Source organism: Streptomyces sp. SCPE 10 (assembly GCF_051980735.1).
Lineage (GTDB): Bacteria > Actinomycetota > Actinomycetes > Streptomycetales > Streptomycetaceae > Streptomyces > Streptomyces misionensis.
Genome location: NZ_CP197069.1, coordinates 2651352 through 2706430, shown reverse-complemented (window position 1 = coordinate 2706430; position 55079 = coordinate 2651352). Strand labels below are relative to the sequence as shown.

55 protein-coding genes (2 of these 55 cut by a window edge) are annotated in these 55079 nt (G+C 72.1%); 35 read left to right on the top strand and 20 right to left on the bottom strand.

Annotation, left to right across the window (positions count from 1 at the left end; all coding sequences use genetic code 11):
• The 10 genes from ACSP97_RS12710 to ACSP97_RS12665 all read left to right on the top strand — a co-directional run.
• Window positions 1-3146, top strand: the 3' portion of a protein-coding gene (locus ACSP97_RS12710; RefSeq protein ID WP_388289498.1) for a S41 family peptidase. Its footprint begins 13 nt before the window's first position; the window shows 3146 of its 3159 coding nt (coding positions 14-3159); the start codon falls outside the window, past its left edge; its stop codon occupies window positions 3144-3146.
• A 73-nt stretch (window positions 3147-3219) separates the two neighbouring features.
• Window positions 3220-3573 carry a histidine triad nucleotide-binding protein gene (locus ACSP97_RS12705; protein WP_355144625.1) on the top strand — a complete coding sequence of 118 codons (354 nt, stop codon included), beginning with the start codon at window positions 3220-3222 and terminating at the stop codon, window positions 3571-3573.
• Between the two features lie 6 nt (window positions 3574-3579).
• On the top strand, window positions 3580-4485 hold the full coding sequence (locus tag ACSP97_RS12700; protein ID WP_355327314.1) for a ribonuclease Z: 906 nt from the start codon (window positions 3580-3582) through the stop codon (window positions 4483-4485).
• 20 nt (window positions 4486-4505) lie between these two features.
• The gene (locus ACSP97_RS12695; RefSeq protein ID WP_355327311.1) at window positions 4506-5495 is read left to right on the top strand and encodes an adenosine deaminase; all 990 of its coding nucleotides are present in this window, start codon (window positions 4506-4508) and stop codon (window positions 5493-5495) included.
• A 265-nt stretch (window positions 5496-5760) separates the two neighbouring features.
• Complete coding sequence (locus tag ACSP97_RS12690) at window positions 5761-6903, top strand: carbohydrate kinase family protein (RefSeq protein ID WP_382009631.1); 1143 nt, start codon at window positions 5761-5763, stop codon at window positions 6901-6903.
• Window positions 6904-7050: 147 nt separating this feature from the next.
• Window positions 7051-8130 (top strand): PhoH family protein, encoded by a 1080-nt coding sequence (locus tag ACSP97_RS12685; RefSeq protein ID WP_355144619.1) that lies wholly within the window; start codon window positions 7051-7053, stop codon window positions 8128-8130.
• A 12-nt stretch (window positions 8131-8142) separates the two neighbouring features.
• Window positions 8143-8640: an rRNA maturation RNase YbeY gene (gene ybeY / locus ACSP97_RS12680; protein WP_355144617.1), complete on the top strand. Its 498-nt coding sequence runs from the start codon at window positions 8143-8145 to the stop codon at window positions 8638-8640.
• Between the two features lie 9 nt (window positions 8641-8649).
• The gene (locus tag ACSP97_RS12675) at window positions 8650-9945 is read left to right on the top strand and encodes a hemolysin family protein (protein WP_355144615.1); all 1296 of its coding nucleotides are present in this window, start codon (window positions 8650-8652) and stop codon (window positions 9943-9945) included.
• The gene (locus tag ACSP97_RS12670; protein WP_070027027.1) at window positions 9942-10301 is read left to right on the top strand and encodes an MmcQ/YjbR family DNA-binding protein; all 360 of its coding nucleotides are present in this window, start codon (window positions 9942-9944) and stop codon (window positions 10299-10301) included. Before ACSP97_RS12675 ends, ACSP97_RS12670 begins: the two co-directional genes overlap by 4 nt.
• Window positions 10302-10340: 39 nt before the next feature.
• Complete coding sequence (locus tag ACSP97_RS12665) at window positions 10341-11360, top strand: S66 family peptidase (protein WP_382009626.1); 1020 nt, start codon at window positions 10341-10343, stop codon at window positions 11358-11360.
• On the opposite strand, the gene ACSP97_RS12660 is transcribed toward ACSP97_RS12665, so the two are convergent.
• On the bottom strand, window positions 11345-12793 hold the full coding sequence (locus tag ACSP97_RS12660; RefSeq protein ID WP_440557535.1) for an MFS transporter: 1449 nt from the start codon (window positions 12791-12793) through the stop codon (window positions 11345-11347). The genes ACSP97_RS12665 and ACSP97_RS12660 overlap by 16 nt on opposite strands.
• A gap of 95 nt (window positions 12794-12888) precedes the next feature.
• On the opposite strand from ACSP97_RS12660, the gene ACSP97_RS12655 reads away from it, so the two are divergent.
• From ACSP97_RS12655 to ACSP97_RS12635, 5 genes are all read left to right on the top strand, one after another.
• Complete coding sequence (locus ACSP97_RS12655; protein ID WP_355144608.1) at window positions 12889-13767, top strand: helix-turn-helix transcriptional regulator; 879 nt, start codon at window positions 12889-12891, stop codon at window positions 13765-13767.
• Between the two features lie 28 nt (window positions 13768-13795).
• Entirely contained in the window at window positions 13796-14149 is a 354-nt protein-coding gene (locus ACSP97_RS12650) for a cytidine deaminase (protein WP_355144606.1), read from the top strand.
• Between the two features lie 126 nt (window positions 14150-14275).
• Window positions 14276-15229: a GTPase Era gene (gene era / locus ACSP97_RS12645; protein ID WP_355144604.1), complete on the top strand. Its 954-nt coding sequence runs from the start codon at window positions 14276-14278 to the stop codon at window positions 15227-15229.
• 47 nt (window positions 15230-15276) lie between these two features.
• The gene (locus ACSP97_RS12640) at window positions 15277-15786 is read left to right on the top strand and encodes a nuclear transport factor 2 family protein (protein ID WP_358271282.1); all 510 of its coding nucleotides are present in this window, start codon (window positions 15277-15279) and stop codon (window positions 15784-15786) included.
• A 5-nt stretch (window positions 15787-15791) separates the two neighbouring features.
• Window positions 15792-16313, top strand: coding sequence for a hypothetical protein (locus ACSP97_RS12635; protein WP_391870034.1), 522 nt, complete (start codon window positions 15792-15794; stop codon window positions 16311-16313).
• Between the two features lie 93 nt (window positions 16314-16406).
• Here the strand turns inward: ACSP97_RS12635 and ACSP97_RS12630 are convergent, their stop codons facing one another.
• A complete protein-coding gene (locus ACSP97_RS12630; RefSeq protein WP_440557533.1) occupies window positions 16407-17720 on the bottom strand; it encodes a GH1 family beta-glucosidase in 1314 nt (437 codons plus the stop codon).
• Window positions 17721-17850: 130 nt separating this feature from the next.
• Here ACSP97_RS12630 and ACSP97_RS12625 point away from each other — a divergent pair, with 130 nt between their 5' ends.
• Window positions 17851-18864 carry a hypothetical protein gene (locus tag ACSP97_RS12625; protein ID WP_440557531.1) on the top strand — a complete coding sequence of 338 codons (1014 nt, stop codon included), beginning with the start codon at window positions 17851-17853 and terminating at the stop codon, window positions 18862-18864.
• 63 nt (window positions 18865-18927) lie between these two features.
• Here ACSP97_RS12625 and ACSP97_RS12620 read toward each other — a convergent pair whose 3' ends face one another.
• The 3 genes from ACSP97_RS12620 to ACSP97_RS12610 all read right to left on the bottom strand — a co-directional run bounded on the left by ACSP97_RS12620 (window position 18928) and on the right by ACSP97_RS12610 (window position 21049).
• Complete coding sequence (locus ACSP97_RS12620; protein ID WP_440557529.1) at window positions 18928-19506, bottom strand: TetR/AcrR family transcriptional regulator; 579 nt, start codon at window positions 19504-19506, stop codon at window positions 18928-18930.
• A gap of 180 nt (window positions 19507-19686) precedes the next feature.
• Entirely contained in the window at window positions 19687-19953 is a 267-nt protein-coding gene (locus ACSP97_RS12615) for a protealysin inhibitor emfourin (RefSeq protein WP_355144592.1), read from the bottom strand.
• 25 nt (window positions 19954-19978) lie between these two features.
• Window positions 19979-21049, bottom strand: a complete 1071-nt coding sequence (locus ACSP97_RS12610; protein WP_355144590.1) for a M4 family metallopeptidase — start codon at window positions 21047-21049, stop codon at window positions 19979-19981.
• Window positions 21050-21391: 342 nt separating this feature from the next.
• Between ACSP97_RS12610 and leuA the strand changes: the two genes are divergently transcribed.
• From leuA to ACSP97_RS12595, 3 genes are all read left to right on the top strand, one after another.
• A complete protein-coding gene (gene leuA / locus ACSP97_RS12605) occupies window positions 21392-23113 on the top strand; it encodes a 2-isopropylmalate synthase (protein ID WP_440557527.1) in 1722 nt (573 codons plus the stop codon).
• A gap of 182 nt (window positions 23114-23295) precedes the next feature.
• Window positions 23296-23991: a TerB family tellurite resistance protein gene (locus ACSP97_RS12600; RefSeq protein ID WP_355144586.1), complete on the top strand. Its 696-nt coding sequence runs from the start codon at window positions 23296-23298 to the stop codon at window positions 23989-23991.
• 70 nt (window positions 23992-24061) lie between these two features.
• Window positions 24062-25288 carry a sialidase family protein gene (locus ACSP97_RS12595; RefSeq protein ID WP_440557525.1) on the top strand — a complete coding sequence of 409 codons (1227 nt, stop codon included), beginning with the start codon at window positions 24062-24064 and terminating at the stop codon, window positions 25286-25288.
• Here ACSP97_RS12595 and ACSP97_RS12590 read toward each other — a convergent pair.
• Window positions 25267-25875, bottom strand: coding sequence for a ScbR family autoregulator-binding transcription factor (locus ACSP97_RS12590; protein WP_355144584.1), 609 nt, complete (start codon window positions 25873-25875; stop codon window positions 25267-25269). The two genes, ACSP97_RS12595 and ACSP97_RS12590, sit on opposite strands and share 22 nt — an antisense overlap.
• Before the next feature lie 394 nt (window positions 25876-26269).
• Between ACSP97_RS12590 and ACSP97_RS12585 the strand changes: the two genes are divergently transcribed.
• Window positions 26270-26953, top strand: coding sequence for an HAD family hydrolase (locus ACSP97_RS12585; RefSeq protein WP_355144582.1), 684 nt, complete (start codon window positions 26270-26272; stop codon window positions 26951-26953).
• 7 nt (window positions 26954-26960) lie between these two features.
• Here the strand turns inward: ACSP97_RS12585 and ACSP97_RS12580 are convergent, their stop codons facing one another.
• Window positions 26961-27887 (bottom strand): dihydrodipicolinate synthase family protein, encoded by a 927-nt coding sequence (locus ACSP97_RS12580; protein ID WP_355144580.1) that lies wholly within the window; start codon window positions 27885-27887, stop codon window positions 26961-26963.
• Between the two features lie 392 nt (window positions 27888-28279).
• On the opposite strand from ACSP97_RS12580, the gene ACSP97_RS12575 reads away from it, so the two are divergent.
• Genes ACSP97_RS12575 through ACSP97_RS12565 form a run of 3 tightly spaced genes read left to right on the top strand, consistent with a single transcriptional unit; the run spans window position 28280 to window position 30101 of the window.
• A complete protein-coding gene (locus ACSP97_RS12575; protein ID WP_355144578.1) occupies window positions 28280-28579 on the top strand; it encodes an RlpA-like double-psi beta-barrel domain-containing protein in 300 nt (99 codons plus the stop codon).
• 14 nt (window positions 28580-28593) lie between these two features.
• A complete protein-coding gene (locus ACSP97_RS12570; protein ID WP_358271295.1) occupies window positions 28594-29202 on the top strand; it encodes a cell wall protein in 609 nt (202 codons plus the stop codon).
• A 17-nt stretch (window positions 29203-29219) separates the two neighbouring features.
• Window positions 29220-30101 carry a MauE/DoxX family redox-associated membrane protein gene (locus ACSP97_RS12565; protein ID WP_388310557.1) on the top strand — a complete coding sequence of 294 codons (882 nt, stop codon included), beginning with the start codon at window positions 29220-29222 and terminating at the stop codon, window positions 30099-30101.
• A 64-nt stretch (window positions 30102-30165) separates the two neighbouring features.
• Here the strand turns inward: ACSP97_RS12565 and ACSP97_RS12560 are convergent, their stop codons facing one another.
• From ACSP97_RS12560 to ACSP97_RS12550, 3 genes are all read right to left on the bottom strand, one after another.
• Entirely contained in the window at window positions 30166-30849 is a 684-nt protein-coding gene (locus tag ACSP97_RS12560) for a TetR-like C-terminal domain-containing protein (RefSeq protein ID WP_355144572.1), read from the bottom strand.
• Between the two features lie 67 nt (window positions 30850-30916).
• Window positions 30917-31120 (bottom strand): DUF397 domain-containing protein, encoded by a 204-nt coding sequence (locus ACSP97_RS12555; protein WP_355327290.1) that lies wholly within the window; start codon window positions 31118-31120, stop codon window positions 30917-30919.
• The gene (locus tag ACSP97_RS12550) at window positions 31102-31935 is read right to left on the bottom strand and encodes a helix-turn-helix domain-containing protein (protein WP_440557521.1); all 834 of its coding nucleotides are present in this window, start codon (window positions 31933-31935) and stop codon (window positions 31102-31104) included. Before ACSP97_RS12550 ends, ACSP97_RS12555 begins: the two co-directional genes overlap by 19 nt.
• 117 nt (window positions 31936-32052) lie before the next feature.
• Here ACSP97_RS12550 and ACSP97_RS12545 point away from each other — a divergent pair, with 117 nt between their 5' ends.
• From ACSP97_RS12545 to ACSP97_RS12530, 4 genes are all read left to right on the top strand, one after another.
• Window positions 32053-32268 (top strand): hypothetical protein, encoded by a 216-nt coding sequence (locus ACSP97_RS12545; protein WP_355144564.1) that lies wholly within the window; start codon window positions 32053-32055, stop codon window positions 32266-32268.
• Complete coding sequence (locus ACSP97_RS12540; protein WP_355145108.1) at window positions 32265-32483, top strand: hypothetical protein; 219 nt, start codon at window positions 32265-32267, stop codon at window positions 32481-32483. The genes ACSP97_RS12545 and ACSP97_RS12540 overlap by 4 nt, the downstream gene beginning before the upstream one ends.
• Before the next feature lie 76 nt (window positions 32484-32559).
• Window positions 32560-33309 carry a DNA repair protein RecO gene (gene recO, locus ACSP97_RS12535; protein ID WP_355144562.1) on the top strand — a complete coding sequence of 250 codons (750 nt, stop codon included), beginning with the start codon at window positions 32560-32562 and terminating at the stop codon, window positions 33307-33309.
• 41 nt (window positions 33310-33350) lie between these two features.
• Window positions 33351-34190, top strand: coding sequence for an isoprenyl transferase (locus ACSP97_RS12530; protein WP_355144560.1), 840 nt, complete (start codon window positions 33351-33353; stop codon window positions 34188-34190).
• Between the two features lie 25 nt (window positions 34191-34215).
• Here ACSP97_RS12530 and ACSP97_RS12525 read toward each other — a convergent pair whose 3' ends face one another.
• Genes ACSP97_RS12525 through ACSP97_RS12510 form a run of 4 tightly spaced genes read right to left on the bottom strand, consistent with a single transcriptional unit; the run spans window position 34216 to window position 37329 of the window.
• Window positions 34216-34632 carry a Fur family transcriptional regulator gene (locus tag ACSP97_RS12525; RefSeq protein WP_070025175.1) on the bottom strand — a complete coding sequence of 139 codons (417 nt, stop codon included), beginning with the start codon at window positions 34630-34632 and terminating at the stop codon, window positions 34216-34218.
• Between the two features lie 59 nt (window positions 34633-34691).
• Complete coding sequence (locus ACSP97_RS12520; protein WP_355144556.1) at window positions 34692-35585, bottom strand: metal ABC transporter permease; 894 nt, start codon at window positions 35583-35585, stop codon at window positions 34692-34694.
• A complete protein-coding gene (locus tag ACSP97_RS12515; RefSeq protein ID WP_355144554.1) occupies window positions 35585-36358 on the bottom strand; it encodes a metal ABC transporter ATP-binding protein in 774 nt (257 codons plus the stop codon). Before ACSP97_RS12515 ends, ACSP97_RS12520 begins: the two co-directional genes overlap by 1 nt.
• A gap of 11 nt (window positions 36359-36369) precedes the next feature.
• A complete protein-coding gene (locus ACSP97_RS12510) occupies window positions 36370-37329 on the bottom strand; it encodes a metal ABC transporter substrate-binding protein (RefSeq protein ID WP_440557518.1) in 960 nt (319 codons plus the stop codon).
• 161 nt (window positions 37330-37490) lie between these two features.
• Between ACSP97_RS12510 and ACSP97_RS12505 the strand changes: the two genes are divergently transcribed.
• On the top strand, window positions 37491-38873 hold the full coding sequence (locus ACSP97_RS12505; RefSeq protein ID WP_070025179.1) for a glycine--tRNA ligase: 1383 nt from the start codon (window positions 37491-37493) through the stop codon (window positions 38871-38873).
• A 128-nt stretch (window positions 38874-39001) separates the two neighbouring features.
• On the opposite strand, the gene ACSP97_RS12500 is transcribed toward ACSP97_RS12505, so the two are convergent.
• Complete coding sequence (locus ACSP97_RS12500; RefSeq protein WP_440557516.1) at window positions 39002-40057, bottom strand: chitinase; 1056 nt, start codon at window positions 40055-40057, stop codon at window positions 39002-39004.
• A 214-nt stretch (window positions 40058-40271) separates the two neighbouring features.
• Between ACSP97_RS12500 and ACSP97_RS12495 the strand changes: the two genes are divergently transcribed.
• Window positions 40272-41276: an aldo/keto reductase gene (locus ACSP97_RS12495; RefSeq protein ID WP_355145088.1), complete on the top strand. Its 1005-nt coding sequence runs from the start codon at window positions 40272-40274 to the stop codon at window positions 41274-41276.
• A gap of 26 nt (window positions 41277-41302) precedes the next feature.
• Window positions 41303-41890 carry a TetR family transcriptional regulator gene (locus tag ACSP97_RS12490; RefSeq protein WP_355144548.1) on the top strand — a complete coding sequence of 196 codons (588 nt, stop codon included), beginning with the start codon at window positions 41303-41305 and terminating at the stop codon, window positions 41888-41890.
• On the opposite strand, the gene ACSP97_RS12485 is transcribed toward ACSP97_RS12490, so the two are convergent.
• Entirely contained in the window at window positions 41883-42410 is a 528-nt protein-coding gene (locus ACSP97_RS12485) for a hypothetical protein (protein WP_440557514.1), read from the bottom strand. The genes ACSP97_RS12490 and ACSP97_RS12485 overlap by 8 nt on opposite strands.
• A 304-nt stretch (window positions 42411-42714) precedes the next feature.
• Window positions 42715-44151, bottom strand: a complete 1437-nt coding sequence (locus ACSP97_RS12480) for an MFS transporter (protein ID WP_440557512.1) — start codon at window positions 44149-44151, stop codon at window positions 42715-42717.
• 101 nt (window positions 44152-44252) lie between these two features.
• Here ACSP97_RS12480 and ACSP97_RS12475 point away from each other — a divergent pair, with 101 nt between their 5' ends.
• Together ACSP97_RS12475 and ACSP97_RS12470 are read left to right on the top strand one after the other, a co-directional pair.
• Window positions 44253-45140 carry a helix-turn-helix transcriptional regulator gene (locus tag ACSP97_RS12475; protein ID WP_355144542.1) on the top strand — a complete coding sequence of 296 codons (888 nt, stop codon included), beginning with the start codon at window positions 44253-44255 and terminating at the stop codon, window positions 45138-45140.
• Between the two features lie 135 nt (window positions 45141-45275).
• Window positions 45276-46643, top strand: coding sequence for a S53 family peptidase (locus ACSP97_RS12470; protein ID WP_358675508.1), 1368 nt, complete (start codon window positions 45276-45278; stop codon window positions 46641-46643).
• A gap of 148 nt (window positions 46644-46791) precedes the next feature.
• Here ACSP97_RS12470 and ACSP97_RS12465 read toward each other — a convergent pair whose 3' ends face one another.
• On the bottom strand, window positions 46792-48237 hold the full coding sequence (locus ACSP97_RS12465) for an MFS transporter (RefSeq protein ID WP_388288695.1): 1446 nt from the start codon (window positions 48235-48237) through the stop codon (window positions 46792-46794).
• A gap of 164 nt (window positions 48238-48401) precedes the next feature.
• Between ACSP97_RS12465 and dusB the strand changes: the two genes are divergently transcribed.
• Window positions 48402-49532: a tRNA dihydrouridine synthase DusB gene (dusB, locus tag ACSP97_RS12460; protein WP_180331175.1), complete on the top strand. Its 1131-nt coding sequence runs from the start codon at window positions 48402-48404 to the stop codon at window positions 49530-49532.
• Window positions 49533-49586: 54 nt separating this feature from the next.
• On the opposite strand, the gene ACSP97_RS12455 is transcribed toward dusB, so the two are convergent.
• Together ACSP97_RS12455 and ACSP97_RS12450 are read right to left on the bottom strand one after the other, a co-directional pair.
• The gene (locus tag ACSP97_RS12455) at window positions 49587-51524 is read right to left on the bottom strand and encodes an amylo-alpha-1,6-glucosidase (RefSeq protein WP_440557510.1); all 1938 of its coding nucleotides are present in this window, start codon (window positions 51522-51524) and stop codon (window positions 49587-49589) included.
• Complete coding sequence (locus tag ACSP97_RS12450; RefSeq protein ID WP_388310540.1) at window positions 51521-52939, bottom strand: MGH1-like glycoside hydrolase domain-containing protein; 1419 nt, start codon at window positions 52937-52939, stop codon at window positions 51521-51523. Before ACSP97_RS12450 ends, ACSP97_RS12455 begins: the two co-directional genes overlap by 4 nt.
• 138 nt (window positions 52940-53077) lie before the next feature.
• On the opposite strand from ACSP97_RS12450, the gene ACSP97_RS12445 reads away from it, so the two are divergent.
• Both ACSP97_RS12445 and ppdK read left to right on the top strand, forming a co-directional pair.
• The gene (locus ACSP97_RS12445) at window positions 53078-54307 is read left to right on the top strand and encodes an ROK family protein (RefSeq protein ID WP_358675499.1); all 1230 of its coding nucleotides are present in this window, start codon (window positions 53078-53080) and stop codon (window positions 54305-54307) included.
• A gap of 413 nt (window positions 54308-54720) precedes the next feature.
• Window positions 54721-55079, top strand: the 5' portion of a protein-coding gene (ppdK, locus tag ACSP97_RS12440) for a pyruvate, phosphate dikinase (RefSeq protein WP_355529451.1). 2362 nt of this gene lie beyond the right edge of the window; the window shows 359 of its 2721 coding nt (coding positions 1-359); the start codon lies at window positions 54721-54723; the stop codon falls past the right edge of the window.

The window sequence follows — 55079 nt, the reverse complement described above, 5'->3', positions numbered from 1 at the left end:
TGGTGACCTTCGTCGCCGAGGACGACGTCTGGCTGGCGCCCCTCGACGGGGGCCGCGCCTGGCGGGCCAGCGCGGACAACGTGCCCGTGGACCACCCCCGCATCTCGCCCGACGGCACCACCCTCGCCTGGACCTCCACCCGCGACGGCGCCCGCGAGGTGCACATCGCCCCCGTCGAGGGCGGACCCGCCAAACGCCTCACCCACTGGGGCAGTTCGCGGACCCAGGTGCGCGGCTGGACCCCCGGGGGACAGGTCCTCGCCCTGAGCACCGCCGGCCAGCCCAGCCTGCGCCGCACCTGGGCCCGCGCCGTCCCGCTCGACGGCGGACCCGCCGCCACCCTGCCCTACGGCCCGGTCGGCGACGTCGCGTTCGGCCCGCACACCGTGCTGCTGTCGGCCCCCATGGGCCGAGAGGCGGCCTGGTGGAAGCGCTACCGGGGCGGCACCGCGGGCAAGTTGTGGATCGACCGGGAGGGGAGCGGGGAGTTCGTCCGGCTGCACGAGGAACTGGACGGGAACATCGAGCACCCCGGCTGGGTCGGCGACCGCATCGCCTTCCTCAGCGACCACGAGGGCACCGGCGCCGTGTACTCCTCCCGCGCCGACGGCTCCGACCTGCGCCGCCACTCGCCGCTCGGCGGCTTCTACGCCCGCCACGCCACCACCGACGGCACCCGTGTCGTCTACTCCTGCGCCGGCCGGCTCTGGCTGCTGGACGACCTCGACGGCGCCGCCCCGCGCCCCCTGGACATCCGCCTCGGCGGCCCCCGCGTGGACCTCCAGCCCTTCCAGACGGGCACCTCCCGCTGGTTCGGCTCGGCCGCGCCCGACCACACCGCCCGGGGCAGCGCGGTCGCCCTGCGCGGCACCGTCCACTGGGTCACCCACCGCGCCGGGCCGGTGCGCGCGCTCGCCGCCGAACCCGGCGTCCGCGCCCGGCTGCCCCGCACCTTCCGCGCCGACGGCGAGGAATGGGTGGTGTGGGTGACGGACGCGGAGGGCGAGGACGCCCTGGAGTTCGCGCCCGCCACCGGCCTCGCTCTCGGCGCCACCCCGCGCCGGCTGGCCGCCGGACGGCTCGGCCGGGTCCTCTCGCTCGCCATGGCGCCCGACGGCAGCCGCGCCGCCGTCGCCTCCCACGACGGCCGGCTGCTGCTGGTCGAGCGGGAGACCGGCGAGGTCCGCGAGGTCGACCGCAGCGAGGACGGCGACGTGCGCGACCTGGCCTTCTCGCCCGACTCCGCCTGGCTCGCCTGGAGCCACCCCGGCCCGCGCCCACTGAGCCAGCTGCGCCTCGCCCACACCACCGACCTGACCGTCAGCGAGGCCACCCCGCTGCGCTTCCGGGACCACGCGCCCGCCTTCACCCTCGACGGCAGGCACCTCGCCTTCCTCTCCAACCGCTCCTTCGACCCGGTCTACGACGAACACGCCTTCGACCTGGCCTTCGTGGAGGGCACCCGCCCCTACCTGATCACCCTCGCCGCCACCACCCCGTCCCCCTTCGGACCGCAGCGCCACGGCCGCCCCTTCGAGACCTCCGACAAGGAGGAGACCCCGGACAGCGAGGGCGTGCCCACCACCCGGATCGACCTCGACGGGCTCGCCGACCGCATCGTGCCCTTCCCGGTGGAGGCCGCCCGCTACTCCCATCTGCGCGCCGCCAAGGACGGCGTGCTCTGGCTGCGGCACCCGCTGCGTGGCGTCCTCGGCGCCTCCCGCGCCACCCCCGACGACCCCGACCCGCACACCGAGCTGGAGCGCTACGACCTCGTCCAGCAGCGGCTGGAGCACCTGGCCGCGGACGCCGACCGGATCGAGGTCAGCGGCGACGGCAAGCGGGTGCTGCTGTGGACCGACGGCAAGCTGAAGGTCGTCCCCAGCGACCGGCGCGCCTCCGCCGACGAGGACAGCGACTCCAACATCACCGTCGACCTCGGCCGCATCCGGCAGACGATCGACCCCGCCGCGGAATGGCGGCAGATGTACGAGGAGACGGGCCGCATCATGCGGGACAACTTCTGGCGGCCCGACATGGGCGGCGTCGACTGGGACGGCGTCCTCGACCGCTACCGCCCCGTCCTCGACCGCCTCGCCACCCACGACGACCTGGTGGACCTCCTGTGGGAGGTGCACGGCGAACTCGGCACCTCGCACGCCTACGTCATCCCGCGCGGCGGCTACGGCGGCGGCCCCCGCCAGGGCCTCCTCGGCGCCGACGTCTCCCGCCACGAGGACGGAAGCTGGCGCATCGACCGCATCCTGCCCAGCGAGACCTCCGATCCCGAAGCGCGCAGCCCGCTCGCCGCGCCCGGCGTCGCCGTCCGCCCCGGCGACGCGATCCTCGCCGTCGCCGGCCGCCCGGTCGACCCGGTGACCGGACCCGGCCCGCTGCTGACCGGCACGGCCGGGCGTCCCGTGGAACTCACCGTCTCGCCCTCCGGCGGCGGCGACCCGCGCCATGTCGTCGTGGTCCCGCTCGCCGACGAGGAGCCGCTGCGCTACCACGACTGGGTCGCCGGCCGCCGCGCCCACGTCCACGAGCGGTCCGGCGGCCGGCTCGGCTACCTGCACGTGCCCGACATGCAGGCGCCCGGCTGGGCCCAGCTCCACCGCGACCTGCGTGTCGAGGTCGCCCGCGAGGGCCTGATCGTGGACGTGCGCGAGAACCGGGGCGGCCACACCTCCCAGCTCGTCGTGGAGAAGCTGGCCCGCCGGATCGTCGGCTGGGACGTGCCCCGCGGTATGCGCCCCGAGAGCTACCCGAGCGACGCCCCGCGCGGTCCCGTCGTCGCCGTCGCCAACGAGTTCTCCGGCTCCGACGGCGACATCGTCAACGGCGCGATCAAGGCCCTCGGCATCGGTCCGGTCGTCGGCACCCGCACCTGGGGCGGCGTCATCGGCGTCGACAGCCGCTACCGCCTGGTCGACGGCACCCTGATCACCCAGCCCAAGTACGCCACCTGGCTGGAGGGCCAGGGCTGGAACATGGAGAACCACGGCGTCGACCCGGACGTGGAGGTCGTCCAGCGACCCCAGGACTGGGCGCGGGGTGCGGACACCCAGCTGGACGAGGCGATAAGGCTGGCGCTGGAGGCGCTGGCGGCCTCGCCCGCGAAGACACCGCCGGCCCTGCCCGACTGACCGGCCACCCCGTACGCGTCACCCGAACGACTACCATGCCCCCGTAACGATCACCGGCACAGAGGAGCGGCGCATGCCCGGAGAACCGCAAGACGACTGCCTGTTCTGCGAGATCGTCGCGGGTCGCGTCCCGGCGACCGTCGTCCGCGAGACGGACACCACCGTCGCCTTCAGGGACATAAACCCCCAGGCGCCCACCCACGTCCTGGTGATCCCCAAGGCCCACTACGCGAACGCCGCCGAACTGGCCGCGGGCGCCCCGGAGATCGCCGCCGACGTGCTGCGCGAGACCAAGGCCGTGGCCGACGAGGAGAAGCTCGACAGCTACCGCCTCGTCTTCAACACCGGCAGCGGCGCCGGCCAGACCGTCTGGCACGCCCACGCGCACGTCCTCGGCGGCCGTGGCCTGCAGTGGCCGCCCGGATAGTCAGCCGTGTCCGTCCGTGAACTGGTGGTGCTCGGCACCGCCAGCCAGGTCCCGACCCGGCACCGCAACCACAACGGCTATCTGCTGCGCTGGGACGGCGAGGGCATCCTGTTCGACCCCGGCGAGGGCACCCAACGGCAGATGCTGCGCGCCGGGGTCGCCGCCCACGACCTGAACCGCCTGTGCGTCACCCACTTCCACGGCGACCACTCCCTCGGCCTCGCCGGGGTCATCCAGCGGATCAACCTGGACCAGGTGCCGCACGAGGTCACCGCGCACTACCCGGCCTCCGGGCAGCGCTTCTTCGACCGGCTGCGGTACGCCACCGCCTACCGGGAGACCGTCCGCCTCGCCGAGGCCCCGGTGGCCGCCGACGGCACCCTCGCGGTGACGCCGTCGTACACCCTGGAGGCCCGGAAGCTGTCGCACCCGGTGGAGTCCTACGGCTACCGGCTGATCGAGCCCGACGGCCGCCGGATGCTGCCCGAGCGGCTCGCCGCGCACGGGATCAAGGGCCCGGACGTGGGCGTGCTCCAGCGCGAGGGGCGGCTCGGCGACGTGACGCTGGCGGAGGTCAGCGAGGTACGGCGCGGACAGCGGTTCGCGTTCGTCATGGACACCCGGCTCTGCGAGGGCGTGCACGCGCTCGCAGAGGGCTGCGACCTGCTCGTCATCGAGTCCACGTTCCTGGACGAGGACGAGCGACTCGCCGTCGAGCACGGCCATCTGACGGCCGGTCAGGCCGCGGCCGTGGCGCGTGACGCGGGGGTGCGGCACCTCGTGCTGACCCACTTCAGCCAGCGCTACCCGGAGCCGGAGGAGTTCGAGCGGCAGGCGCGCGCCGCAGGCTACACGGGGGAGCTGACCGTGGCGTACGACCTGCAGAGAGTGCCGGTTCCGAAACGACGGTGAAGGGCCCGTACCATGCTCTGATGCCCCTCCCCAAAGCAGAACTGCACCTCCACATCGAAGGCACGCTGGAGCCGGAGCTGGCCTTCGAGCTGGCCGCCCGCAACGGCGTGGAGCTGGCGTACGCCGACACCGACGAGCTGCGCGAGGCCTACCGGTTCCAGGACCTCCAGTCGTTCCTGAACCTGTACTACGAGCTGATGGCCGTGCTGCGCACCGAGCGCGACTTCGAGGACCTGGCCAACGCCTATCTGGCCCGCGCCGCCGCGCAGGGCGTGCGGCACGCGGAGATCTTCTTCGACCCGCAGGCCCACCTCGCCCGGGGCCTGACCATGGGCACGGTGGTGGAGGGGCTGTGGCGGGCGCTCGGCCGCAGCGAGGAGAACCACGGCGTCTCCACCCGGCTGATCCTGTGCTTCCTGCGCGACGAGTCCGCACAGTCCGCGCTGGAGACCCTGGAGGCCGCGCGGCCGTACCTGGACCGGATCACCGGCATCGGGCTGGACTCCGCCGAGGTCGGGCACCCGCCGGCGAAGTTCCGCGAGGTGTACGAGGCCGCCGCCGCGCTCGGCCTGCGCCGGGTGGCGCACGCCGGCGAGGAGGGGCCGCCGCAGTACATCACCGAGGCCCTGGACGTGCTCGGCGTCGAGCGCGTCGACCACGGGCTGCGCTGCATGGAGGACCCGGCCCTGGTGGAGCGGCTGGTGCGGGAGCGCATCCCGCTCACCCTGTGTCCGCTGTCCAACGTCCGGCTGCGCACCGTGGACACCCTGGCCGACCACCCGCTGCCGGCCATGCTGGACGCCGGGCTGCTGTGCACGGTCAACTCCGACGACCCGGCCTACTTCGGCGGGTACGCCGACGACAACTTCCGGGCCGTGGCGAGGACCCTGGACCTGGGCGAGGACCGGCTGCGCGAGCTGGCCCGCAACTCCTTCCTCGCCTCCTTCCTGGAGGACGACGAGGAGCGCCGCGCCCGCTGTCTCGCCGAGGTGGCGGCCTACGAGTTCTGAGCGGTCCCCGGCATGGGATATGCTTGATCATGTCGAGGTCGCCGGGACAACTCCCGGAGCCCGGCAGTGCGTTGGTGGTCCAAGGAAAGACGCCCCACTTCCTGTGGGGAGATGCAGGTGCAAGGCCTGCCCGGCGCTCCAGACGAGCCCCATCCCGCTGTGTGCGGGGTGGGGCTCTTCACGTGCGCGGACCCGGCCGTATGCCCGTGCGCGGTGGTCGCCGTGGTGCACACTGGCCAGACCCGCACACGTCAGGGAGCGCACCGTGACCTTGTCGCACACCCTCACCGGAGAGGAACCCGAGCACCTCACCCAGGCCGGACGCAGGCAGGCCCAGGTCGACCCGCTCGCCGCGCTGCGCGAGCCCGGCGACCCGCCCTGGGACGTCTACCTCACGGGCACCGTCTTCCTCGACATCATCTTCACCGGCCTGGACTCGGCGCCGGTGCGGGGCACCGAGTCCTGGGCCCGCGGCATGGGCTCCAGCCCCGGCGGCGTCGCCAACATGGCCAGCGCCCTGGCCCGTCTCGGGCTGCGCACCTCCCTCGCCGCGGCCTTCGGGGACGACCACTACGGGGAGTACTGCTGGGACGCGCTCGCCCAGGGCGAGGGCATCGATCTCACCGCGTCGCGCACGGTGCCCGGCTGGCACTCGCCGGTGACGGTCTCCATGGCGTACGAGGGCGAGCGGACCATGGTCTCGCACGGGCACGAGCCGCCGCCGGAGGAGCCGGCCCCCGACTGCCCGCCGCGCGCCCGCGCCGCCGTCGCCTCGCTCACCCCGGGACGGCGGGCGCCGTGGATCGCGCAGGCCGCGCGGGAGGGCACCCGGATCTTCGCCGACGTCGGCTGGGACGAGACCGGCGCGTGGGACCTCGCCGGGCTGCCCGACCTGGAGCACTGCGAGGCGTTCCTGCCCAACGCGGAGGAGGCCAAGCGGTACACGGGCGCCGACTGCCCGCGGCTCGCGGCGCACGCGCTGACCGAGTACGTGCCGGTGGCCGTGGTGACCCTGGGGTCCGAGGGGGCGTACGCGGTGGACCGGCGCACCGGGGAGGCGGCGGAGGTGCCGGCCATCGCGGTGGAGGCGCTGGACCCCACGGGCGCGGGCGACGTGTTCGTCGCCGGGTTCGTGACCGGGTCCCTGGCGGGGTGGCCGCTGGCGGACCGGCTGGCGTTCGCGGGGCTGACGGCGGCGCTGTCGGTGCAGGAGTTCGGGGGGTCGCTGTCGGCGCCGGGGTGGTCGGAGATCGGGGCGTGGTGGCGGCGGGTGCAGTCCGTGGAGGGGCAGGACCGGGCGGCGCTGCGCCGGTACGCGTTCCTCGACCGGCTGGTGCCGGAGCAACTGGACCGGCCCTGGCCGCTGCGGCGGGCGGTGCCCACGATCGGGTTCCGCCGCTCCGGCTGACGGGGCGGGGGCCGGCCGGCCCGGAAGGTACACGTCAGAAAAGCCCTACGGGCTTGTCAGCCGTCCGGCGTACTCTGGAGAAGACGAGGCCGCCCTGCGTCGTGGCGGCCGTGATCAGGAGGAAGCGCAGGCCTTCAGCGCCGGCCCATGACACAGACACCCACAGCTCACACCCCCGCGCAGGAGCAGGCGAGAGCGCAGTTCACCGTCCCCGCCCAGCACCCCATGGTGACCGTGCTGGGTTCCGGTGACTCCCTCCTGCGCGTGATCGAGAGGGCCTTCCCGGCGGCCGACATCCACGTCCGGGGCAATGAGATCAGCGCGGTCGGCGATCCCGTCGACGTCGCCCTGATCTCGCGCGTGTTCGACGAGATGATGCTGGTGCTCCGCACCGGGCAGCCGATGACGGAGGACGCAGTGGAACGCTCGATCGCCATGCTCAAGGCGAGCGACAACGGTACGAGCGACGGACCGGAGACCCCGGCCCAGGTGCTGACGCAGAACATCCTGTCCTCGCGTGGCCGCACCATCCGCCCGAAGACCCTCAACCAGAAGCGCTATGTCGACGCGATCGACAAGCACACCGTCGTCTTCGGCATCGGCCCCGCCGGTACCGGCAAGACGTACCTGGCCATGGCCAAGGCCGTGCAGGCCCTGCAGTCCAAGCAGGTCAACCGGATCATCCTGACCCGTCCGGCGGTCGAGGCCGGCGAGCGGCTCGGCTTCCTGCCCGGCACGCTCTACGAGAAGATCGACCCGTACCTGCGCCCGCTGTACGACGCGCTGCACGACATGCTCGACCCGGACTCCATCCCCAAGCTGATGGCCTCCGGCACGATCGAGGTCGCGCCGCTGGCGTACATGCGCGGCCGCACGCTCAACGACGCCTTCATCATCCTGGACGAGGCCCAGAACACGAGCCCCGAGCAGATGAAGATGTTCCTCACCCGGCTCGGCTTCGACTCGAAGATCGTGATCACGGGTGACGTGACGCAGGTCGACCTGCCGAACGGGCAGAAGTCGGGCCTGCGGCAGGTGCAGGAGATCCTGGAGGGCGTCGAGGACGTCCACTTCTCCCGGCTGTCGTCCCACGATGTCGTCCGGCACAAGCTGGTGGGCCGTATTGTCGACGCGTACGAGAAGTACGACAGCAAGAACGGCACCGAGAACGGCTCACCCAAGGGCGGCCGTGGCAGGACCGGCGCCAAGGGCACCCAGGGGAAGTAGACCGGCACGAGCATGTCGATCGACGTCAACAACGAATCCGGCACCGAGGTCGACGAGCAGGCGATCCTCGACATCGCCCGCTACGCGCTCGCGCGGATGCGCATCCACCCGCTCTCCGAGTTGTCGGTGATCGTCGTGGACGCCGACGCCATGGAGCAGCTGCACATCCAGTGGATGGACCTGCCCGGGCCCACCGATGTCATGTCCTTCCCGATGGACGAGCTGCGTCCGCCGGGCAAGGACGACGACGAGCCGCCGCAGGGGCTGCTCGGCGACATCGTGCTGTGCCCGGAGGTCGCCGCCAGGCAGGGAGCCGAAGCGCCCACCAAGCACTCCATGGACGAGGAACTCCAGCTGCTCACCGTCCACGGGGTGCTGCACCTGCTCGGCTACGACCACGAGGAGCCCGACGAGAAGGCCGAGATGTTCGGGCTCCAGGCCGCCATCGTGGACGGCTGGCGGGCCGAGCACGGCCTGACCGGGCCCTCCCCGGCGCCGACCGTCTCGTAAGCGAGCCGTATGTCCCCGCAGATCGTGATCGGCGCGATCGCGCTGGTCGTCGTCGCCTGGCTCGCCGCCTGCGCGGAGGCGGGCCTCGCCCGGGTCTCCAGCTTCCGGGCCGAGGAGGCCGTGAAGTCCGGGCGGCGCGGCGGCGCCAAGCTGGCGCAGGTCGCCGCCGACCCCACCCGCTATCTCAATGTGGCCCTGCTGGTCCGTGTCGCCTGCGAGATGGCGGCCGCGGCCCTGGTCACCTACGCCTGCCTGGAGGCCTTCGCGGCCACCTGGCAGGCCCTGCTGGTCGCCATCGCCGTGATGGTCCTGGTGTCGTACGTCGCCGTCGGCGTCTCACCGCGCACCATCGGCCGCCAGCACCCGCTGAACACCGCGACCGCCGCCGCGTACGTGCTGGTGCCGCTGGCCCGGGTGATGGGCCCGATCCCGTCGCTGCTGATCCTCATCGGCAACGCGCTGACCCCCGGCAAGGGCTTCCGGCGCGGCCCGTTCGCCTCCGAGGCGGAGCTGCGCGCGCTGGTCGACCTCGCCGAGAAGGAGTCGCTGATCGAGGACGAGGAGCGCCGCATGGTGCACTCCGTCTTCGAGCTGGGCGACACGCTGGTGCGCGAGGTCATGGTGCCGCGCACCGACCTGGTGACCATCGAGCGGTTCAAGACCATCCGGCAGGCCCTCACCCTCGCCCTGCGCTCCGGGTTCTCCCGGATCCCGGTGACCGGCGAGAGCGAGGACGACATCATCGGGATCGTGTACCTGAAGGACCTGGTCCGCAAGACGCACATCAGCCGGGAGGCGGAGAGCGACCTGGTGTCCACCGCCATGCGCCCGGCCGTGTTCGTGCCCGACACCAAGAACGCCGGCGACCTGCTGCGCGAGATGCAGAAGGAGCGCAACCACGTCGCCGTCGTCATCGACGAGTACGGCGGCACCGCGGGCATCGTCACCATCGAGGACATCCTGGAGGAGATCGTCGGCGAGATCACCGACGAGTACGACCGGGAGCTGCCGCCCGTGGTGGACCTGGGCGAGGGCCGCTACCGGGTCACCGCCCGCCTCGACATCACCGACCTCGGCGAGCTGTACGGCCTGGAGGAGTACGACGACGAGGACGTGGAGACCGTCGGCGGACTGCTCGCCAAGGCCCTCGGCCGGGTGCCCATCGCGGGCGCGTCCGCGCAGGTCGAACTCCCCGACGAGCGGCGGCTGAAGCTGACCGCGGAGGCGTCGGCCGGCCGCCGGAACAAGATCGTCACGGTCCTGGTGGAACCCGCCGGGTCCGACGAGGAGGAGAAGCCCGAGTGACCCCTCAGGAGCTGCGCGCCTTCTGCCTGTCCTTCAACGCGGCGGTGGAGGACTTCCCGTTCGACACGCAGACCTCGGTCTTCAAGGTGCTGGGCAAGATGTTCGCCCTGACGAACCTGGGCGCGCGGCCCCTGACGGTCAACCTCAAGTGCGACCCGGAGGACGCGGTACGGCTGCGCGCCGACCACGAGGGCCTGATCGTCCCCGGCTGGCACATGAACAAGCGGCACTGGAACACCGTCACCGCCGACGGGGCCCTGCCGGACCGGCTGCTGCGGGAGCTGGTCGAGGACTCCTACGACCTCGTCGTGGCGGGGCTGCCGAGGGCGCAACGGCTGCGGCTGGACCGGCCGTGACCGGTTGCCCCATGGCCGCGGGGTCCGGGAGCATCCCGTATGGACATTCGATACCCGCGCCCGCTGCGCCCCGGTGACCGCATCGGTGTGACCTCGCCCTCCTCGGGCGTGGCCGGACCCCTCAGGGCGCGCCTCGCCGCCGCGATCGCGGTGGTCGAGGCGCACGGCTACGAGGTGGTCGTCGGCCGGTGCATGGACGGCACCGGCCACGTCAGCGCCCCGGCGGCCGAACGCGCCGCCGAGCTGACGCGGATGCTGACCGACCCCGCGATCCGGGCCGTGGTGCCGCCGTGGGGCGGCGAGACGGCCATCGACCTGATGCCCCACCTGGACTTCGAGGCGATCGGCCGGGCCGAGCCCACCTGGCTCGTCGGCTACTCGGACATGTCGACCGTGCTCGCCCCGCTGACCCTGCTGACCGGAGTGGCGACCGTGCACGGCAACTGCCTCATGGAGACCCCGTACCGGACGCCCGAGGGGCTGCTGTCCTGGCTGGACCTCGTGGCCGCCCCCCAGGGCGGGCCGTTCGCCCAGACCCCGCCCGGCCGCCACCACACCGGCGGCCGGCCCGACTGGGTCGGCGACCCCGGGATGCGCGAGATACCCCTGGAGGGAAAGGGCGGCTGGCGGCGGCTCGACGCCGACGGGGACGTGGACGTCGAGGGGCGGCTGATCGGCGGCTGCGTCGAGACCGTCGCCCCGCTCGCCGGCAGCCGCTACCTCGACCCGGCACCCCTCGCGGACGACGGGCCGCTGCTCGTCTACGTCGAGGCCTGCGAGGACGGCGCGCTCGCCATCGCCCGCCATCTGCACGGCATGCGCCTCGCCGGGTTCTTCGACCGGGCGGCCGCGGTCCTGGTCGGCCGCACCCGCGCCCCCGACGCGCCGACCCTCACCCAGCACGAGGCCGTCCTGGACGCGCTCGGGCCGCTCGGCGTGCCGATCGTCGCCGATGTCGAGTGCGGGCACGTGGCGCCGTACCTCCCGCTGGTGAACGGCGCGCGCGGCCGTGTGGTGCACACGGCCGCGCGGAGCGAGATCGTTCAGGTCCTGGACTGAGCCCGGCGCAGGGCCAGGCCGATCAGCGCCGCGGCGGCGAGGACGATCGCCGCGTCCAGGGCGACCACGGTGTGCACGCCGGACAGCAGGTCGCCGGAGGTGGTGGCCAGAACGCCCAGCAGCGGGATGCCGATCGTGATGCCGACCTGCTGCGTGGAGGTCACCAGGCCGGTGGCCAGGCCCTGCTCCTCGTCCGGGACGCCCGAGGTGACCGTCAGGCCGTAGGAGATGATCGCGCCCAGGTGGCACATGCTGGCCAGGGCGACCGCGGCGGTGGCGAGCCACGCCGACCAGCCGTGGGTGTCCAGCAGGAGCAGGGTCGCGATCAGGGCGCCCTGGCCGGTCAGTGAGCAGACCAGGGTGCGGCGGGCGCCGAGGCGGCCGATGACCTTCGGCGCGAGGGTGCCGGCCACGACGGACAGCAGGCCCTGGACGCCGAAGACCAGACCGGTCTCGAAGGCGGACAGACGCAGGATCTCCTGGAGGTACAGGGTCAGGACGAAGACGATGGTGGACATCATCGAGAAGGTGACCAGACCGCCCAGGTTGCCCCAGGCCACCGTGCGCCGGCGCAGCATCGGCAGCGAGACCAGGGGCGCGGCCGAGCGGGACTCCACGATCGCGAACGCGGTCAGCAGCACCAGACCGGTGATCAGGGCCGCGATGACGTCGGCGCGGCCGAAGCCGTGGTCGGCGGCGGTGGACAGGGCGTAGATCAGGGACAGCAGGCCGGTGGTGACGGTGACCGCGCCGGGCACGTCCAGGCGCGGACGCTCCGGGGCACCCGCGGCGCCCTGCGGGCCGCGCGGCGGCGTCTTCGGCAGCAGGCCCGGCGCGAGCGGCAGCACGATCAGCGCGAACACCGTCAGCAGGGCCATCGTGGAGCGCCAGCCGAAGGTGTCGGTGAGGGTGCCGCCCGCGACCATGCCGATGGTGAAGCCCAGCGACAGCAGGGTGCCGGAGATGCCGAGGGCGCGGTCGCGGGCCGGACCCTCCGGGAAGGTGGTGGTCAGCAGGGACATGCCGGTCGGTACGATCGCCGCCGCGCCGATCCCCTGGAGGGCGCGCCCGGCGAGGAAGGAGGCCGGGTCCCAGGCGAGGGTGGACAGCAGCGAGGCCGCGCCGAACACGCCCAGGCCGGTCAGGAACAGTCCGCGGCGCCCGAACAGGTCGCCGACGCGCCCGAACAGCAGCAGGAAGCCCCCGGAGGGCAGCGCGAACGCGGTGACGGCCCACTGGAGCGCCGACTGGCTCATGCCGAGGTCGCGGCCGAGGTCGGGCAGTGCCACGTTCAGTACGGAGAAGTCCAGCGCGACCATGAACTGGGCCGCGCACAGCACGAACAGGACGAGCTTCTCACGCGTCGACAGCCGGGGGACGCCGGGTGGGGTGGTCGTCGCGGGGGAGGTCTGGGTGGTGGTGTCGATCGCCATGGCAAGAGCTTCGGCCGGACGGAATACCGGTGGGGAGTCGGAACTTATGGTGGTGGTGGCACCACCAGACAGCACCGACGGGGGAGGGGCACCGGATGCCCGCTGCTGAGGCGACGCGAAGTCATCGGCGTGACGAACTGCGCGAGTTCCTGATGAGCCGGCGTGCCCGGGTCAGTCCCGAGGAGGCCGGGCTGCCGGCCGGCGGCGGCCGGCGCCGTACGCCCGGACTGCGCCGGGAGGAGGTCGCGGTGCTCGCCGGGGTGGGCGCCTCCTGGTACCAGTGGCTGGAGCAGGGGCGGGACATCTCCGTCTCCCCGCAGGTCCTGGACGCGGTGGCCCGGGTGCTGCGGCTCAGCGACGCCGAGCGGCGGCACCTGTACCTGCTGGCCGGGCTGAACCCGCCCACGCCCCAAGTGGCGCCCGGGAAGCGGGACATGTGCGACGGGCTGCGGCGGCTGATCGACACCTGGATGCCGTACCCGGCGCACATCATGGACCTCTACTACAACTGCGTGCTGTACAACGACGCGGCCGCGATCGTGCTCGGCATGCGTCCCGGCATCACCCAGAACTGCCTGATCGACTTCTTCACCGACCCGCTGTACCGCGAGCGCAGCCACAGCTGGGAGCGCAACGCGCGCACCGTGGTGGCGCAGTTCCGGGCCGCGTGCGCGGCGCGCCCCGACGACGAGGGGTTCCAGGAGGTGCTCGCCGAAGTGAGCGCCGCCAGCGAGGAGTTCGCGGCGCTGTGGGCCGAGCGGGACATCGAGGACCAGGGGCAGGTGCGCAAGGAGCTGTCGCATCCGCTGGCCGGGCTGCTGGTGGTGGAGTCGACGGTGCTGAAGGTCCCCGTCCGGCCCGATCTGATGATCGTGCTGCACACCCCGCTGGACGAGGCGAACACCGCGGAGAAGCTGGAATGGCTGGCCTCCCCGGAGGGCCGGCGGGGCGCGATGTACCCCGTCGCGGGGTGAGCGCCCCGGGGCTTCGTATGCTCGAGGCATGACGGAGAGCAGCGCGCTTGACCCCGAGGACCGCAAGATCGTGACCCTGGCCCGTTCCGCGCGGGCCCGCAACGCAGTGCCCGAGGGCGCGGCCGTGCGGGACGACACCGGGCGCACCTATGTCGCCGGAACGGTGGACCTGCCCTCGCTGAAGCTCAGCGCGCTGCGCACCGCCGTCGCCATGGCGGTGGCGTCCGGGGCGGCCTCGCTGGAGGCGGCGGCCGTGGTGAGCGACGCCGAGTCGGTGCCGGCCGAGGACCTGGCCGCGGTGGCCGACCTCGGGGGCGCGGGCACGCCGGTACTGCTCGCGGGCGCGGACGGCGCCGTGCGGGCCACCCTCGCCGCGGGCTGAACCAGCGGGAGGGAACCGGCCGGGAGGGCGGCCGGGACCGAACCTTGTGCGTGTCGGTCCGGTGGCGCTGCGTCACCGGAGGTTCGCGGTGCGGCGGGGGCTCCGGGATCAGGGACAATGAACGACATGAGCGTTCGCACCCAGTCATCCGAGCAGCCGGCGGAAACCGTCCACCGCGCCGGCTTCGCCTGCTTCGTGGGCCGCCCCAACGCGGGCAAGTCCACCCTCACGAACGCTCTGGTCGGGCAGAAGGTGGCGATCACCTCGAACCGGCCGCAGACCACCCGGCACACCGTGCGGGGCATCGTGCACCGGCCGGACGCCCAGCTGATCCTCGTCGACACCCCCGGGCTGCACAAGCCGCGCACGCTGCTGGGCGAGCGGCTGAACGACGTGGTGCGCACCACGTGGGCCGAGGTCGACGTGATCGGGTTCTGCCTGCCGGCCGACCAGAAGATCGGGCCCGGCGACCGGTTCATCGCCAAGGAACTGGCCGGGATCAAGAAGACGCCCAAGGTCGCCGTCGTCACCAAGACCGACCTCGTGGACTCCAAGGCCCTCGCCGAGCAGCTGATCGCCATCGACCAGCTGGGCAAGGAGCTGGGCATCGAGTGGGCGGAGATCGTGCCGGTGTCGGCGGTCGGCGACCGGCAGGTGGAGCTGCTGGCCGACCTGCTGGTCCCGATGCTGCCCGAGGGGCCCGCGCTCTACCCCGAGGGCGACCTCACGGACGAGCCGGAGCAGGTGATGGTCGCCGAGCTGATCCGGGAGGCGGCGCTGGAGGGCGTGCGGGACGAACTGCCGCACTCCATCGCGGTGGTCGTCGAGGAGATGCTGCCGCGCGAGGACCGCCCGGCGGACCGGCCCCTGCTGGACATCCACGCGAACGTCTACATCGAGCGCCCCAGCCAGAAGGGCATCATCATCGGGCCGAAGGGGAAGCGGCTCAAGGAGGTCGGGATCAAGTCCCGCAAGCAGATCGAGGCGCTGCTGGGCACGCCGGTCTTCCTCGACCTGCACGTCAAGGTGGCCAAGGACTGGCAGCGGGACCCGAAGCAGCTGCGCAAGCTGGGCTTCTGACGCGCACCGGTTGACCTCAAGCGCGCTTGAGGAAGCAGTCTTCCGGCATGGACACCGAAGAGATGCGGCGACAGCTGCGGGCCCTGACCGACCGTGCCGAGATCACCGATCTGCTGGACCGCTACCTGCGTTCACTGGACGACGGCGTGTTCGACGAGGAGTGGGCGCGCGCGTTCCACACCGAGGACGTCACCGCGGAGATGCCCATCGGCACCGTGCACGGCCGCGCCGCCCTGCTGGCCCGCGTCCGGCGGGGCATGGCGCTGTTCGACCGCACCGTGCACCTGGGCACCAACGCCGTCATCGAGGTCGACGGCGACCGGGCCACGGCCCGTGGCGCCCAGTTGAGCACCCACGTCCTGGCGGACGGCTCGGGCGGCGTCTTCGTCTCCGCCGGCCACGCCGAGAACGAACTGGTCCGGACGGCCGACGGCTGGCGGATCTCCGCGGCGGCACTGCGCGTGGTGTGGACGCGGGGCACCCCTCCGCGGCTTCCGGACGACTTCGGCGCGATCTCGGCGGCCGGCGCAACCAGTGGGGCCGCCGAGGAGTCGTAGGCGACATGACCAACGCCCGCGCACGGCGCGCCCTCGGCGCGGCCACGCTCATGGTGGCCCTGGCGTCCTCGCTGCTTTCCTGTTCCGGCGGACCGGGCACGGCCCCGCACGCGGGGGCGTCGCCCACCCGCGTCGCCCCTGCGGCGGCGCCCGCCACCGCCGCCGACACCGCCACCGAGGAGCCGACCGACCCGAGCACGGTGGCGCCCTCACCGGGCCCGGAGAAGGTCCGTGACGCCTTCGCCGAACTCCAGGCCACCTACAACGACGGCTGCACCACCCCGGGCAACTGCGCGTACTTCCTGAACCGGGTGCTCGACAACCTGGGCGGCCTCGACGCCGCGATGAAGGCCGACCCCCAGGGGCCCGCGCACTTCGAGCAGCCCCTCGCGTGGATCGCGGGACTGCGGCGCGAACTCGGCGGCGACAGCTCCTTCGAGAACCTCAAGAAGCACCAGGACCGGCTCATCGGAGTCCGGGACAGGATCAACGCCTGGATGCAGGGGCACCCGGAGGACTATCGCTGACCGGGGCCGCCGCCCGGGGCAGGGCGTCGGCCGCGTCGAGGACGCCCGGGTCCTGGCCGGCGCCGCCGTCCGGCCGCGTCCCCGCGCGCCACGTCATCCCTGCGCCCGCAGCACGTCCCGGAACCACCGGTACGACGCCTTCGGGGTGCGCTCCAGCGTGTCGTGGTCCACGTGCACCAGCCCGAAGCGGCGCGCGTACCCCTCGGCCCACTCGAAGTTGTCCAGCAGGGACCAGACGAAGTAGCCGCGCACGTCCACGCCCGCCTCCAACGCGGCGTGCAGGGCGCGCAGATGGGCGTCCAGGTAGGCGATGCGCTCCTGGTCGTCCAGGCCCTCGTAGGAGCAGCCGTTCTCGGTGATGACGATCGGCGGCAACCGGTCGCCGTAGCGGTCGCGGAAGCCGCACAGCAGCTCGGTCAGCCCCTCCGGGACCACCGGCCAGCCGAAGTCGGTCAGCGCGCGGCCCCCGATCTCCCGTACCGAGAAGGGGAGTTCCGCCGGAATCGCCAGGCCGCCGAACTCCGACCGCGTGCCCAGCGGGGCGCCCACCCGGGTCGGCGCGTAGTAGTTGACGCCGTACCAGTCGAGCGGCTCCGCGATCACCCGCAGGTCGGCGGCGACGTCCCCGGGCATCAGCTCGCCGAGCCCGTCCGGGTACGCGCCCAGCAGCACCGGCTCCGCGAAGAGGCGGTTGAGCAGCGTGTCGTAGAAGCCCGCCGCCGCCACGTCGTCCGGGTCGGCGGAGGCCGGCCAGGTGGGCCCGTGGGAGTTGGCGATGCCGATGTCGCGCGCGCCCGCCGCGCGCAGCGCCCGCACCGCGAGACCGTGGGCGAGGAGCTGGTGGTGGGCGACCGGGAGGGCGTCGAACAGCAGCCGCCTGCCGGGGGCGTGCGCGCCCAGGGCGTGGCCCAGCAGGGTGTGTTCGGCGGGCTCGTTGAGCGTGATCCACTTGGTGACCCGGTCGCCCAGCCGGTCGGCGACCACCGTCACATGGTCGGCGAAGCGGGCCGCCGTGTCCCGCTCCAGCCAGTCCAGGCCGGCGGGCAGGTCCCAGTGGAAGAGGGTCGGCACCGGGCGGACGCCCGCCGCACACAGCTCGTCCACCAGCCGGTCGTAGAAGTCCAGGCCGCCCGGGGAGGCGACCCGGGGCCAGGAGACCGAGAAACGGTAGGCGTTCACGCCGAGACCCGCGAGCAGGGCCACGTCCTCGGGGTAGCGGTGGTAGTGGTCGCAGGCCACCGCGGCCGTGGAGCCGTCCTTCACCCGGCCGGGCTCGGCGGTGAACACGTCCCACACGGACGGTCCGCGCAGCTCGGCCGCGCCCTCGATCTGATGGGCGGAGGTGGAGACACCCCACAGGAAGCCGGCCGGGAACCGGGGGAGCGGATCGCCCGTGTCAGTCGCCATGGCGGGATCATCCGTACCCCCGGTAACGAAGTCAACGCCCGTGCGGCAGACGGCTCCAGAGCGCTTTGGTGTGGGCCGCTTGGCCCAATCGACTGGCATACGGGGGCGCGGCGTTCCGACACTGTCCCGCATGACTCTCCATCAGCTGACCACCGGGAGGCGCGGGCGCCTGCTGACCGCGCTCGCGGCCTGCCTGTTCGCCGTCCTGGGCACCGCCCCGGGCGCGCTCGCCGATCCCCGTCCGGCCAGGGCGGCCGACTGCGTCTCCACCCCGGCCGAGTACCGGGCGGCATGGGACGCGCGCGAGGTGCGCTGTGTGGCGCCCACCCTGTTCGGCACCACCCACACCCGGGGCGACACCACCCTCTACCCGAGCGGCTTCTGGTACGCGTGGGCGGGCTCGAACACCAATCTGGAGCGGTATCTGCAACTGCGCGCCCGGTACGGCGACCAGCCGCCGAAGACCGGGATCGGTGTGCTGTCCTTCGTCGGCTACCCGGGCCTCGACGACTGGGACACGCCGACCGACCTCGCCGTCTACACCCTGCCCCCCGGGGTCCGGGCGCAGGTGCCGGCCTTCGAGACCTGGTTCCGGCTGCTGGACGAGGAGTTCGGGAACACGGACGCCTATCCGCTCGCCGCGCAGCGGGACCTGGTGCTCGCCTACTCGCGGCTGCGCAGGGGGGAGGACGTGGTCGGCGCCTTCCAGGACGTGACCGGGTGCAGGCGCTCCCAGCTCCTCAAGGGGGCGGCGCCCTCGGCGGCGATCGGCTGCAACCGGTCCTTCCTGGACGCGCTGGCGGCCGCCGGGCCCTCGCCGTACGACGGGGCGTCCTCGCTGGACTGCTTCGCCGGCTTCCAGACCCGCTACACCGGCCCGCGGAACGCCGCCGCGCTGCGGGCCGCGCTGTACCAGTGCCAGGACGCCGGGTTCCTCAACACCGGTGTGGGCCTTGGCTACAACACGTACGCCAACCCGTTCGTGTGCCGGCCCGCCGCGGCGCAGACGGTACGACAGCGGTACACCGGACGGGAGTTCATCCTCCCCAACGCATCCTTCGCCGACCTGCCGAGCCATGTCGACATCCCGCTCGACCTCGGTACTCCGGGTCGGCGGCCCTTCCTCACGAAGGGGTACTGCTAGGCGCGGAGGACCTCCTGCGCAGGCGGTCCGGTTGGGCGGCCGGGTTCCGCCGGGCGGCATGGGTCAGCCCAGTGACGCGGTTGCCGCGCGGAGGTCTTCCAGGGCTGCCAGTGCGTGTGGTGCGAGTCCTTCGGCGTCGTCATGATCTTGTTCGGACCACTGGGCGTAGCCACGCTTGAACGCGAGGACTCCCAGCTCGGCTGCGAGGTGGGCGGTGGGTTCGGGGACGCCGCGGGCGACGAGCGCGGTTGTCATGGCGGCCGCGAGACCGACGCTCTTGAGGGCATCGCGCTCTTGCAGTTCGGTGCTGGCCGCCACGGCTGCCTTGAGGCGGGGACCGAGTTCGCGGTTCGCCGGCCCCATGGCGCTCGACGCGCGCTCGAGTCCGGCTGCCACCGCCTGGAGCGGGCTGGCGTCCGCCGGGGCCTCGGTGATGCCGTCGGCGAGGAGCCTGCTGAGCGTTTCCTGGCCGGCGACCAGCAGTTCGCGCTTGTCGGAGAAGTGCCGGAAGAAGGTGCTCTTGGTGACGCCGGCGCGCTCGGCGATCTGCGTCACCGTGGTGGCGTCGTATCCCTGCTCGGTGAACAGGTCGACGGCCGCGACGACGAGTCGCTGGGCCGCTCCCGGTTGCCATCTAGCCATGAGACCAGCATAGGTGATGGGACACCCGTCCCATCGCCCTGCAGAGGCAGTGACGGGACAATGGTCCCGTCACTTTCCCGCAGAGCAGCCCTGACACCCACCGGTTCCCGGGGGGCCGGCCGTGCTCGGCTCAATGCGTCACCGGCAAAGGGCCGGAACGCCGTGCTTCGAAGGCAGGGCCTACGCGCCCTCCTTGAGCACCCAGGAGATCAACTCCCGCTGCTCGTCGGTCAGTCGGGGGTCGGCCGCGTACACCGTGCGGCCGTCCACGGTGATCTCGTAGCTGAAGCCGTCCGGGACGCCGGCCGGCGGGGTGCCGTGGCCGGACGCGAGCACGCGCGCGGCCAGGCCGTCCCAGTCCGGGGCGTCGGGCCGGGCCGAGGTGTCCACCTCGGCCCGGCGCTCGATGCCGGCGAAACCGCCTGTGCGCCTCACCTGAATCCGCATGGGTCCAGTGTCGCAGTGCGCGGGGCTAGCGTGTGTGCACTCCGACCTGTTCCCAGGCCTTCTCGATGGCCTCCGCCTCGTCCCCGCCGCCGTAGCGGTGGCGCGCCGCCTTCAGGGTGAGCTTGGCGAAGTCCGCGAACTGGGCGTCCGACTTCAGCTCGCCGCCGGTCACCGTGTCGTACCAGATCTGCCCGGCCTTCTCCCAGGCGTGCCCGCCGAGGGCCTTGGCGGCCAGGTAGAAGGCATGGTTCGGGATGCCGGAGTTGATGTGCACGCCGCCGTTGTCGCGGCCGGTGCGCACATAGTGGTCCATGCTGCCGGGCTGCGGGTCCTTGCCGAGGTTCGGGTCGTCGTACGCCGTGCCCGGTGCCTTCATCGAGCGCAGCGCGGTGCCGTGCACGCCCGGGGCGAGCAGCCCGGCGCCGATCAGCCAGTCGGCCTCGGCGGCGGTCTGGCCCAGCGAGTACTGCTTGATCAGCGAGCCGAAGACATCGGAGATCGACTCGTTGAGCGCGCCGGACTGGCCGAAGTACTCCAGGTTCGCGGTGTGCTGGGTGACGCCGTGGGTCAGTTCGTGGCCGATGACGTCGACCGGGATGGTGAAGTCCAGGAAGACCTTGCCGTCGCCGTCGCCGAACACCATCTGCTCGCCGTTCCAGAAGGCGTTGTCGTAGCCCTCGCCGTAGTGCACGGTGGCGTCGAGCGGGAGGCCGTTGCCGTCGATGGACCGGCGGCCGTAGACCTTCAGATACAGGTCGAAGGTGGCGCCGAGGCCGGCGTAGGCGCGGTTGACGGAGGCGTCCTTGCCCGGGTCGGAGCCCTCCTCGCGGACCTTGGTGCCGGGCAGGTCCTGGGTGTGGTGGGTGTCGTAGATGGTGCGGTGCGGACGGTCGGCGGCGGCCCCCTTGGGCGGGGCGACGGCGGTCGCGCCGAGCACCGTGGTCAGCCGGCGCCGGGTGCGCTGGGCGGCGTCGTGCTCCAGGGAGCGGCGGGCGGGTGCCGACAGGTCCGGGTCCTGGGCCTGGGATAGCCGGTCGAGTACGTGCGGCGGGACGATCGTGCAGAAGACGGGCTTGAAGCCCCCGTTCGTCGTCATGTACCGACCATCGCACTGAGTGACGCCGATGTCACTACTCGCAACCATCATTGGTGAAATACCGGGACAGTGGGCGCGACAGGGCGTGACGATGTGGTAGGGCGATGTGATGCCATGCACTTTTTGTCCCCTTTAGTTCCTCGGTCCCGCATACTGGAACGCGTCCCCGGATGCTGGAAGGCATCGGCTAGGCTGCGCTGCATCATGCTTTTCGGGCTGCTTCTCCTTAGCTGCCGCGGCGAGGGTCTGTAGTCGAGGCCGACTCCCTCCCCGCGGAGCTTGGCGTCGCGTCGTCGGCCGTCCAGTCGGACATCTGCCAGACCCATCGAGGAGCCCCGCACCATGGCCAACCGCCAGCAGCCCAGTTCCATGCCGGTCCACAAGTACGGCCGCTACGACCAGGTGGACATCCCGGACCGCACCTGGCCGGACCAGCGGATCACCGTCGCCCCCCGCTGGCTCTCCACCGACCTGCGCGACGGCAACCAGGCCCTGATCGACCCCATGTCGCCCGAGCGCAAGCGCCGGATGTTCGACCAGCTGGTCAAGATGGGCTACAAGGAGATCGAGGTCGGCTTCCCCGCCTCCGGCCAGACCGACTTCGACTTCGTGCGCTCGATCATCGAGGAAGAGGGCGCGATCCCCGAGGACGTGACGATCTCCGTACTGACCCAGGCCCGCGAGGACCTGATCGAGCGGACCGTGGAGTCCCTGAAGGGCGCGCGGCGCGCCACCGTCCACCTGTACAACGCCACCGCCCCGGTCTTCCGCCGGGTCGTCTTCCGCGGCTCCAAGGACGACATCAAGCAGATCGCCGTCGACGGCACCCGCCTGGTGATGGAGTACGCCGAGAAACTGCTGGGCCCCGAGACCGAGTTCGGCTACCAGTACTCGCCGGAGATCTTCACCGACACCGAGCTGGACTTCGCGCTGGAGGTCTGCGAGGCGGTCATGGACGTCTACCAGCCCGGTCCGGGCCGCGAGATCATCCTCAACCTGCCCGCCACGGTGGAGCGTTCGACCCCGTCCACGCACGCGGACCGCTTCGAGTGGATGCACCGCAACCTGTCCCGCCGCGAGTACGTCTGCCTGTCCGTGCACCCGCACAACGACCGCGGCACGGCGGTGGCGGCGGCCGAGCTGGCGCTGATGGCCGGCGCCGACCGCGTCGAGGGCTGCCTGTTCGGCCAGGGCGAGCGCACCGGCAACGTCGACCTGGTCACCCTGGGCATGAACCTGTTCTCCCAGGGCGTCGACCCGCAGATCGACTTCTCCGACATCGACGAGATCCGTCGTACGTGGGAGTACTGCAACCAGATGGAGGTCCACCCGCGCCACCCGTACGTGGGCGACCTGGTCTACACGTCCTTCTCCGGCTCCCACCAGGACGCCATCAAGAAGGGCTTCGACGCCATGGAGGCCGACGCCAGGGCCAAGGGCGTCACGGTGGACGACCTGGAGTGGGCGGTGCCGTACCTGCCCATCGACCCGAAGGACGTCGGCCGTTCCTACGAGGCGGTCATCCGCGTCAACTCGCAGTCCGGCAAGGGCGGTATCTCCTACGTCCTGAAGAACGACCACAAGCTGGACCTGCCGCGCCGGATGCAGATCGAGTTCTCGAAGATCATCCAGGCGAAGACGGACGCCGAGGGCGGCGAGATCACCCCGAAGGAGATCTGGTCGGTCTTCCAGGACGAGTACCTGCCCAACCCGGAGAACCCCTGGGGCCGCATCCAGGTCAGGACGGGCCAGTCGACCACCGACAACGACGGCGTGGACACGCTCACCGTCGATGCCACCGTGGACTGCGAGGACCGCGTGCTGACCGGTTCCGGCAACGGTCCGATCTCGGCCTTCTTCGACGCCCTGCACACCATCGGCGTCGACGTACGCCTGCTGGACTACCAGGAGCACACGATGAGCGAGGGCGCCTCCGCGCAGGCCGCCTCCTACATCGAGTGCGCGATCGACGGCCAGGTCCTGTGGGGCATCGGCATCGACGCGAACACGACGCGTGCCTCACTGAAGGCGGTCGTCTCGGCCGTCAACCGAGCCGCCCGCTGACCCACTCCCACCGGCGGTTTCCCGGCCCCGGTCGCCTCGCACGGCGGCCGGGGCTCGTCGTTTCTCGGCCACGGGGCCGGACAGGTCACGGATTGGTCTCGTACGAGGTACTGACTCCGCCGCGCGATGTGGCTAACATCACGCCAGCGCGGCGATGGTGCCGTGCTCTAGGGAGGTGCGACGTGCTGCCAGTACGGGGACGAGACGGCCGTGACACCAGGGCTCTGCGCGTCCTGGGCACCCGCACCGCATGGACTCCCGTGGGCGACGGCGAGTTCTACTGCCCGGGCTGCGGGGGCGACCGCAACTACCAGCGGCTCACCGGGCGCCGCAGGCTCACCGTGTTCGGGGTGCCCGTGCTGCCGCGCGGCACGACCGGGCCCGTCGTGGAGTGCGCCGACTGCGGCCACCACTACGGCCCCGAGGTCCTCGACCACCCCACCACCCGCCGCTTCTCCGCGATGCTCCGCGACGGCGTGCACACCGTGGCCCTCGCGGTCCTCGCCGCGGGCGGCACCGGTTCCCGGGCGCCCCTGGAGACGGCCTGCGCCGCGGTCCGCGCGGGCGGTGTCGACGACTGCACCGAGGAGCAGCTCGCCGCCCTGGTCGACGCCCTGGCCGCCGACACCGGCCGGGTGCTGGGCGAGCCCTGCGGCGCCAGCCTGACCATAGAGCTGCACGAGGCGCTGGACCCGCTCGCCCCGCACCTGGCCCCGGCCGGGCGCGAGGCCCTGCTCCTCCAGGGCGCCCACATCGCCCTCGCCGACGGCCCCTACACCCCCGCCGAGCGCGACGCCCTCACCACGGTCGGCGCGGCCCTGACCCTCCCGGCCGAGGACGTCACCCGGCTGCTGGCGGCCGCCCGGACACCCTCCTGAGTCCCGGACCACCGGATCATTAGCTCGAAAGGAGTAAGGCGAGCCCGTCCCGGCCGGGCAGCATCACGGCGTGACACTGCCGCGCCGCGCCCTCCTCACCGGCCTTCCGCTCCTCGCCGCCCCCGTGATCCCGGAACCCGCCCGCGCCACGCCCCGTGAGCCGGTCGCGCGCCGCGCCTCCTCGCGGCCCTACGTCTCGGGCCGGGGAGGCTACGCCGCCTACCGCATCCCCGCGCTGGTGAGCACCCGGCGCGGCACGGTCCTCGCCTTCGCCGAGGGCAGGCGCGACGGCTCCGGCGACAGCGGGGACATCGACGTCGTGCTGCGCCGCTCCACCGACGGCGGCCGCACCTGGGGCCCGCTCGCCGTGGTGGCCGCGGGGAACGGGAACACCCGGGGCAACCCGGCGCCCGTCGTGGACCCGCGCACCGGCGACATCGTCCTGGTGACCTGTGGAAACGCGGGGGACGTCACCGAGGCGCAGATCATGCGCGGCGAGGTCACGGCGGCCCGGGGCCGCCGGGTGTACGTGCAGCGCAGCACGGACGACGGCCGCACCTTCACCCCGCCGCGGGACATCACGGACGCGGTGAAGCGGCCCGGCTGGCGCTGGTACGCGACCGGACCGGGCCACGCCGTCGCCCTCACCCGGGGCCCGCACTCCCCCGCGGGGGGTGCCCCCGGCCGCCTCCTGGTCCCGGCCAACCACTCCACCGCGCCGGCCCGGGGCTCGAAGGACACCGGCAGGGAGGCCCGGCACTACGCCGGTCACGCCCTCTACAGCGACGACGGCGGCATCACCTGGCACCTCGGCTACCAGGCCACCGGCCCCGCCGGGACCGTCAACGTGAACGAGACCAGCGCCACCCAACTGCCTGACGGGCGCGTGTACTTCAGCGCCCGCGACCAGAACGGCGGCGCTCCAGGCAACCGCCTCGACAGCTACTCCTCGGACGGCGGCGCCACCCTCGACCGCCCCTATGCCCCCCAGCCCACCCTGAACGACGTGCCCGTGGTCCAGGGCAGCGTGCTCCAGCTCCGGGAGGACGGCGCCCCGCTGCTGTTCTCCGGGCCCTGCGTGCCGACCGAGCGGCGTGCCATGGCGCTGTGGTCCAGCGCCGACGCCGGCCGCACCTTCACCCGCCTGGCCACCCTGTCCGACGGCCCGGCGGCCTACTCCGACCTGGTCCAGCTCGGTCCCGGCACGGTCGGCGTCCTGTACGAGACGGGTCCCTACGACGCCCTGGAGTTCCACCGGGTGACCGGGATCGGCGGTCACCCTCCCGCCGGCCGGTGAGTCCCCGGCGCGGGCCGCAGCGAGGGCAGGGTCAGCTGCCACCAGTCGGTGAGCCGGTCGGTGACGGTGGCCGCGCCCTCCAGCGCCTCGGTGAGCGAGCACAGGCCGAAGAAGGCGCGCACCAGGGCCCGCGCGGTGGGGGCGGGCCGGACGTGCGGGGCCACCTGGCCGGCCAGCCGGGCCTCGGCGAGCAGCCGGGTGGCGGCGGCGGTCCAGAGCGCGAACGGGTCGGGCAGCGGGGCGTCGATGGTGGCGCGCTCGGCCCACAGTCGGGCGCCCGCGCGCGTCACCGGGTCCTCGGCGAGGGCGCGGGCGATGTCGTAGCTGAGGCCGACGAGGCGTTCCACCGGCGGCACCGCCCGGTCCGCGTACGCCGTGGTGAGCTGGGACCAGGTGGCGAACCGGTCCCGGACGACGGCGAGCGCGATGCCCTCCTTGCTGGCGTAGTGGAAGTAGACGGCGCCGCTGGTCCGGCCCGACCGTGCGCTTATGTCGTTGACGCTGGTCCCCGCGTAGCCCTGTTCCGCGAAGAGCTGGGCCGCCGCCTCCAGGAGTGATCTGCGGGTTGCCTTGGCCCGTTTCTGCACCGTTTCCCGCCCGCCCTCGCTCGGCTCTTCTGACTTGCCACGAATGTAATGCGCCCGCGTACGCCCGGAGCAAACAGGAACCACCCTCGGGCGGTAATTACGTATTTCTTTCGAAGACCAACGCGGTCGAGTGGTAAGGGCCGCGCCCCACGGCGGCGTCGCATGTCTCCCGCATATGCGTCAACTGCCATGCGAACAAGTCGATTTGGCGACACGGAAGGTGCGGGCGGCCATGCCGCCATACACCCGAAAGCCGCCGCCGTCGAGTCGCTCTATGGGGTTATTGCCTGATTTGCCACCGTGAAAATAACGTAGTCATCGCTATCTTTCCGCTTCCTGCGGACAGCCGGGAATGTCGCACATCCCTTTCAAGCGAGGTGCATAGGAGGCCACTGTGACCACCACGGCCCAACTGCTCGACTGGTCGCCACGAGCCGTCGTCTTCGACTGCGACGGCACTCTGATGGACAGCGAACGCCATTGGCAGGAAGCCCGGAACCTGGCCTTCCGGGAATTCGGGCTCCAGCCACCACCGGGCTTCGCGGAACAGGCCAAGGGAGTGCACTACGCGGACTGCGGCCGGCTGATGGCCGAGTCGGTGCACAAGCCCGAGCTGACGGACGGCCTGACGGCGGCCCTCCTGGACCACTTCCTGGAGCTGGTCACCGACGACCCGGTGACCATGCCGGGCGCCGCCCACCTGGTCCGGCTGCTGGCCGGCCGGATGCCGCTGGCCGTGGCCAGCAACTGCCCGATGGTGGTGGTGGAGGGCAGCCTGGAGCGGGCCGGGCTGCGCGGGTACTTCCAGCACATCGTCGTCCCGGACTCGGGGGACGCCGAGGTGCGCCCCAAACCCTGGCCGGACGTCTACGCCCTCGCGGCCCGCCTGTGCGGTGTCCCGCCGGAGGAGGCGCTGGCCGTCGAGGACTCCCTGACCGGCGTGGAGTCGGCCCGCACCGCCGGACTGCGGGTGCTCGGGGTCGGCCCCCGCCCGCCCGGCGACGGCGCCGAGCGGGCCGACCTGTGGCTGCCCTCGCTGCACACGCCCGAGCTGCTGACCTGGGCCGAGGCGAACTGAGGCGGGGTCACAACAGCCCGGCGCAGGCGAGGAACTTGGCGACCTTCTCCGTCTCCTCGCCGGACAGCGGCACCTGCGGCTCGGCCGTGACCGGACAGTCGATCACGCCCCGCAGGTGCAGGGCCGCCTTGAAGGCGCCGAGCGCCGAGGAACCGCCGCCCATCCGCGCCGGATCGCCGACCGCCGTCAGCCCGAACAGCGCGCACAGCCGCTCCTGTTCGGCCCGCGCCCCCGCCCAGTCGCCCGCCCGGCACTGCCGGTACATCCGCACGTACCCGTGCGGGTCGACGTTGGCGAGCCCCGGCACCGCCCCGTCCGCGCCCAGTGCCAGCGCGGCGTCGGCGATCAGCTCCGAGCCGGTCAGCACGCCGAAGCCGGGGTGGGCGCGGGCGCCGGTGACCAGCTCCCGGAAGGCCGCCAGGTCCCCGCTGGAGTCCTTGATCCCGGCCAGCACCCCGTCCCCGGCGAGGCCGAGGACCAGCTCGGCCGGGAGCTTGGTGTGCACGGCGACCGGGATGTCGTAGGCGATCACCGGCACCGGGCTCAGGGCCGCGATCCGGCGGTAGTGGTGCACGATCTCCGAGGGGTGGGTGCGGGTGTAGAACGGCGCGGTGACCACCACCGCCTCGGCCCCGGCCGCCGTCACCGCCCGCACGTGGTCGAGGACCCGGGGGGTGGTCATGTCGATGGCCCCGGCCAGCACCGGCAGCTGTCCGCCCAGGTGCCCGGCGACCGTCTCCACCACCCGCCGCCGCTGCGCGTCCGTGAGGAAGGCCGCCTCCGACGTCGAGCCGAGCACGAACAGCCCGTGCACGCCCGCTCCCACCAGATGGTCCACCAGCCGGAGCAGCGAGGGCACGTCCACCTCCCGTTCGGGCGTCAGCGGCGTGCAGACGGGCGGGACGACTCCGGTGAGCGGCGCGGGGAAGGTCATCGACGGCTCCTGCGGGCTGGGTCGGGGATCGAGGGGGCCTCCTCCCAGGATGGTGACAGCGCGAGCGGTGTGCCAGGCGCGACGCGGCCGGGCGCACCGGGCGGGTCCGTCCACCACTCCCTCTCCCGCCCCCTGGCCAACGCGCGTAGAAGCGAGCATCATTGGCAGGCGCCAACGCGCGACCCCGCACCGTTTCGTTCGTCGTTTTGTCATGCACGCGTCATAGATCGCGGTGTCCGTGATCTCCCCGTCGACGAAGGGACACAGCAATGGCTTGCGGATCCACCAGTCTTTGGGCAGGCGAGACCTCCTGGTTCTGCTGCGGCAGTTCCTGGGGCCCCTGCGGCAGCACCGGAACCGGTGCCTGCGGTACCTGCCAGTCCGGCAAGAACATGGCCGCCTGGCCCAACCTCTCGGCGGCCTGCTGGAGCGTCACCAACCCGGCGGCCTGCGGCGAGAACATGCCCAGACGCGGCTGCGGCTCCGTCGTCAACGTCAAGCACCAGTGCTCCGGCGCCACGGTCTGCGTCACCCTCGCCGACTGCGGCCCCAACACGCAGATGTGGTGCAGCGAGCAGACCTGCTGCAACGGCGCCTGCCGCACCCACCGGGTCATCGACCTGACGCCCGCCGCGTACTCCGCCATCGGCAGCCTCAGCTCCGGGCTGCTTCCCGTCTACATCTACGAGTGAGGAGGAACCCCGTCATGAGCGAACGCCACGGACTCGACCGGCGCCGTCTGCTGACCAGCGCGGCGCTCGGCGGTGCCACCATCGTGGGCGCCTCCGCGCTCGGCGGCCTGGACGCGGACGCCGCCTTCGCCGCGCCCATGCCCTCCCTCGACCCGGCGGTCTCCGCGTCGGTGTTCGTCGACGGCCGCGTCGCCCAGATCAGACGCGGCGTCCTCGACGTCGTCGAGGCGGACGGCACGCACAAGCTGATCCAGCTCACCAACGCCACCAGCATCTGGAAGCTGGAGACCGTCACCGCCGAGGCCATCGAGGCAGGCGACGGCCTGTACGCGCGCGGTGTGGAGATGCCCGACGGCAGCGTGGCCGCCGACGCGGTGTGGGTGAACATCGTCAACCTCTACGTCACCATCCGCGGCATCGAACGCTCCCGGCTGCACCTGAGCCATGGCCGCAACGCCCTGGTCGGCAACATCGTGGAGAAGAGGACCACCGCCTCCTTCCGCGGTGGCGCCCTCACCTCCAACCTCTCCCAGCTGCGGATCGGGCACCACGCCCAGGTGCTGGGCGCCTGGCGGCCCGCCGACGACAGCGTGGACATCGCCCGTATCAGCGTCGGGCACTGAGACAGGGGGACACGGAAGTGAGCGCATCGCTCGCCATGAGTCTCGCCCCGCTGCTGCTCGGCGTCCTGCTCGCCGGCACCGGCGCGGCCAAGGCGTTCGGCCGGCAGGTGGCGGCGCAGGCGGCCGGCACCGTCCTGGTCCGCGTCCTGAACGACGGCCGCCGCGCCACGCTCGTCCTGCGGGCCACCGGCGTGCTCGAACTGGTCGTCGCCGCAGGCCTGTTGGCGGCGCCGGCCACTCCGGCGCCGGGCGTCGCCGCCCTGGTCCTGGGCGTCGGCTTCCTCGGATACCTCGGCTACGCCCGGGTCACCGCCCCGCGGTCGTCCTGCGGGTGCACCGCCCGCGGCAACGGCCCGATCACCTGGCGGGCCTTCGTCCGCGCGGGGCTGGTCGCGGCGGGCGGCGCTGCGGCGGTCGGAGCCCGGACCGCCTGGTGGAGCCAGGTGGTCCGCGATCCGGTGGCGTCGGTGCTCTTCCTCGCCGCCGTCACCGCCGTCCTGGTCGCGGTCTCCAGCGACCTCGACCACCTGTGGCTGGTCCCGCTGCGCCGGACACGGCTGAAGGTCTTCGGGCACCCGCTCGTCCCGGGCCGGGACGACGAGGTGCCGGTGGCCGCCTCCGTCGAACTGCTGGAGCGCTCGCTGGCCTGGGTGGCCGCCGCCCCCGTCGTCCGCTCCGGGCTGATCGACCACTGGGAGTCCGACGGCTGGCGCTTCCTCCAGTACGCGGGCGTCCACGACCCGGAGGGCGCCGCGCGTCCGGTCACCGTGCTGTTCGCGGTGGACCCGCGGCAGACCAGGGACACCACCGACAACCCGGCGATCCGCGTCACCCTGATCGACGACCGGACCGACGAACCGCTGGCGGCCGACCTGCTCGGCGCCCTGCCCACGGGCTGAACCGCGGCGCGCCGTCCGCACGGGCCGCCCGCTTCCGACGCCGGGAGCGGGCGGCCCCCGTGGGTCAGTGGGGCAGACCGATGTACTGGCCCATGGCCGTCGCCGCGTGCGTGAAGAAGGCGGCCGGGTCCGCGGCCACGCCCGCGATGTGGCCGTTGACCTCGAAGCCGACCATGCCGTGCAGCTGGGTCCAGATGACCAGCATGCGGGTGATGACGGGGGTGGGCAGGCCGCTCAGCATGCCCTGGGACAGCGGCTCGATCGTGCGGGCCATGCCCTCGGACAGCTCCGGCATGGGGACGTGGTCCACCGCGAGCGTTCCGGCCGCGAGCGCCTCGCGCACCAGGCCGAGCAGGACGAGTACGGTCCGGGCGCCCGCGACCATCGTCTCCGGCGGGGCGTCGTAGCCGGGCACGGGCCGGCCCCAGATCAGCACGTACTCCTCCGGGTGGGCGAGCGCCCACTCGCGGACGCCCTCGCACGTGGCGACCCAGCGGCCCAGCAGGTCGGCGCCCGCCTTCTCCGCGTCGGCCGCGGCCCGCTCCGCGCTGTCGCCCATGGCGTTGTAGGCGGCCAGGACGAGATCGGTCAGCAGGCTGTCCCGGTCGGGGAAGCGTTCCGCTATCGACGCCGGGTCGAGCCCGGCGTCCCGGGCCAGTCCGCTCGGGTCGAGGTCGACCTGGTGACGAGCCGCCAGGCGACGGCCCGCCTCGGCCTTCAGGAGGTCGTGAGCATCGGAAGTCGTCATGATCCCGACCCTGCCAGAGGTCTTCGGGCGCGTCGATTACGTCCGGGGTAATGCGGCGCGAATGCGCCTAGTTCTGGCCGGTGACGGAACCGACGAACCGCGCCCACGCGACCGGCCCGATCAGCAGCACCGGCCCGGCGGCCAGCTTGCTGTCGCGGACGGGGACGACGCCGGGGACTCCGTCGGCGACCTCGACGCAATCTTCGCTGGCGTCGCCGGTGCTGTAGGTGCTCTTGCGCCAACGTGCTTTGGTCAGCTCGTACTCACGCATCGTCTGTGGTCCTCCGCCGCCGACTCGATCAGGGCCAGGGACGCCTCCGGCGACAGCGCGGCGGCCCTGATGTGATCGTAAGACGCCCAGGTCCGCCTAACCAGCGTCGGATCGTCCAGGAGACTTCCCGAAGCCACGCCTTCTGTATAGATAGTTGGCGGGGCGTCCTCGAAGTTCATCAGCTTCATCATCTTGCCCATGCGGGGGTGCGCACCAGCCGCGAAGGGCAGCACCTGCATCACCACCTTGCGCTCCCGCATCAGGGACGCGATGTACTCCAGCTGGTGTGCCATGATCGCCGGGCCGCCGACTGGGATGCGCAGGGCCGTTTCGTGGAGTACCGCCCAATACTTGGGGCGTGTAGCGTCCTTCAGGAGTCGCGTCCGGTCCATTCGTACCCTGACCAGATCCTCGATGTACTCGTCGGTGGCGAACGGATTGCCCGCCAGGAACACGGCTCGTGCGTACTCGGGGGTCTGGAGGAGTCCCGGGATCACCGTCGGCGCGTACTCGTAGATTTCCGTCGCGAGTCGCTCCAGCTCAACCACGTGCGCGAAGTAAGCCGCGTACGGCTGCTCCTTGATGAGCTTCTTCCACAACCGTTCGAAAAAGCCGTCGGTTTGTAGGATCTCGTCGATCCGCTGTGCCACATCCAGCTGCGGTTTCCTGATCGCCTGCTCGAACTGGCCGATGTAGCCGCCGGAAACGAATACCCGCGCTCCCAGCTCCGCCTGGGTGAGCGCCGCGTTCTCCCGCCGACGTTTCAGTTCCGCTCCGAAGAACTCCCACGCCGCCTGCCGTGAACCGTTGGCCATGGCCAATCCCCTTTGACTGACTCGTACTTGTAGGGCCCGGATGGTCGCCGAGTGTAGAGCCGGAGCGTCACCATGGATGTGCGAAGCGTGAAATCCGAAAGGAAAGGGAAGCGTGGAATGGCCAAGCACTCGGTGATCTGTGTCGAAGAGGCGGAGGACGTGGTGCAGGAATTGCGGGGCGCGCTGGCGAGTGCCGGGATCGTGTTGCCGTCACTCGGACTCGACCCGGTGATGCTCGCCCGGGAGTCGCCCTGCCCGCTGGTGGAACTGGGACGGTGCTCCGTGGACGTCGCGCGCCGGCTCGCCGTCGTGGTCGCGGGGGTGGCGGGGTGAGGCTGCCGCCGGTCGGGAGCCACGCCGTCGACACCGGTTCCGGACGGGTGGGGATCGTGATGGCGTACGAGGGAGCCGGCGTGTGGCTGCGGCCCTACGGCGGCGGACGGGAGTGGGAGGCCGAGGTGGGCGCCGTGCGGGCGGCCAGCCCCGCCGAGCGGATCCGGGCGGAGACGGCGTACGTCAACGCCCGCAGCCGGGGCGAGGTGCCCTGACCCCTCGCCGTACGGGCGCCCGGCGCCGCCGCCACCGGCGGCCGGGCGCCCGCGCCCCATGGGGGAGAATGGCGGCATGAGTCTGTTCCGCGACGACGGCATCGTGCTGCGCACCCAGAAGCTGGGCGAGGCGGACCGGATCATCACCCTGCTCACGCGGGGTCACGGGCGGGTACGGGCCGTGGCGCGGGGCGTGCGGCGCACGAAGTCGAAGTTCGGGGCCCGGCTGGAGCCCTTCTCCCACGTGGACGTGCAGTTCTTCGCGCGGGGCAGCGAGCTGGTCGGACGCGGGCTGCCGCTGTGCACGCAGAGTGAGACCATCGCCCCCTACGGTGGCGGGATCGTCGCCGACTACGCGCGCTACACCGCCGGTACGGCCATGCTGGAGACCGCCGAGCGGTTCACCGACCACGAGGGGGAGCCGGCCGTACAGCAGTACCTGCTGCTGGTCGGCGCGCTGCGGACGCTGGCCCGGGGCGAGCACGCCCCGCACCTCGTGCTCGACGCCTTCCTGCTGCGCTCGCTCGCCGTCAACGGGTACGCGCCGAGCTTCGGCGACTGCGCCAAGTGCGGCATGCCCGGTCCGAACCGGTTCTTCTCGGTCGCCTCCGGCGGCTCCGTGTGTGCCGACTGCCGGGTGCCCGGGAGCGTCGTACCCTCGCCGGGGACCCTGGTCCTGCTGGGCGCGCTGCTTACGGGAGACTGGGAGACGGCCGACGCCGCCGAGGCGCGGTACGTCCGCGAGGGCAGCGGACTCGTCTCCGCGTACCTGCACTGGCACCTGGAGCGCGGACTACGGTCGCTGCGGTACGTGGAAAAGTCCTGAAAGTCGTCGAGAGTCACACGTCGTAAGGGGAGTCGGAGCACATGGTGGTACGCGGGATCCTGGGGCGCCAGCGGCGCGAGTACACGGCACCGGAGCCGCACCCCTCGGGCGCCCGTCCCCCGAAGCTGCCCGGCGAACTGGTCCCCGAGCACGTGGCGATCATCATGGACGGCAACGGGCGGTGGGCCAAGAAGCGGGGCCTGCCGCGCACCGAGGGGCACAAGGTCGGCGCCGAGCAGGTGCTCGACGTGCTCCAGGGAGCGATCGAGATCGGCGTGCGCAACGTCTCGCTGTACGCCTTCTCCACCGAGAACTGGCGGCGCTCGCCCGAAGAGGTCCGCTTCCTGATGAACTTCAACCGCGACTTCATCCGCAAGAGCCGGGACCAGCTCGACTCGCTGGGCGTGCGGGTGCGGTGGGTCGGCCGGATGCCCAAGCTGTGGAAGTCGGTCGCCAAGGAACTCCAGGTCGCGCAGGAGCAGACCCAGGACAACGACCGGATCACGCTGTACTTCTGCATGAACTACGGCGGCCGGGCCGAACTCGCCGACGCGGCACGGGCGTTGGCCGAGGACGTGAAGGCCGGGCGGCTCGACCCGGCCAAGGTGAGCGAGAAGACGATCCAGAAGTACCTGTACTACCCGGACATGCCGGACGTGGATCTGTTCCTGCGGCCCAGCGGTGAGCAGCGGGTGTCCAACTACCTGCTGTGGCAGAGCGCCTATGCCGAGATGGTCTTCCAGGACGTGCTGTGGCCGGACTTCGACCGGCGCGACCTGTGGCGGGCCTGCGTCGAGTTCGCGTCCCGCGACCGGCGCTTCGGCGGGGCCATCCCGAACGAGGAACTGCTGGCGATGGAGGGCAACACCCCCGCGTCGTAGGGGTGCCGCCGGAGGCGCGGCCGGGTCAGTCGCTCCGGTCCGCGCACTCCGCGCACGTACCGAAGATCTCGACCGTGTGGGCCACGTTCACATAGCCGTGTTCGGAGGCGATCGCCTCGGCCCACTTCTCCACCGCCGGGCCCTCCACCTCGACCGCCTTGCCGCAGGTCCGGCAGACGAGGTGGTGGTGGTGCTCGCCGGTGGAGCAGCGGCGGTAGACGGACTCGCCGTCGGACGTGCGCAGGACGTCGACCTCGCCGGCCTCGGCGAGGGACTGGAGGGTGCGGTAGACCGTCGTGAGGCCGACGGAGTCGCCCTTGTGCTTGAGCATGTCGTGGAGCTCCTGCGCGCTGCGGAACTCGTCCACCTCGCCCAGCGCCGCCGCCACTGCTGCCCGCTGCCGGGTCGCGCGGCCCTTCACGGGCGGTCCAGCGGTCGTCACCGTTGCCTCCTCACGTCACACCCTGACCGGGCCATTGTGCCAGCCCGGGCCACCCGGGGTCAGGCGTTGATCTCCTCCCCGGCGCCCCGCGCGGCCGGAATCACGCACTCCGCCGGGTCTCCCGGGGAGCCGCCCGCACGGGCGCGCCGCCGGGCCACGGGCGTGGCGAGCACGGCCAGCGCGACGAACGCGGCGATGGTCAGCAGGACGATCGTCGCGCCGGGCGGCACGTCCTGGTAGAACGACGTGATCGTGCCGCTCACGGTCACCGTCACGCCGATCGCCACCGCGATCGCGAACGTCGCGGCGAAGCTGCGGGTGAGCTGCTGGGCCGCCGCCACCGGGACCACCATCAGCGCGGAGACCAGCAGCAGGCCGACGACGCGCATCGCGACCGTGACCGTGACCGCCGCCGTGACCGCCGTCAGCAGGTTCAGCGCGCGCACCGGCAGGCCCGTCACCCGCGCGAACTCCTCGTCGTGGCTCACCGCGAACAGCTGGCGGCGCAGGCCCACGGTGACCACGACCACGAACGCGGCCAGCAGGCAGATCGCCAGCACGTCCGACCGGGAGACCGTGGACAGGGAGCCGAAGAGGTACGTCGTCAGGTTCGCGTTGGAGCCCGTCGGGGCCATGTTGATGAACATCACGCCGCCCGCCATGCCGCCGTAGAAGAGCATGGCGAGGGCGATGTCGCCGCGGGTCCTGCCGTACCAGCGGATCAGCTCCATCAGGAGGGCGCCCAGCACGGAGACCGCCGTCGCCATCCAGACCGGGGAGGCGGACAGCAGGAAGCCGAGGCCGACGCCGGTCATCGCCACGTGGCCGATGCCGTCGCCCATCAGGGCCTGGCGGCGCTGGACGAGGTAGATGCCGATGGCGGGCGCGGTGACGCCGACCAGGACGGCGGCGAGCAGGGCCCGCTGCATGAAGGCGTAGTTCAGGAAGTCCATCAGCTCAGCAGTCCCGTGCGGATCGGATCGGTGGTCCCGGGGGCGTGCGGGTGCACGTGGTCGTGGCCGGGCAGGGCGTGCTGGCCCACGGCCCGCGGGGGCGGGCCGTCGTGCAGGACGCAGCCGTCCCGCAGCACGACCGCCCGGTCGATCAGGGGTTCCAGGGGGCCCAGTTCGTGCAGCACGAGGAGGACCGTCGTACCCGCCTCCACCTGGGCCTTCAGCGTCCGCGCCAGGATCTCCTGGCTGGCCAGGTCGACGCCCGCCATCGGCTCGTCCATGATCAGCAGCTCGGGCCGGCCGACGAGCGCGCGGGCGATCAGGACGCGCTGGTGCTGGCCGCCGGAGAGGGCGGTCACCGCGTCCTTGGCGCGGTCCGCCATGCCGACCCGCTCCAGGGCGTCCCGCACGGCCTGCCGGTCGCCGGCGCGGAAGAGGCCGAAGCCGGTGCGGGCCAGGCGGCCGGAGGAGACGATCTCGGTGACCGTCGCCGGGACGCCGCCCGCGGCCGTGGTGCGCTGTGGCACATAGCCCACCCGGGCCCAGTCGCGGAAGGCGGGCCGGGGGGTGCCGAAGAGTTCGACGGTGCCGGCGGTGACCGGCACCTGGCCGATGACGGTGCGGACCGCCGTGGACTTGCCGGAGCCGTTGGCGCCGAGCAGGGCGACGACCTCGCCGCGGCGGACGGTGAGGTCGATGCCGCGCAGGACGGGACGGGCGCCGAGATCGGCCCGGACGCCGCGCAGGGATATGACAGGCTCGCTGGTCTCCATGGGATCTCCCGTCACTTGGCGCCCAGCGCCCGCTGGAGCGCCTTGAGGTTGGCGTTCTGGACGGAGAAGTAGTCCGTGCCGCGGGACTTGGCCGTGATGCCCTCGATCGGGTCCAGGACGTCGGTCTTCAGGCCCGCGTCGTGCGCGATGGTCTTCGCGGTCTTGTCGCTGACGAGCGTCTCGTAGAAGACGGTGGAGACGTGGTCGGCCTTCGCCATGTGCTCCAGGTCCCGCACGCGCGCGGCGCTGGGCTCGGAGTCCGGGTCGAGGCCGTTGATCGCCTCCTCGGTGAGGCCGTAGCGCTCGGCGAGGTAGCCGAAGGCGGCGTGCGTGGTGACGAAGACCTTGGACCGGGTGTGCGCGAGGCCGTCGCGGAACCGCCGGTCGAGGTCGGTCAGCTGCTTGACCAGGGCGGCGGTGTTCTTCTCGTAGTCCGCCGCGTGCTGGGGGTCGGCCTTCTCGAAGGCCTTGCCGACGCCCCTCGCGACCTGCGCGTAGCGCACCGGGTCCAGCCAGATGTGCGGGTCCTTGCCCGCCGACTCCTCGCCCGGCCGGTCGTCGTGCGCGGCCGCGTGGCCGCCGACCTCGTTGCCGTGCGCCTCCAGGGTGGTCAGGGAGGCGGCGTCGATCTTCGTCGGCACCGAGGACTGGGCGACCGCGTCGTCCACGGAGGGCTGGAGGTTCTTCAGGTAGAGGACGGCGTCGGAGTCGTCGATCGCGGCGATCTGCTTGGGGCTGATCTCCAGGTCGTGCGGCTCCTGGCCGGGTGTGGTGAGACTGGTGACGTGGACGTGGTCGCCGCCGATCCGCTCGGCGAGGAAGGTCATCGGATAGAAGGACGCGATGACGTCGAGCCTGCCGTCGCCGGTCGCCGCGGAGCTGTTCCCCGAGCAGGCGGTGAGGGTGCCGGCGCCGAGGGCGGTGACGGCGGCGAGGGCGGCGGCGGACAGCAGACGTCGACGTATGTTCATGACAGTCATTTTCAACAAAAATGGAAACCGTTGTCAACAAGCCCCTGTGCGGGGCCCCGGACGGGGGCCGATTTGGCCGTGGGGGAGCCTGCGCCGGTAACCTGAATCATTCGCTGGAAGCATCTCGCTTCAACGCCCGTCGTCGTAATGAAGAGAGCACCGTGGCCGCCGACAAGATCGACACCATCGTCAGCCTGAGCAAGCGCCGTGGCTTCGTTTTCCCGTGCAGTGAGATCTACGGCGGTCAGCGTGCCGCCTGGGACTACGGACCGCTTGGTGTCGAGCTCAAGGAGAACATCAAGCGTCAGTGGTGGCGCTACATGGTGACGTCGCGCGAGGACGTGGTCGGTATCGACTCGTCCGTCATCCTGGCCCCCGAGGTCTGGGTCGCGTCCGGCCACGTCGCCACGTTCACGGACCCGCTGACCGAGTGCACCGCGTGTCACAAGCGGTTCCGTGCCGACCACCTCGAAGAGGCCTACGAGGAGAAGAAGGGCCACGCCCCGGCGAACGGCCTGGCCGACATCAACTGCCCGAACTGCGGCAACAAGGGCCAGTTCACCGAGCCCAAGCAGTTCTCCGGCCTGCTGTCGACGCACCTCGGCCCGACCCAGGACAGCGGCTCCGTCGCCTACCTGCGGCCCGAGACCGCGCAGGGCATCTTCACCAACTTCGCCCAGGTGCAGACCGCCTCGCGCCGCAAGCCGCCGTTCGGCATCGCCCAGATGGGCAAGTCGTTCCGCAACGAGATCACGCCGGGCAACTTCATCTTCCGCACCCGTGAGTTCGAGCAGATGGAGATGGAGTTCTTCGTCAAGCCGGGCGAGGACGAGAAGTGGCAGGAGTACTGGATGGAGCAGCGCTGGGCCTGGTACACCGGGCTCGGTCTCCGCGAGGAGAACATGCGCTGGTACGAGCACCCGAAGGAGAAGCTCTCCCACTACTCCAAGCGCACCGCCGACATCGAGTACCGCTTCCGGTTCGGCGGTTCGGAGTGGGGCGAGCTGGAGGGCGTCGCCAACCGCACCGACTACGACCTCTCCTCGCACGCCAAGGCCTCCGGCCAGGACCTGTCGTACTACGACCAGGAGAACCAGGAGCGCTGGACGCCGTACGTCATCGAGCCGGCGGCCGGTGTCGGCCGGACGATGCTGGCGTTCCTCCTCGACGCGTACGTCGAGGACGAGGCGCCGAACGCCAAGGGCAAGATGGAGAAGCGCACCGTGCTGCGCCTCGACCACCGTCTCGCCCCGGTGAAGGTGGCCGTCCTGCCGCTGTCGCGCAACGCCGAGCTGTCCCCGAAGGCCAAGGGCCTCGCGCAGGCGCTGCGGCAGAACTGGAACATCGAGTTCGACGACGCGGGTGCGATCGGCCGCCGGTACCGCCGGCAGGACGAGATCGGCACGCCGTACTGCGTGACCGTCGACTTCGACACCCTTGAGGACAACGCGGTGACGGTCCGCGAGCGGGACACGATGAAGCAGGAGCGTGTGTCGCTGGACCAGATCGAGGGCTACCTGGCGCAGCGCCTCGTCGGCTGCTGATCCCGGCCCGCTCCGGCCTCGCGCCCGCCCCCCGGCCGACCCGTTCGGCCGGGGGGCGGGCGTTTTCGCGCGCCGCGCCGGGTCCGCGACCGGTCAGGGCGCGCCCGCCGCCCGCGCACCCTCCGTGCTCAACGGCCCTGCAACGCCTTGACGTTGTCGCCGAAGGTCCAGTTCTTGGAGCCGTCCCAGTTGATGGACCAGTCCATCAGCCCCTTGAGGGACGTGCCGTAGTGCTGCCAGGACTGGGAGACCAGGGACGGGGACATGTAGCCGCCGCCCGCGCCGGACTGTGCGGGCAGGCCCGGGACCTGCTTGTCGTAGGGCACCTTGATCGTCGTGCCCTGCACCACCAGGCCCTTGTTCAGGCAGTCGGTCTGGGCGGTGAAGCCCGCCACCGTGCCGGCCCCGTAGGAGTCGCCGGAGCAGCCGTACATGCTGCCGTTGTAGTACTGCATGTTCAGCCACCACAGCCGGCCGTTGTCGGCGTACTTCTTGATGATCGGCAGATAGGCGCCCCAGATCGAACCGTAGGTGATGCTGCCGCCGGTGACGTACGCCGTCTCCGGGGCCATCGTCAGGCCGAAGCCGGCCGGCATCCGGGCGAGGATGCCGTCGATGATGCGGATCAGGTTGGCCTGGGACGGCGACAGCTGGTTGATGTTCCCGCTGCCGGTCAGACCCGTCTCGATGTCGATGTCGATGCCGTCGAAGTTGTACTGCTTCAGGATCGGCACGATCGTCGAGACGAACTTGTCCGCCACCGCGGTGGAGTTGAGGTCGATGCCCGCCGTCGCGCCCCCGATGGACAGCAGCACCGTCTCGCCGGAGGCCTTCGCGGCGCACATCTCCGCGGGCGTGGGCACCTTCACCCCGGAGTCCATGCCGTCCTGCCACAGCGCCGTGCCGTCGGAGAGGATCACCGGGAAGGCCGCGTTGATCACGTTGTAGCCGTGGGCGGGGATGCGGGAATCGGTGATCGGGGTCCAGCCGAAGGGCGGGTGGACGCCGTTGGCGGCGCCGTCCCAGTTCTCCCAATAGCCCTGGAGCACCTTGCCGGCCGGGCGGGACTTCACCGCGCAGGTGTCGGCGGCCGGGGCGGCCGAGGCGGTGCCGGCGGCGGGGAGCTGGGTGAGACAGGCGGTCGCCAGCGCGGCGGCGAGCAGGGACAGGGTGCGACGGAACATGCGGGGCCTCCCGGTGGGGTGCGGTGAGGTGCCGGAGTCGGGTGTCTCGGTGTCTCGGGCGTGGGGTGCGGTGCCGGTGTGGGGTGTCCTGCGCATGACAGTGGTCTGGTCCACCTCGTACGTCAATAGGTCTGGACCAAAGAGTCATGGTGAGTGACAGCTGACAGATATTGAAATCTGTCAGCTGTCATGCCATGCTTGAGGCATGACGACGATGCACACCCGCCCCCTCGGCACCACCGGTCCCCACGTCTCCGCCCTCGGCCTCGGCTGCATGGGCATGTCCGCGCTGTACGGCGACGCCGACCGCGCCGAGTCCATCGCGACCATCCACGCCGCCCTGGAGGCCGGCGTGACCTTGCTGGACACCGGCGACTTCTACGCCATGGGGCACAACGAGATGCTGATCGGCGAGGCCCTGCGCGCCGCCCCCGCCGCGCGCCGCGAACAGGCCCTGATCAGCGTGAAGTTCGGCGCCCTGCGCGACCCGGACGGCGGCTGGAGCGGCTACGACGGCCGGCCCGCCGCCGTGAAGAACTTCGCCGCCTACTCCCTCCAGCGCCTCGGCGTCGACCACATCGACGTCTACCGGATCGCCCGGATCGACCCGGACGTGCCGATCGAGGAGACCGTCGGCGCCATCGCCGAACTGATCGAGAAGGGGTACGTGCGGCACGTCGGCCTCAGCGAGGTCGGCGCCGAGACCATCCGCCGGGCCGCCGCCACCGCGCCCATCTCGGACCTCCAGATCGAGTACTCGCTGATCTCGCGCGGCATCGAGCGGGAGATCCTGCCGACCCTGCGCGAACTGGGCATCGGCGTCACCGCGTACGGCGTCCTGTCCCGCGGCCTGATCTCCGGCCACTTCGACCGCGACCGGCAGCTGGCCGCGAACGACTTCCGCGCCCACTCGCCCCGCTTCCAGGGCGAGAACCTCCAGCACAACCTGAACCTGGTCGACGCGCTGCGCGTGATCGCCGAGCGCAAGGGCGCCACCGTCGCGCAGACCGCCATCGCCTGGGTCCTCTCGCGCGGCACGGACATCGTGCCGCTGATCGGCGCCCGCACCCGCGAGCGGCTGGCCGAGTCGCTGGGCGCGCTGGAGGTGACCCTGGACGCGGCCGACCTGGCGGCGATCGAGGAGGCCGTGCCGGCGGACGCGGCGGCCGGCGACCGCTACCCGAGCGCGCAGATGGCACACCTCGACAGCGAGCGCTGATCCCGCCGCCGGGTACGGTCTAGAACATGGCACCGACCAGCGAGACCCTGACCGCCGAGCGCATCCTCGAAGCGACCGAGGAGGTGCTGCGCCGCCACGGCCCGGCCAAGGCCACCGTGGTGGACGTGGCCCGCGCGCTCGGCGTCAGCCACGGCAGTGTCTACCGGCACTTCCGCACCAAGGCCGCGCTGCGCGAGGCGGTCACCAAGCGCTGGCTGGACCGGACCTCCGAGAAGCTCGCCCGGATCGTCGAGGAGACCGACCGGGACCCCGCGACCCGGCTGCGGGACTGGCTCACCGCCCTGTTCGAGGCCAAGCGGCACAAGGCGGGCGACGATCCGGAGCTGTTCGCCACGTACACGGTGCTGACCGACGAGAACGGCGCGGTCGTCGGCGAGCACATAGCCGAACTGACCGCGCAGCTGACACGCATCATCACGGAAGGAGCCGGGTCGGGCACCTTCGCGGTGCCCGACCCGGCGGTTGCGGCCCGGGCCGTCTTCCAGGCCACCGGTCGTTTCCACGATCCCTGTCATGCCAGGGAGTGGACCCAGCCCGGGGTCGACGAGGAATTCACGGCCCTGGTGGACCTGTTGGTGCGGGGTCTCAGCTGACCCGGACGGTGATCGCCGCGGACTGGACGCGGCCGTCCCGGGTCACCACGCGCACCGTCTCGGTGCCCCGGGTGGTGAACGTCCGGCGGATGGTGAAGGTGCCGTTGCGGTTCACGAGGGCCGTGGTGCGCAGGGTGCTCCAGCGGCCGTCCACCCGGCGCTGCAGGACCAGCGTGGTGCCGGCCCGGACGTCCCGGACGCGACCGGTGAAGGCCACGGCGCGGCCGCGCCGGACGGTCACCTCACGGGTCGAGACGGTGATGGAGCCGCGCGTGACCGTGCGCGTCGGTCGCGGGGTTTCCGTGCGGTTCAGGCGCGGGCGCTCGGTGCGGGTCGGCGTCGGGGCCGTGCCGGTGCGCATCGGGCTCGGGGTCGTGGTGGCCGTGCCCGTGGGGGTCGGGGACGGGGTGGGGGTCGGGGCGGCGAAGGCTGCGGCCGTACCGCCGGTGAGCAGCGCCACAGTGAGGGCGCCGGTGCCCAGCGCGCGGCCGTAGCGGTGGTGGCGGAGTACGGAGGTCATGGTTCTCTCCTGTCGCTCGATCGTCGCTCGATCGGACGTCATCCAGGCTGACCCGACTTCGCTCCGTCGGCCACTCGAAGCGCTGCGTGACCGCCCTTGGTGATCTGTGTACGCGCAGGTCAGGGGCGTATTGCGGGAGTTTCCCGGAGGGCCTTTCCCGGCCCGGGGCGCCCGGGGGCGGCACCGCCCCGGGTTGCGCCATGCGGCGGTGTCCGGGTAGTGACCCGAGGACGACCGGCGGGCGCCCCCGGGGACTTGGCGGGGGCGCCCCGCACGGACGGCTCGCGGACGCCTCGCGGATGCCCTACGGCAGCTCGCCGACCGTCCGCGGCAGCCGCAGTCCCAGCAGCCCCGTCAGCGCGATCCCGCCCACCTGCGCGAGCAGCGTGATCAGCAGGGCGTCGCGCATGCCCAGGTGCGGGACCAGGGCGAGGAACAGCGTGCCCAGCGTGGCCACGCCCAGCGCGAGCGCCGACTGCTGGGTGGTGACCATCACCCCGCCGCCCACCCCGGCCCGGGCCGGCGGCACCTCGGACAGCACGATCCGCATGATGTTGGGGAGTTGGAGCGCCTGACCGGCCCCGGCCACGGCCATCCCCGGCACCAGCGCGACCACGTCGAGGTGCGGCCACTCGTGCCAGACGGTGAGCGCGATCAGCAGCACGCCGACAGCCTGGACGACGGACCCGGCGCTGACCACCCGGGTGCCGAAGCGGCCGATCAGCCGGGGCCCGGCGAGAGAGGTGAACAGGAACACCACGGCCATCGGCGCCAGCGCGAGCCCGGCCGGCACCGGACCGAGCCGGGCGCCCTGCTGGAGCGCCAGCGCGATCACGAACATGAAGCCGCTGAAGCCGACCGCGAACGGCACGATCAGCACCAGCCCGCGCCGCAGCGACACCAGCCCCAGCAGGCTCGGCGGCACCAGCGGGGTCCGCCCCGCCCGGTCCGCTCGCCGCTCCACCAGCCAGAAGGCGGCCACCGCGAACGGGAACGCGGCCAGCGACAGCCAGGTCCACAGGGGCCAGCCCGTTGCCTCGCCCTCGGCGAGCGGGGCGAGCAGCGTCAGCAGCGACAGCCCGAGCAGCACGGTGCCGGGCCCGTCCACGGGCTCGGGGTGCTGCGAGCGGGTCTCGGGCACCACCCGCACGGCGAGGACCAGCCCGAGGGCCACCACCGGCACATTGACCAGGAACACCGCCCGCCAGCCGGTCCCGGCGATGTCGGCGGCGACCAGGACCCCGCCGAGTATCTGCCCGGCCACCATTGCCAGGCCGGCCGTGGCGCCGTACAGGCTCATCGCCCTGGCCCGGCGCGCGCCGCGGGTCGCGGACTGGATGGTGGCGAGGACCTGCGGCAGCATCGCGGCGGCCGCGGCGCCCTGCGCCACCCGCGCGGCCACCAGCGGCCAGGCGCCGGGCGCGAGCCCGCAGGCCAGCGAGGTCAGCCCGAAGGCCGCCATGCCGCCGAGGAACAGCCGGCGGCGGCCGAACAGGTCCCCGAGCCGGCCGCCGAGCACGAGCAGCACGGCGTACGCCACCCCGTACCCCGCGACCACCAGCTCCAGCACGGCCTCGCTCGCGTGGAGGTCCGTGCCCATGGTCGGCAGGGCCACGTTGACGATGAAGAAGTCGACCAGCGGCAGCGCCGCGGCCAGGAGAACGGTGAACAGTCCGAGCCCGCCGAGCGCGGGCGGCGCGGGCGCCCGGCGTACGGCGGCGACGGTGATGGTCTTACTCATGCCACCGAGCCTGCGGCCCGGCCCAGACGGGTACCAGAGTGTTCTCATCCTGGTACCAGAACCACCTGGAAACAGGATGCCCGTACGGGCACCCTGGAACCATGACGAGCACGGTCACCGCCCGGCAGCGGGACACGCGGCAGGACACCGCCATCCCGGGCGCGGAGATCCGGCGGCACGAACTGGCCGCCTTCCTGCGCAGCCGGCGCGAGCGCATCAGTCCCGAGCAGGTCGGGCTGCCGCGCGGCCCCCGCCGGCGGACGCCGGGGCTGCGCCGCGAGGAGGTGGCGCACCTGTCCGCGGTCGGCGTCACCTGGTACACCTGGCTCGAACAGGCCCGTAACATCCAGGTCTCCGTGCAGGTGCTCGACGCCCTCGCGCGCACCCTGCGGCTCGACGCCAGCGAGCGCGCCCACCTGTTCCAGCTGGCCGGTGCCAACGACCCGTCGCCCGCCGCGAGTTGCTCCAGCGTGACCCCGGCGATCCGGGAGATGCTGGAGCGCCTCGAACCGATCCCGGCCGCCGTGCAGAACAGCCGGTACGACATCGTCGCCTACAACCGCACCTACGGCCGCCTCATGGGCGACCTGGACGCGATCCCGCCCGAGGACCGCAACTGCGTGCTGCTCGCCTACACCAACGCCGACTGGCAGGCGGCGATCGTGCACCTGGAGGAGAGCCAGCGGCTGATGGCCGCCCGGCTGCGCGCCTCCCTCGCCGGTCATCTCGGGGAGCCCGCCTGGAAGCTGCTGCTCGCCCGGCTGGAGGAGTCGCCGGTGTTCCGGGAGCACTGGGAGCGCTACGAGGTGGTGCGCCACCGCTCCAGGACCAAGGAGTTCGTCAACCCCTACGTGGGCCATCTGACGCTGGAGCACACCGATCTGTGGCTGGCCCCCGAGGCGGGCTTCCGGATGGTGACGTACACGCCGCGCAACGAGGAGACGCGCCGGCGCCTGGAGCGGCTCCACCAGCTGGCGCAGGGGAGTTGAACGGTCCGCCCGGTACGGGTGGGCTTTCGGTAAAAGGTTCGACATCTACGGTTCAACAGGGTTGTCCTGTGCATGACCCGCCCGATGGGATGCGCACGACCACTTCGGTCGACATCGGATCTCTCAGGGGACTTCATGCACATAGCCCGTACCGGGCGAGGCGTCGCGGCCGCCACCGCGACCGCCGCCGCTCTCGTCGCCGCCGCGCTGGCCACCGCCGCCCCCGCAGGCGTCGCCGCCGCCCCCGCCGCCGTGCCGCACACCTTCGCGGCTCCGGCCGTCGCCGGGCACACCCTGGCCCACGACGTGGACAGCCCGATCTCCATCGCGCAGTGCCAGGCCAAGTGGCACATCAACTGCTACACCCCGTTGCAGTACCGCACCGCGTACCACCTCGACTCGCTGTACCGCAAGGGCGTCACCGGCAAGGGGCGCACGATCGTCATCGTCGACTCGTTCGGCTCCCCGACGATCCAGCACGACCTCGATGTCTACAGCAAGCAGTTCGGCATGCCGAGCACCAAGGTCGACGTGGTCAAGTGGGGCAAGGTGCCCCCCTTCGACCCGAAGAACTCCGACATGACGGGCTGGGCCGGCGAGTCCACCCTGGACGTCGAGATGGCCCACGCGGTGGCGCCGGGCGCGAAGATCGTCCTGGTGGAGACCGGCGTGGCCGAGACCGAGGGCGTCACCGGTCTGCCGGAGATGATGAGCGCCGAGAAGTCCCTGATCGACCACGGTGTCGGCGACGTCATCACGCAGAGCTTCGGCGCGACGGAGAACACCTTCCCGGGCTTCGGCAAGGGCGACTTCTCCAGCATCCGCAACCTGCGGTACGCCTTCGAGGACGCGGCCCGCAAGCACGTGACCGTGCTCGCCTCCTCCGGCGACGGCGGCGCCACCGACAGCACGGCGGACGGCAAGGGCTACTACAAGGAGCGGGTCAACTCCTGGCCCTCCGCCGACCCGCTGGTGACCTCCGTCGGCGGCACCCAGCTGCACCTGGACCAGCAGGGCAAGCGGATCGCGCCGGACAGCGTCTACAACGACTACGGCGCGGGCGGCGGCGGCCAGTCCCACGTGTTCACCCGGCCCGGCTTCCAGAACGGGGTGAAGAAGGTCGTCGGCAGCCGCCGCGGCACCCCGGACGTCTCGATGGCCGCCGCGGTCAACGGCGGTGCCTGGGTGTACTCCAGCTACGACCCGACCGCGGTCGGCTGGGACGTCTACGGCGGCACCAGCGAGGCCAGCCCGCTCTTCTCGGGCGTCGTGGCCCTCGCCGACCAGGTGGCCGGACACCGCGTGGGCGACATCAACGCGGCGCTCTACAGCCTGGCCAAGCACAAGGGCACCGGCATCGTGGACGTCAACGACGGCACGGACAACAGCTACGAGGGTGTCACCGGCTACAAGGCCGTCAACGGCTACGACATGGCCACCGGCGTCGGCACGGTGGACGCGCCGGCCTTCGTCGCGGCGCTGGCCAAGGTCTCCCGCCACTGAGGCCCTGGGACACGAGTGAGCCGGCCCGGGGTCGTGACCCCGGGCCGGCTCCGGCGTGTGCGGGCGGCTAGGGTCTTTCGTTTGGATCAGGCCGGATCAGGGAGCGGTGCCAGGGCCCGCGAGCCCGGCAAGATCCAAACGAGAGGCCCTACCGGCCGGCGGCGACCACCTGCCGGATCTCGGTGTTCTCCAGCCGCTGCGCCGTCCGCTCGGCCGTGCGGTGGGCCCAGCGGCCGCTGGTGAGCAGGCCCAGGACCAGCACGGCGACACCGCAGACGGTCAGGATCCACCAGCCGGGACGGGCGGCGGAGACGAACGCGGTGCGGTAGGACGACGCGCCGATGCCGGAGGCGAGCACGGCGCCGATCACCGCGACGCCGAGGGTCTGGCCGAGCTGCCGGCTGGTGGAGGCGACGGCGGCGGCGACCCCGGCCTGGGTGCGGGGCATGCCGGAGACGGCCGTGTTGGTGATCGGCGCGTTGACGAAGCCGAAACCGACGCCGAACAGCACATAGCCGAAGAACAGGGTGACGTTCGAGGTCTCCGCCTCGAACAGCGCGAACAGGACGGCGCTCACGGTCATCGCGGTACCGGCGATCAGCAGCGGCACCCGGGGGCCGCGCGTGCCGACCAGCCGGCCGGACAGCGGCGCGCACAGGAACGTCGGCACGGCCATGGGCAGCATCCACAGGCCCGCGTGCAGGGCGTCGAGACCGCGCACGTTCTGCAGGTACAGCGTCGACATGAACAGGAAGCCGCCGAGCGCGGAGAACGCGCAGATGGCGATCACGGTCGCGCCGCTGAACGGAGCGGAGCGGAAGAAGCGCAGGTCGATGAGGGGTTCGTCACGCCTGGGCTCGTACCAGAGCAGGGCCGCGAGGGCCAGGGCGGCGATCACGAAGTACGGCGCGACCGAGCCGGTGCCGGACTCCGGCGCCTGGATGATGCCGTACGTCAGCGCGCCGAACAGGGCGATGACCAGCACCTGCCCGACCGGGTCGGGACGGCGGGCCTTGGGCGCGCGGGACTCCGGCACGAAACGCAGGGTGAGCAGCAGGGCCACGAGGCCGATCGGCAGATTGATCCAGAAGATCGCGCGCCAGCTCACGCTCTGCACGAGCAGCCCGCCGACCAGCGGGCCGGCGGCCATGGATATGCCGACCACGGCGCCCCAGGCGCCGATCGCGCGGGCGCGCTCACGGGCGTCGGTGAAGGTGTTGGTGATGATCGACATCGCGACCGGGTTGAGCATCGAGCCGCCCACCGCCTGGATCATGCGGAAGACGACGAGCAGCGACAGGTCGGGCGCGAGCGAACAGAGCACCGAGCCGATGGTGAAGACCGTGAGACCGGCCATGAAGACCCGCTTGCGGCCGATCCGGTCGGCCGTGGAACCCGCCAGCATCAGCAGCGAGGCCAGGACGAGGGTGTAGGCGTCGATGGTCCACTGCAGACCCGAAGTGGTGGCGTGCAGATCGCGCTGCATGGAGGGCAGCGCCACATTCAGCACGGTGTTGTCGAGGCTCACGATCAGCAGGCTCATGCAGCAGATCGCAAGCACGAGCATGCGCCTGCGGTGACTCAACTCTGGCATGGCCGTCATCGTACGCCGATTTCAATAGTGCGTCTAACTAATGACTATTACACGGTGCTGTGCGGATCCGGGACGCGCGAGGGCCCGGCACCCCGGGCGGTGAGGGACAATGGGTTCCTGTCCCACGCCGTTCTCCCGTAGTACAGCCGTTCCGGAGCCGTCTGATGACCCACCCGCTGACCATCGGCCCGCACGCCGTGACGCCGCCCGTGGTGCTCGCCCCCATGGCGGGCATCACCAACGCCCCCTTCCGCACCCTGTGCCGGGAGTTCAGCGGGGGCAAGGGCCTGTTCGTCAGCGAGATGATCACGACCCGGGCGCTGGTCGAGCGCAACGAGAAGACCATGCAGCTGATCCGGTTCGACGCGAGCGAGACGCCGCGTTCGATCCAGCTGTACGGCGTGGACCCGGCGACCGTCGGCAAGGCCGTCCGCATGATCGCGGAGGAGGACCTCGCCGACCACATCGACCTGAACTTCGGCTGCCCGGTGCCCAAGGTGACCCGCAAGGGCGGCGGCTCGGCGCTGCCGTACAAGCGGAACCTGCTGCGCGCGATCCTGCGCGAGGCGGTCTCCGGCGCGGGCGACCTGCCGGTGACGATGAAGATGCGCAAGGGCATCGACGACGACCACATGACCTACCTCGACGCCGGGCGCATCGCCGTCGAGGAGGGCGTGACGGCGATCGCGCTGCACGGCCGTACCGCCGCGCAGCACTACGGCGGCACCGCGGACTGGTCGGCCATCGCCCGCCTGAAGGAGCACGTGCCCGAGATCCCGGTGCTCGGCAACGGCGACATCTGGTCCGCGCAGGACGCGCTGCGGATGGTCCGGGAGACCGGGTGCGACGGGGTGGTCGTGGGCCGGGGCTGCCTGGGGCGGCCGTGGCTGTTCGCGGACCTCGTCGCCGCCTTCGAGGGGCGCACCGACCACCAGCGGCCCACCCTGCGGGAGGTCGCCGACGTGATGGTGCGGCACGCCCGGCTGCTGGGGGAGTGGCTCGGGGACGAGTCCAAGGGCGTGATCGACTTCCGCAAGCACGTCGCCTGGTACCTGAAGGGCTTCGCTGTCGGTTCCGAGATGCGCAAGCGGCTCGCGATCACGTCGTCCCTGGAGGAACTGCGGGCCGGCCTCGACGAACTGGACCTCGCCCAGGAGTGGCCCGCCGGCGCGGACGGCCCGCGCGGCCGGACCTCCGGCAACAACCGGGTGGTGCTGCCGGACGGCTGGCTGAAGGACCCGTACGACTGCGCGGGCGTGAGCGCCGACGCGGAACTGGACACGTCGGGCGGCTGAGCCGTCGCCGCCCGCCCCGTCCGCGCCGCTCCCGCCCCGGCCCGCCGATCCGGCTCAGGCACCCCCCACCGCCGTCAGCAGCGCCAGGGGCGCGGCCGCCGAGCGTGACTCGCGGGTACAGGCGTGCGGGTAGGGGACCGGCTCGGGATGCGTGGAGCGGGAGTAGCCCGCCAGCACCTCGGGGAGGCGGTGGCCGCCGGCCGTGGCCGCGTCGACCAGGGCGTGGGCGACGGCCCGGGCCTCGTCGTGCAGGCCGTAGCGGGCCAGACCGAGGGCGATCAGGGCGTTGTCGTGCGGCCAGACCGAGCCGCGGTGGTACGACAGCGGATGGTAGGCGGGCTGCCCCGCGGCCAGCGTGCGCACCCCCCAGCCGGAGAAGAAGTCGGGTTCCAGCAGACGGTGGCCCACCACCTCGCCGTACTCCTTGTCCAGCAGGCCGGTCCACAGCAGGTGTCCCGCGTCCGAGGCCAGCGCGTCGATCCGGCGGCCCTCGCCGTCCAGGGCCAGCGCCGGGAAGGCACGGTCCGGCAGCCAGAAGTCCCGCTGGAAGCGGTCGCGCAGATCGGCGGCCGACTGCTCCAGCAGCGCCGCGTACGTCCCGTCGGACCACACCGTGCGCGCCACCCACGCGGTGCGGCGCAGCGCGTCGTACGCGTACCCCTGGGCGCCCGCCGCCATCACCGCCCCGCTCGGCCGGGTGCCGTCGGCGCAGCAGATCGCGCCCGGGGAGTCCTTCCAGTTCTGGTTGGCCAGGCCGCCCTCGTCGGCGCGGTAGACGAGGTAGCCGCGGGAGGTGAGGCCGCCGTGGTCCAGCATCCAGGTGACGGCGGCGCGGGCGTGCGGCTCCAGCCGGCGGGCGAGGGCCGGGTCGCCGGTCTGCTCGGTGTAGGCGCCGAGCAGGATCAGGAAGAGCGGCGTCGCGTCGACCGAGCCGTAGTAACGGCCGTACGGCACCTGCCCGAAGTGCGCCAGTTCCCCGTGCCGTACCTCGTGCACGATCTTGCCCGGCTGGGCGGCCCCGGAGCCACCGGCGGCGCCCGCCTGGGTCGCGGCGAGCGCGAGGAGGGTGCCGGCGGCCGGACCGGTGCGGTACGGGAGCGCGAACAGCGAGGTGAGCAGGGCGTCCCGGGCGAGCAGCGTGAGGTACCAGGGGGCGCCGCCGGCTGGCACCCGCAGCTCCTCGCCGTCCGGCCCGGAGGCCGGGATCTGGAGCGCCGCGAGGTCCGTCAGACCCCGGGCGCAGGCCGCCGCGAGCTCCGGCCAGCCGGTCGGGAAGGCCACGCCCTGAACGAACGCGTCCTCCTCGGCGGTGAGCTGGCCGTGCACGGCGGCCGGGTCGCGGGGCACGCGCAGCGCGCGCCGGTCACCGTGCGGGCGCGCCATCACCCGCAGCACCAGCTCGCGCGTGCCGTGCGGGGGCAGCTCCAGCGTCCACACCAGCCGGCGGGCGCCGGTACCGGTCTCCTCCACGGCGTCCGGCGCCGGGTCGGCCGTGATGGTCGTACAGGACCGCCACTCCGCGCGCCGGTAGGCGAACTCGATGCCGTCGTCCAGCACGACCCGGGAGCGCAGCGCGCCCGCCTTGACGTAGGTGCGGTGGTCGGGGCGCAGCTCGAACTGGTCGGCGAAGTCGGCGTCGGCGGTGATGGCCAGCCGGACGACGGTGGGCACCGGGCGGTTGCCGGTCACCCGCACCGTCTCCACGAACGAGCTGTCGCCGACCGCCTGTTCACGGAAGAGGGTGTGCGCCGGGGGCTCCGGCCGGCCGCCGCGCGGGACGAGGACGCAGCGCGCGGTGTCGCCGTCCGCGACCGGCGTGAGCACCTCGGGCACCGCGCCGTCCACGGTGAGCTGCCAGCGGCTGAGATGGCGGGCGTCGCGCACGAACAACCCGTCCGGGGAGCCGCCGCCCCGGACCCCGCTGATGTCGCCCCGATCGCCCACGGCGGCGAACGTCGCGCCGTGCACGAGCAGATGATGCCGGTCGGTCATCGCCGGTCCCTTCCCTCGTCACTTGTGTCGAACGTGCCGGTGCCTGACTTGGACACGCCCCGTTGCGGGCGCTTGAGAAGCTCTTTATGCAGGTCGAGTGCGAGGGCGGCGGTCCAGCCGAAGCCGCTCGCGCCACAGGCCTCGCCCGTGTACGGGTCGACGTACTCCGCGAAGCCGGTCGTCTCGGCCAGCTCCAGCAGCGCCGCCCGCAGCGCGTCGGCCGGCGCCGGCTCGCCGTGCAGCCGCAGGCCCCGCTCCAGCAGCCAGCCGGTGTTGAACCAGGCCGGCCCCCGCCAGTACCGGTGCGGGTCGAACGCCTCCCCGAGCAGGTCGTAACTGGGCACCAGCCGGGTACGGGTGCCGAGCCCGAAGTGCGGGCCGGTCAGGGTGCGCACGAGCGCGGCGGCCACCTCACGGGGCAGGGACGGGAGGACGAGCGGGACGAGACCGGACACGCCGCGTTCCGGGAGCAGGCCGCCACCGCGCAGGTCCCGGCACAGGAACATCCCCGACTCCGGGCTCCACAGCCGGTCCACCAGCGCCGCCGTCAGCCGTTCGGCGCGGGCGTGCCGGGCGGTGGCGGTCGCGCCGAGTTCGGAGGCGATCAGCGCGAGGGCGTGTTCGGAGGCGACGAGCAGGGCGTTGAAGGCCGGGTCCTCGACGGCGAACCCGCCGTGCCCGTCGGCGTACCCGGCGTCCCGGTAGTCGGCGGCCAGCCGCACGTACCGCCCGTAGTCCAGGTCCGTCGGCCGGTCCTCGGGCGCGCCGTGCGCGAGGTCGGCGCGGCGGAAGGAGCGGGCCGGGGCCGGGGCGATCCGGGCGAGCGGGGCGTCCCAGCAGGGGCTGTTGTCCATCCCCTGCTCCCAGGGGTGGACGACGGACACCAGGCCGCCGCCGCCCAGGTCCCGGCGGTGCAGCAGATAGCGGTGCCAGGCGGCCAGCCGCGGGTAGACCCGGGCCAGGAAGCCCCGGGCGGCGGAGAGTCCGGGGTCGGCGCGGTGCACCAGCCAGGCCGCGAGCGCGTGCACCGGTGGCTGCACGATGCCCGACGTCTGTACGGTGCGCGGGGCGCCCGCGGCGCGTCCGGCGGTGACGGAGCGCCAGAAGCCGGGGCCGGGGAAGTAGGCGTCGGACGGGACGGAGGGGTTGAAGACGATGTGCGGCACGCGTCCGTCGGCCCACTGGGCGGCCAGCAGCGTCTCCAGTTCGGTCTGGGCGCGCAGCGGCGACAGGTGCCGCAGCCCGATCGCGATGAACGCCGAGTCCCAGGACCACTGGTGCGGGTACAGACGGCGGGAGGGGACCGTCGAGCTGCCCGTCCAGTTGGCGTCCAGCACCCGCGCGGCACGCGCGCACAGGCGGCACTCGGACTCGTACTGCGCCCCGCGGGCGGTGAGTTGGGCGGTGCGGTCCACTCGGGGCTCCCCGGAGTCGATGACGTCCGGACGGCCGTGCGACCCTCGGGTTCGGTCGTGGCCGTCGACGAGTTACGCCTATTTAACAAGCAAAACTCACTATGTAATGCAGAGTTGGGAAACACAAGGGGGGTGCGCATGACCGGACGACCGGGCAGAACCGGGAACCACACCAGGAGCGGCGGTCAGGCAGGCGCCGGCGATCTGCTCGAACTGGTGCGCAGCGGGCGGGCGGTGACCCGGGGCGCGCTGCAGGAGGCGACCGGACTGTCCCGCGCGACCGTCGGCCAGCGCCTGGACCGGCTGTTCCGGGCCGGCTGGCTGCGCGAGGGCGCCGGCGGCCCGGTCGACTCCCCGCTCGGCGGACGCCCGTCCATCACCCTGGAGTTCGACGGCTCCCACGCCATCGTCCTCGCCGCCGACCTGGACACCCGGCACGCCCGTGCCGCCGTCCTCTCGCTGACCGGCGAACTCCTGGCCGAGCACTCCGGCACCCTGGTGATAGAGGACGGCCCGGAGCCCGTGCTGGCCGAACTCGGGCGCTGGTTCGGCACGTTGCTGGAGAAGGCCGGACGGCGCGCGGGCGAGGTGTGCGGGATCGGGCTCGCGGTGCCGGGCCCGGTGGACAGCGAGACCGGCCGGGTGGTGCAGCCGCCGATGATGCCCGGCTGGGACGGCTACGACGTGACCGGCCGCCTCGCGCGCGCCTTCACCGAACACACCGGGGCGGCACCGGTCCCGGTCCTCGTGGACAACGACGCCAACCTCATGGCCTACGCCGAACAGCGCGCCGGCCACCCCGACTGCGCGGCCTTCGTACTGGTCAAGGTGTCCACGGGGATAGGAGCCGGGGTGGTGGTGAACGGCCGGATCTACCGGGGCGTCGACGGCGGCGCGGGCGACATCGGGCACATCCGGGTGGGCACGGACGCGCTGTGCCGCTGTGGTTCGTACGGCTGTCTGGCCGCCGTGGCGAGCGGCGGCGCGGTGGCCCGCAGGCTCGCGGCCTCCGGGGTGCCGGCCGCCTCCGGTTCGGATGTGCGGGAGCTGCTGGCGGCGGGGCACCCGGAGGCGGCGGCGCTGGCCCGGGAGGCCGGGCGCCGGGTCGGCGACGTGCTGGCGACCGTCGTCACGCTGCTCAATCCGGGCGTGCTGATGATCGCGGGCGATCTGGCCGGAACCCCCTTCCTCACCGGTGTGCGGGAGCTGCTGTACCAGCGGGCACTGCCGCGCTCCACGGCCCACCTGGGCGTGGTCACGTCCCGGCTGGGGGAGCGGGCGGGGCTCATCGGAGCGGGGGCGCTGGTGGTGGAGCACCTGTACGCGCCGGAGCGGGTGGAGGAGCGGCTGCGGGCGCTCGGGGTGTGACGGGGGCGCGGTCCGCAGGGCGGTCCCAAGGGCGGTCCGGATGGTGAAATCCCGGGCACTGTGGCAGCGTGATTCTCACCACCCCTGATAAGGATTGCGCTCATATGAGCAGACAAACAGCGGCTGCACTTCTCAAAGGGTGGCACTGGGTGCCACCCTTTGATCATTCATCGATCGAACTCAATCGTGGATGCAGTCGCTCATTCGAGCAGCAAACCACGCTTCCGGGCGAGTTTGCATTCAAGAAGTGAAGACATAACAGCGGTCGGGCTTGCCAAGCTTTGACTTTCGATCCGCTGGCGGACGAGTGGTTACATGCGCATGACGCGCAAGTGGACGTACCCATGTGCCTTCGATCTGGGTATGTTCCTCGCCGTCAGGGCAGCCACCGTGGCCTCAAGGAGTCGAGTCGCGTGTCGGAAAACAAAGCACCCCACGGAGTGAAGTTCGTTTACGACTTCACCGAGGGAAACAAGGACCTCAAAGACCTCCTCGGTGGCAAGGGCGCGAACCTCGCCGAGATGACCAACCTCGGTCTTCCGGTTCCTCCCGGTTTCACCATCACCACGGAGGCCTGCAAGGTCTACCTGGAGAGCGGCGAGGAGCCGACGGCACTGCGTGACGAGGTGAGTGCGCACCTCGACGCCCTCGAAGCCCGTATGGGCAAGAAGCTCGGCCAGGCGGACGACCCGCTGCTGGTGTCGGTCCGTTCGGGCGCCAAGTTCTCCATGCCCGGCATGATGGACACGGTCCTCAACATCGGTCTGTCGGA

Coding starts and splice junctions, on each gene's coding strand:
- ACSP97_RS12705 (WP_355144625.1), top strand. CDS start 3,220: ATGCCCGGAGAACCGCAAGACGACTGCCTGTTCTGCGAGATCGTCGCG.
- ACSP97_RS12695 (WP_355327311.1), top strand. CDS start 4,506: ATGCCCCTCCCCAAAGCAGAACTGCACCTCCACATCGAAGGCACGCTG.
- ACSP97_RS12685 (WP_355144619.1), top strand. CDS start 7,051: ATGACACAGACACCCACAGCTCACACCCCCGCGCAGGAGCAGGCGAGA.
- ybeY (WP_355144617.1), top strand. CDS start 8,143: ATGTCGATCGACGTCAACAACGAATCCGGCACCGAGGTCGACGAGCAG.
- ACSP97_RS12675 (WP_355144615.1), top strand. CDS start 8,650: ATGTCCCCGCAGATCGTGATCGGCGCGATCGCGCTGGTCGTCGTCGCC.
- ACSP97_RS12665 (WP_382009626.1), top strand. CDS start 10,341: ATGGACATTCGATACCCGCGCCCGCTGCGCCCCGGTGACCGCATCGGT.
- ACSP97_RS12660 (WP_440557535.1), bottom strand. CDS start 12,793: ATGGCGATCGACACCACCACCCAGACCTCCCCCGCGACGACCACCCCA.
- ACSP97_RS12655 (WP_355144608.1), top strand. CDS start 12,889: ATGCCCGCTGCTGAGGCGACGCGAAGTCATCGGCGTGACGAACTGCGC.
- ACSP97_RS12650 (WP_355144606.1), top strand. CDS start 13,796: ATGACGGAGAGCAGCGCGCTTGACCCCGAGGACCGCAAGATCGTGACC.
- era (WP_355144604.1), top strand. CDS start 14,276: ATGAGCGTTCGCACCCAGTCATCCGAGCAGCCGGCGGAAACCGTCCAC.
- ACSP97_RS12640 (WP_358271282.1), top strand. CDS start 15,277: ATGGACACCGAAGAGATGCGGCGACAGCTGCGGGCCCTGACCGACCGT.
- ACSP97_RS12635 (WP_391870034.1), top strand. CDS start 15,792: ATGACCAACGCCCGCGCACGGCGCGCCCTCGGCGCGGCCACGCTCATG.
- ACSP97_RS12630 (WP_440557533.1), bottom strand. CDS start 17,720: ATGGCGACTGACACGGGCGATCCGCTCCCCCGGTTCCCGGCCGGCTTC.
- ACSP97_RS12625 (WP_440557531.1), top strand. CDS start 17,851: ATGACTCTCCATCAGCTGACCACCGGGAGGCGCGGGCGCCTGCTGACC.
- ACSP97_RS12620 (WP_440557529.1), bottom strand. CDS start 19,506: ATGGCTAGATGGCAACCGGGAGCGGCCCAGCGACTCGTCGTCGCGGCC.
- ACSP97_RS12615 (WP_355144592.1), bottom strand. CDS start 19,953: ATGCGGATTCAGGTGAGGCGCACAGGCGGTTTCGCCGGCATCGAGCGC.
- ACSP97_RS12610 (WP_355144590.1), bottom strand. CDS start 21,049: ATGACGACGAACGGGGGCTTCAAGCCCGTCTTCTGCACGATCGTCCCG.
- leuA (WP_440557527.1), top strand. CDS start 21,392: ATGGCCAACCGCCAGCAGCCCAGTTCCATGCCGGTCCACAAGTACGGC.
- ACSP97_RS12580 (WP_355144580.1), bottom strand. CDS start 27,887: ATGACCTTCCCCGCGCCGCTCACCGGAGTCGTCCCGCCCGTCTGCACG.
- ACSP97_RS12575 (WP_355144578.1), top strand. CDS start 28,280: ATGGCCGCCTGGCCCAACCTCTCGGCGGCCTGCTGGAGCGTCACCAAC.
- ACSP97_RS12570 (WP_358271295.1), top strand. CDS start 28,594: ATGAGCGAACGCCACGGACTCGACCGGCGCCGTCTGCTGACCAGCGCG.
- ACSP97_RS12560 (WP_355144572.1), bottom strand. CDS start 30,849: ATGACGACTTCCGATGCTCACGACCTCCTGAAGGCCGAGGCGGGCCGT.
- ACSP97_RS12555 (WP_355327290.1), bottom strand. CDS start 31,120: ATGCGTGAGTACGAGCTGACCAAAGCACGTTGGCGCAAGAGCACCTAC.
- ACSP97_RS12550 (WP_440557521.1), bottom strand. CDS start 31,935: ATGGCCAACGGTTCACGGCAGGCGGCGTGGGAGTTCTTCGGAGCGGAA.
- ACSP97_RS12545 (WP_355144564.1), top strand. CDS start 32,053: ATGGCCAAGCACTCGGTGATCTGTGTCGAAGAGGCGGAGGACGTGGTG.
- recO (WP_355144562.1), top strand. CDS start 32,560: ATGAGTCTGTTCCGCGACGACGGCATCGTGCTGCGCACCCAGAAGCTG.
- ACSP97_RS12530 (WP_355144560.1), top strand. CDS start 33,351: ATGGTGGTACGCGGGATCCTGGGGCGCCAGCGGCGCGAGTACACGGCA.
- ACSP97_RS12520 (WP_355144556.1), bottom strand. CDS start 35,585: ATGGACTTCCTGAACTACGCCTTCATGCAGCGGGCCCTGCTCGCCGCC.
- ACSP97_RS12515 (WP_355144554.1), bottom strand. CDS start 36,358: ATGGAGACCAGCGAGCCTGTCATATCCCTGCGCGGCGTCCGGGCCGAT.
- ACSP97_RS12510 (WP_440557518.1), bottom strand. CDS start 37,329: ATGAACATACGTCGACGTCTGCTGTCCGCCGCCGCCCTCGCCGCCGTC.
- ACSP97_RS12500 (WP_440557516.1), bottom strand. CDS start 40,057: ATGTTCCGTCGCACCCTGTCCCTGCTCGCCGCCGCGCTGGCGACCGCC.
- ACSP97_RS12495 (WP_355145088.1), top strand. CDS start 40,272: ATGCACACCCGCCCCCTCGGCACCACCGGTCCCCACGTCTCCGCCCTC.
- ACSP97_RS12490 (WP_355144548.1), top strand. CDS start 41,303: ATGGCACCGACCAGCGAGACCCTGACCGCCGAGCGCATCCTCGAAGCG.
- ACSP97_RS12485 (WP_440557514.1), bottom strand. CDS start 42,410: ATGACCTCCGTACTCCGCCACCACCGCTACGGCCGCGCGCTGGGCACC.
- ACSP97_RS12480 (WP_440557512.1), bottom strand. CDS start 44,151: ATGAGTAAGACCATCACCGTCGCCGCCGTACGCCGGGCGCCCGCGCCG.
- ACSP97_RS12475 (WP_355144542.1), top strand. CDS start 44,253: ATGACGAGCACGGTCACCGCCCGGCAGCGGGACACGCGGCAGGACACC.
- ACSP97_RS12470 (WP_358675508.1), top strand. CDS start 45,276: ATGCACATAGCCCGTACCGGGCGAGGCGTCGCGGCCGCCACCGCGACC.
- ACSP97_RS12465 (WP_388288695.1), bottom strand. CDS start 48,237: ATGCCAGAGTTGAGTCACCGCAGGCGCATGCTCGTGCTTGCGATCTGC.
- dusB (WP_180331175.1), top strand. CDS start 48,402: ATGACCCACCCGCTGACCATCGGCCCGCACGCCGTGACGCCGCCCGTG.
- ACSP97_RS12455 (WP_440557510.1), bottom strand. CDS start 51,524: ATGACCGACCGGCATCATCTGCTCGTGCACGGCGCGACGTTCGCCGCC.
- ACSP97_RS12445 (WP_358675499.1), top strand. CDS start 53,078: ATGACCGGACGACCGGGCAGAACCGGGAACCACACCAGGAGCGGCGGT.